Source organism: uncultured Tenacibaculum sp. (assembly GCF_947498805.1).
Taxonomy (GTDB): domain Bacteria; phylum Bacteroidota; class Bacteroidia; order Flavobacteriales; family Flavobacteriaceae; genus Polaribacter.
Map to the genome: position 1 here is coordinate 115,343 of NZ_CANMLT010000006.1, position 57,501 is coordinate 172,843.

65 protein-coding genes (1 of these 65 running past the window's edge) are annotated in these 57,501 nt (G+C 32.0%); 35 read left to right on the plus strand and 30 right to left on the minus strand.

Annotation, left to right across the window (positions count from 1 at the left end; all coding sequences use genetic code 11):
• The 8 genes from Q0873_RS13310 to Q0873_RS13345 form a co-directional block, all read right to left on the minus strand.
• A protein-coding gene (locus tag Q0873_RS13310) for a TetR family transcriptional regulator C-terminal domain-containing protein (protein ID WP_299108095.1) crosses the window boundary here: on the minus strand, positions 1-197 show its beginning. The gene continues 457 nt to the left of window position 1, outside the view; the window shows 197 of its 654 coding nt (coding positions 1-197); it begins with the start codon at positions 195-197; its stop codon lies off the left edge, out of view.
• A gap of 4 nt (positions 198-201) precedes the next feature.
• Entirely contained in the window at positions 202-675 is a 474-nt protein-coding gene (locus Q0873_RS13315) for a TspO/MBR family protein (RefSeq protein ID WP_299108097.1), read from the minus strand.
• The gene (locus Q0873_RS13320; RefSeq protein ID WP_299108099.1) at positions 662-1,363 is read right to left on the minus strand and encodes a lycopene cyclase domain-containing protein; all 702 of its coding nucleotides are present in this window, start codon (positions 1,361-1,363) and stop codon (positions 662-664) included. Before Q0873_RS13320 ends, Q0873_RS13315 begins: the two co-directional genes overlap by 14 nt.
• Positions 1,360-1,809: a sterol desaturase family protein gene (locus tag Q0873_RS13325; RefSeq protein WP_299108101.1), complete on the minus strand. Its 450-nt coding sequence runs from the start codon at positions 1,807-1,809 to the stop codon at positions 1,360-1,362. The genes Q0873_RS13320 and Q0873_RS13325 overlap by 4 nt, the downstream gene beginning before the upstream one ends.
• On the minus strand, positions 1,809-2,654 hold the full coding sequence (locus tag Q0873_RS13330) for a phytoene/squalene synthase family protein (RefSeq protein ID WP_299108103.1): 846 nt from the start codon (positions 2,652-2,654) through the stop codon (positions 1,809-1,811). Before Q0873_RS13330 ends, Q0873_RS13325 begins: the two co-directional genes overlap by 1 nt.
• Before the next feature lie 2 nt (positions 2,655-2,656).
• Positions 2,657-4,120 carry a phytoene desaturase family protein gene (gene crtI / locus Q0873_RS13335; RefSeq protein WP_299108106.1) on the minus strand — a complete coding sequence of 488 codons (1,464 nt, stop codon included), beginning with the start codon at positions 4,118-4,120 and terminating at the stop codon, positions 2,657-2,659.
• Between the two features lie 68 nt (positions 4,121-4,188).
• Positions 4,189-5,577, minus strand: a complete 1,389-nt coding sequence (locus Q0873_RS13340; RefSeq protein ID WP_299108108.1) for a fasciclin domain-containing protein — start codon at positions 5,575-5,577, stop codon at positions 4,189-4,191.
• A 210-nt stretch (positions 5,578-5,787) separates the two neighbouring features.
• Positions 5,788-6,690 carry a MerR family transcriptional regulator gene (locus Q0873_RS13345; protein WP_299108110.1) on the minus strand — a complete coding sequence of 301 codons (903 nt, stop codon included), beginning with the start codon at positions 6,688-6,690 and terminating at the stop codon, positions 5,788-5,790.
• A 101-nt stretch (positions 6,691-6,791) separates the two neighbouring features.
• Between Q0873_RS13345 and Q0873_RS13350 the strand changes: the two genes are divergently transcribed.
• Positions 6,792-7,742 carry a GSCFA domain-containing protein gene (locus tag Q0873_RS13350; protein ID WP_299108112.1) on the plus strand — a complete coding sequence of 317 codons (951 nt, stop codon included), beginning with the start codon at positions 6,792-6,794 and terminating at the stop codon, positions 7,740-7,742.
• 10 nt (positions 7,743-7,752) lie between these two features.
• On the opposite strand, the gene Q0873_RS13355 is transcribed toward Q0873_RS13350, so the two are convergent.
• Entirely contained in the window at positions 7,753-8,034 is a 282-nt protein-coding gene (locus tag Q0873_RS13355) for a rhodanese-like domain-containing protein (RefSeq protein ID WP_299108114.1), read from the minus strand.
• Positions 8,035-8,068: 34 nt separating this feature from the next.
• The gene (locus Q0873_RS13360; protein WP_299108116.1) at positions 8,069-9,823 is read right to left on the minus strand and encodes an aromatic amino acid hydroxylase; all 1,755 of its coding nucleotides are present in this window, start codon (positions 9,821-9,823) and stop codon (positions 8,069-8,071) included.
• A gap of 124 nt (positions 9,824-9,947) precedes the next feature.
• On the opposite strand from Q0873_RS13360, the gene Q0873_RS13365 reads away from it, so the two are divergent.
• From Q0873_RS13365 to Q0873_RS13395, 7 genes are all read left to right on the plus strand, one after another.
• Positions 9,948-10,712: a M48 family metalloprotease gene (locus Q0873_RS13365; protein ID WP_299108118.1), complete on the plus strand. Its 765-nt coding sequence runs from the start codon at positions 9,948-9,950 to the stop codon at positions 10,710-10,712.
• 9 nt (positions 10,713-10,721) lie between these two features.
• Complete coding sequence (locus Q0873_RS13370; protein ID WP_299108120.1) at positions 10,722-10,982, plus strand: hypothetical protein; 261 nt, start codon at positions 10,722-10,724, stop codon at positions 10,980-10,982.
• A gap of 144 nt (positions 10,983-11,126) precedes the next feature.
• Complete coding sequence (locus tag Q0873_RS13375) at positions 11,127-11,393, plus strand: hypothetical protein (RefSeq protein WP_299108122.1); 267 nt, start codon at positions 11,127-11,129, stop codon at positions 11,391-11,393.
• A gap of 47 nt (positions 11,394-11,440) precedes the next feature.
• Entirely contained in the window at positions 11,441-12,958 is a 1,518-nt protein-coding gene (gpmI, locus tag Q0873_RS13380) for a 2,3-bisphosphoglycerate-independent phosphoglycerate mutase (RefSeq protein WP_299108124.1), read from the plus strand.
• A 9-nt stretch (positions 12,959-12,967) separates the two neighbouring features.
• Complete coding sequence (locus Q0873_RS13385; RefSeq protein WP_299108126.1) at positions 12,968-13,498, plus strand: thioredoxin family protein; 531 nt, start codon at positions 12,968-12,970, stop codon at positions 13,496-13,498.
• A 29-nt stretch (positions 13,499-13,527) separates the two neighbouring features.
• The gene (gene map, locus Q0873_RS13390; RefSeq protein ID WP_299108128.1) at positions 13,528-14,346 is read left to right on the plus strand and encodes a type I methionyl aminopeptidase; all 819 of its coding nucleotides are present in this window, start codon (positions 13,528-13,530) and stop codon (positions 14,344-14,346) included.
• 1 nt (position 14,347) lies between these two features.
• Positions 14,348-15,115: a class I SAM-dependent methyltransferase gene (locus tag Q0873_RS13395; protein WP_299108130.1), complete on the plus strand. Its 768-nt coding sequence runs from the start codon at positions 14,348-14,350 to the stop codon at positions 15,113-15,115.
• Between the two features lie 3 nt (positions 15,116-15,118).
• On the opposite strand, the gene Q0873_RS13400 is transcribed toward Q0873_RS13395, so the two are convergent.
• Together Q0873_RS13400 and Q0873_RS13405 are read right to left on the minus strand one after the other, a co-directional pair.
• On the minus strand, positions 15,119-15,406 hold the full coding sequence (locus Q0873_RS13400; RefSeq protein WP_299108132.1) for a hypothetical protein: 288 nt from the start codon (positions 15,404-15,406) through the stop codon (positions 15,119-15,121).
• A gap of 177 nt (positions 15,407-15,583) precedes the next feature.
• Positions 15,584-16,552, minus strand: a complete 969-nt coding sequence (locus tag Q0873_RS13405; RefSeq protein ID WP_299108134.1) for an FAD:protein FMN transferase — start codon at positions 16,550-16,552, stop codon at positions 15,584-15,586.
• Positions 16,553-16,687: 135 nt separating this feature from the next.
• Between Q0873_RS13405 and Q0873_RS13410 the strand changes: the two genes are divergently transcribed.
• Complete coding sequence (locus Q0873_RS13410) at positions 16,688-17,536, plus strand: flagellar motor protein MotB (protein ID WP_299108135.1); 849 nt, start codon at positions 16,688-16,690, stop codon at positions 17,534-17,536.
• A gap of 87 nt (positions 17,537-17,623) precedes the next feature.
• On the opposite strand, the gene Q0873_RS13415 is transcribed toward Q0873_RS13410, so the two are convergent.
• The gene (locus Q0873_RS13415) at positions 17,624-20,233 is read right to left on the minus strand and encodes a DUF5916 domain-containing protein (protein ID WP_299108137.1); all 2,610 of its coding nucleotides are present in this window, start codon (positions 20,231-20,233) and stop codon (positions 17,624-17,626) included.
• 185 nt (positions 20,234-20,418) lie between these two features.
• On the opposite strand from Q0873_RS13415, the gene rplM reads away from it, so the two are divergent.
• The 10 genes from rplM to Q0873_RS13465 all read left to right on the plus strand — a co-directional run bounded on the left by rplM (position 20,419) and on the right by Q0873_RS13465 (position 30,700).
• Positions 20,419-20,874: a 50S ribosomal protein L13 gene (rplM, locus tag Q0873_RS13420; protein ID WP_299108140.1), complete on the plus strand. Its 456-nt coding sequence runs from the start codon at positions 20,419-20,421 to the stop codon at positions 20,872-20,874.
• 2 nt (positions 20,875-20,876) lie between these two features.
• Positions 20,877-21,263, plus strand: coding sequence for a 30S ribosomal protein S9 (gene rpsI, locus Q0873_RS13425; protein ID WP_299108142.1), 387 nt, complete (start codon positions 20,877-20,879; stop codon positions 21,261-21,263).
• Between the two features lie 121 nt (positions 21,264-21,384).
• Complete coding sequence (gene rpsB, locus Q0873_RS13430; protein WP_299108144.1) at positions 21,385-22,128, plus strand: 30S ribosomal protein S2; 744 nt, start codon at positions 21,385-21,387, stop codon at positions 22,126-22,128.
• Between the two features lie 77 nt (positions 22,129-22,205).
• A complete protein-coding gene (tsf, locus tag Q0873_RS13435) occupies positions 22,206-23,168 on the plus strand; it encodes a translation elongation factor Ts (protein WP_299108146.1) in 963 nt (320 codons plus the stop codon).
• Between the two features lie 110 nt (positions 23,169-23,278).
• Positions 23,279-23,989, plus strand: a complete 711-nt coding sequence (gene pyrH / locus Q0873_RS13440; protein ID WP_299108149.1) for a UMP kinase — start codon at positions 23,279-23,281, stop codon at positions 23,987-23,989.
• A 37-nt stretch (positions 23,990-24,026) separates the two neighbouring features.
• Positions 24,027-24,578, plus strand: coding sequence for a ribosome recycling factor (gene frr / locus Q0873_RS13445; RefSeq protein ID WP_299108151.1), 552 nt, complete (start codon positions 24,027-24,029; stop codon positions 24,576-24,578).
• A gap of 97 nt (positions 24,579-24,675) precedes the next feature.
• Positions 24,676-27,039 (plus strand): efflux RND transporter permease subunit, encoded by a 2,364-nt coding sequence (locus Q0873_RS13450; protein ID WP_299108153.1) that lies wholly within the window; start codon positions 24,676-24,678, stop codon positions 27,037-27,039.
• Positions 27,040-27,117: 78 nt separating this feature from the next.
• On the plus strand, positions 27,118-28,551 hold the full coding sequence (gene asnS / locus Q0873_RS13455) for an asparagine--tRNA ligase (RefSeq protein ID WP_299108155.1): 1,434 nt from the start codon (positions 27,118-27,120) through the stop codon (positions 28,549-28,551).
• A gap of 83 nt (positions 28,552-28,634) precedes the next feature.
• The gene (rpoN, locus tag Q0873_RS13460; RefSeq protein WP_299108157.1) at positions 28,635-30,098 is read left to right on the plus strand and encodes an RNA polymerase factor sigma-54; all 1,464 of its coding nucleotides are present in this window, start codon (positions 28,635-28,637) and stop codon (positions 30,096-30,098) included.
• Positions 30,098-30,700, plus strand: coding sequence for a hypothetical protein (locus Q0873_RS13465; RefSeq protein ID WP_299108159.1), 603 nt, complete (start codon positions 30,098-30,100; stop codon positions 30,698-30,700). Before rpoN ends, Q0873_RS13465 begins: the two co-directional genes overlap by 1 nt.
• Here Q0873_RS13465 and Q0873_RS13470 read toward each other — a convergent pair.
• The 6 genes from Q0873_RS13470 to Q0873_RS13495 all read right to left on the minus strand — a co-directional run bounded on the left by Q0873_RS13470 (position 30,695) and on the right by Q0873_RS13495 (position 35,036).
• Positions 30,695-31,372 (minus strand): porin family protein, encoded by a 678-nt coding sequence (locus tag Q0873_RS13470; RefSeq protein ID WP_299108161.1) that lies wholly within the window; start codon positions 31,370-31,372, stop codon positions 30,695-30,697. The two genes, Q0873_RS13465 and Q0873_RS13470, sit on opposite strands and share 6 nt — an antisense overlap.
• Positions 31,373-31,458: 86 nt before the next feature.
• Positions 31,459-31,929, minus strand: coding sequence for a biopolymer transporter ExbD (locus tag Q0873_RS13475; RefSeq protein ID WP_299108163.1), 471 nt, complete (start codon positions 31,927-31,929; stop codon positions 31,459-31,461).
• A 17-nt stretch (positions 31,930-31,946) separates the two neighbouring features.
• Complete coding sequence (locus tag Q0873_RS13480; protein WP_299108165.1) at positions 31,947-32,582, minus strand: biopolymer transporter ExbD; 636 nt, start codon at positions 32,580-32,582, stop codon at positions 31,947-31,949.
• Between the two features lie 6 nt (positions 32,583-32,588).
• Entirely contained in the window at positions 32,589-33,026 is a 438-nt protein-coding gene (locus tag Q0873_RS13485) for a hypothetical protein (RefSeq protein WP_299108167.1), read from the minus strand.
• 9 nt (positions 33,027-33,035) lie between these two features.
• Positions 33,036-33,758 carry a MotA/TolQ/ExbB proton channel family protein gene (locus Q0873_RS13490; protein ID WP_299108170.1) on the minus strand — a complete coding sequence of 241 codons (723 nt, stop codon included), beginning with the start codon at positions 33,756-33,758 and terminating at the stop codon, positions 33,036-33,038.
• Positions 33,759-34,001: 243 nt separating this feature from the next.
• Entirely contained in the window at positions 34,002-35,036 is a 1,035-nt protein-coding gene (locus Q0873_RS13495) for an asparaginase (protein WP_299108172.1), read from the minus strand.
• A gap of 92 nt (positions 35,037-35,128) precedes the next feature.
• On the opposite strand from Q0873_RS13495, the gene Q0873_RS13500 reads away from it, so the two are divergent.
• From Q0873_RS13500 to Q0873_RS13520, 5 genes are all read left to right on the plus strand, one after another.
• Positions 35,129-35,830 (plus strand): zinc metallopeptidase, encoded by a 702-nt coding sequence (locus Q0873_RS13500; RefSeq protein WP_299108174.1) that lies wholly within the window; start codon positions 35,129-35,131, stop codon positions 35,828-35,830.
• A gap of 105 nt (positions 35,831-35,935) precedes the next feature.
• Positions 35,936-36,436 (plus strand): hypothetical protein, encoded by a 501-nt coding sequence (locus tag Q0873_RS13505; RefSeq protein WP_299108176.1) that lies wholly within the window; start codon positions 35,936-35,938, stop codon positions 36,434-36,436.
• Positions 36,437-36,658: 222 nt separating this feature from the next.
• Positions 36,659-39,031: an outer membrane beta-barrel protein gene (locus Q0873_RS13510; RefSeq protein WP_299108178.1), complete on the plus strand. Its 2,373-nt coding sequence runs from the start codon at positions 36,659-36,661 to the stop codon at positions 39,029-39,031.
• A gap of 67 nt (positions 39,032-39,098) precedes the next feature.
• Complete coding sequence (locus Q0873_RS13515; protein WP_299108180.1) at positions 39,099-40,109, plus strand: histidine kinase; 1,011 nt, start codon at positions 39,099-39,101, stop codon at positions 40,107-40,109.
• Position 40,110: 1 nt separating this feature from the next.
• On the plus strand, positions 40,111-40,875 hold the full coding sequence (locus Q0873_RS13520) for a LytTR family DNA-binding domain-containing protein (protein WP_299108182.1): 765 nt from the start codon (positions 40,111-40,113) through the stop codon (positions 40,873-40,875).
• A 51-nt stretch (positions 40,876-40,926) separates the two neighbouring features.
• On the opposite strand, the gene Q0873_RS13525 is transcribed toward Q0873_RS13520, so the two are convergent.
• The 3 genes from Q0873_RS13525 to Q0873_RS13535 all read right to left on the minus strand — a co-directional run bounded on the left by Q0873_RS13525 (position 40,927) and on the right by Q0873_RS13535 (position 44,295).
• Complete coding sequence (locus Q0873_RS13525; protein ID WP_299108184.1) at positions 40,927-41,640, minus strand: Bax inhibitor-1 family protein; 714 nt, start codon at positions 41,638-41,640, stop codon at positions 40,927-40,929.
• 102 nt (positions 41,641-41,742) lie between these two features.
• Positions 41,743-43,539, minus strand: a complete 1,797-nt coding sequence (gene lepA, locus Q0873_RS13530) for a translation elongation factor 4 (RefSeq protein WP_299108186.1) — start codon at positions 43,537-43,539, stop codon at positions 41,743-41,745.
• Positions 43,540-43,641: 102 nt separating this feature from the next.
• Positions 43,642-44,295, minus strand: coding sequence for an RNA polymerase sigma factor (locus Q0873_RS13535; protein ID WP_299108188.1), 654 nt, complete (start codon positions 44,293-44,295; stop codon positions 43,642-43,644).
• A gap of 292 nt (positions 44,296-44,587) precedes the next feature.
• On the opposite strand from Q0873_RS13535, the gene Q0873_RS13540 reads away from it, so the two are divergent.
• The 5 genes from Q0873_RS13540 (at position 44,588) to dusB (ending at position 47,850) form a co-directional block, all read left to right on the plus strand.
• Complete coding sequence (locus tag Q0873_RS13540; RefSeq protein WP_299108190.1) at positions 44,588-44,950, plus strand: hypothetical protein; 363 nt, start codon at positions 44,588-44,590, stop codon at positions 44,948-44,950.
• Between the two features lie 13 nt (positions 44,951-44,963).
• Complete coding sequence (locus Q0873_RS13545) at positions 44,964-45,500, plus strand: YceI family protein (protein WP_299108192.1); 537 nt, start codon at positions 44,964-44,966, stop codon at positions 45,498-45,500.
• The gene (locus Q0873_RS13550; protein ID WP_299108194.1) at positions 45,478-45,885 is read left to right on the plus strand and encodes a hypothetical protein; all 408 of its coding nucleotides are present in this window, start codon (positions 45,478-45,480) and stop codon (positions 45,883-45,885) included. The genes Q0873_RS13545 and Q0873_RS13550 overlap by 23 nt, the downstream gene beginning before the upstream one ends.
• Complete coding sequence (locus tag Q0873_RS13555; protein WP_299108196.1) at positions 45,882-46,748, plus strand: DUF5777 family beta-barrel protein; 867 nt, start codon at positions 45,882-45,884, stop codon at positions 46,746-46,748. Before Q0873_RS13550 ends, Q0873_RS13555 begins: the two co-directional genes overlap by 4 nt.
• A 100-nt stretch (positions 46,749-46,848) precedes the next feature.
• Positions 46,849-47,850: a tRNA dihydrouridine synthase DusB gene (gene dusB, locus Q0873_RS13560; protein ID WP_299108198.1), complete on the plus strand. Its 1,002-nt coding sequence runs from the start codon at positions 46,849-46,851 to the stop codon at positions 47,848-47,850.
• Between the two features lie 35 nt (positions 47,851-47,885).
• On the opposite strand, the gene Q0873_RS13565 is transcribed toward dusB, so the two are convergent.
• The 6 genes from Q0873_RS13565 to Q0873_RS13590 form a co-directional block, all read right to left on the minus strand.
• Positions 47,886-48,998, minus strand: coding sequence for an ABC transporter permease (locus Q0873_RS13565; protein WP_363322555.1), 1,113 nt, complete (start codon positions 48,996-48,998; stop codon positions 47,886-47,888).
• Positions 48,999-49,123: 125 nt separating this feature from the next.
• Complete coding sequence (gene rbfA / locus Q0873_RS13570; protein WP_299108203.1) at positions 49,124-49,519, minus strand: 30S ribosome-binding factor RbfA; 396 nt, start codon at positions 49,517-49,519, stop codon at positions 49,124-49,126.
• 41 nt (positions 49,520-49,560) lie between these two features.
• On the minus strand, positions 49,561-50,205 hold the full coding sequence (locus Q0873_RS13575) for a response regulator transcription factor (protein WP_299108205.1): 645 nt from the start codon (positions 50,203-50,205) through the stop codon (positions 49,561-49,563).
• 60 nt (positions 50,206-50,265) lie between these two features.
• Positions 50,266-51,018, minus strand: a complete 753-nt coding sequence (locus Q0873_RS13580) for an ATP-binding protein (RefSeq protein ID WP_299108207.1) — start codon at positions 51,016-51,018, stop codon at positions 50,266-50,268.
• A complete protein-coding gene (locus Q0873_RS13585; protein WP_299108209.1) occupies positions 50,994-51,635 on the minus strand; it encodes a hypothetical protein in 642 nt (213 codons plus the stop codon). The genes Q0873_RS13580 and Q0873_RS13585 overlap by 25 nt, the downstream gene beginning before the upstream one ends.
• 20 nt (positions 51,636-51,655) lie before the next feature.
• The gene (locus Q0873_RS13590) at positions 51,656-52,333 is read right to left on the minus strand and encodes a hypothetical protein (protein ID WP_299108211.1); all 678 of its coding nucleotides are present in this window, start codon (positions 52,331-52,333) and stop codon (positions 51,656-51,658) included.
• A 229-nt stretch (positions 52,334-52,562) separates the two neighbouring features.
• Here Q0873_RS13590 and mce point away from each other — a divergent pair, with 229 nt between their 5' ends.
• The 6 genes from mce to Q0873_RS13620 all read left to right on the plus strand — a co-directional run bounded on the left by mce (position 52,563) and on the right by Q0873_RS13620 (position 56,260).
• Positions 52,563-52,964 (plus strand): methylmalonyl-CoA epimerase, encoded by a 402-nt coding sequence (mce, locus tag Q0873_RS13595; protein WP_299108213.1) that lies wholly within the window; start codon positions 52,563-52,565, stop codon positions 52,962-52,964.
• Positions 52,965-53,048: 84 nt separating this feature from the next.
• Positions 53,049-53,927: a permease-like cell division protein FtsX gene (locus Q0873_RS13600; RefSeq protein ID WP_299108215.1), complete on the plus strand. Its 879-nt coding sequence runs from the start codon at positions 53,049-53,051 to the stop codon at positions 53,925-53,927.
• Positions 53,928-53,937: 10 nt separating this feature from the next.
• Positions 53,938-54,183, plus strand: a complete 246-nt coding sequence (locus Q0873_RS13605) for a DUF3098 domain-containing protein (protein ID WP_299108217.1) — start codon at positions 53,938-53,940, stop codon at positions 54,181-54,183.
• Between the two features lie 2 nt (positions 54,184-54,185).
• On the plus strand, positions 54,186-54,980 hold the full coding sequence (locus Q0873_RS13610) for an undecaprenyl-diphosphate phosphatase (RefSeq protein ID WP_299108219.1): 795 nt from the start codon (positions 54,186-54,188) through the stop codon (positions 54,978-54,980).
• Positions 54,981-54,989: 9 nt separating this feature from the next.
• Positions 54,990-55,682, plus strand: a complete 693-nt coding sequence (truB, locus tag Q0873_RS13615) for a tRNA pseudouridine(55) synthase TruB (RefSeq protein WP_299108222.1) — start codon at positions 54,990-54,992, stop codon at positions 55,680-55,682.
• Between the two features lie 41 nt (positions 55,683-55,723).
• Entirely contained in the window at positions 55,724-56,260 is a 537-nt protein-coding gene (locus Q0873_RS13620; protein WP_299108224.1) for an outer membrane beta-barrel protein, read from the plus strand.
• A gap of 52 nt (positions 56,261-56,312) precedes the next feature.
• Here the strand turns inward: Q0873_RS13620 and Q0873_RS13625 are convergent, their stop codons facing one another.
• Complete coding sequence (locus tag Q0873_RS13625) at positions 56,313-56,795, minus strand: ABC transporter ATPase (RefSeq protein WP_299108226.1); 483 nt, start codon at positions 56,793-56,795, stop codon at positions 56,313-56,315.
• A gap of 44 nt (positions 56,796-56,839) precedes the next feature.
• A complete protein-coding gene (locus Q0873_RS13630; RefSeq protein ID WP_299108228.1) occupies positions 56,840-57,433 on the minus strand; it encodes a thioredoxin family protein in 594 nt (197 codons plus the stop codon).
• Positions 57,434-57,501 lie beyond the last annotated feature (68 nt).

Genomic DNA, 57,501 nt, shown 5'->3' on the forward strand with positions numbered 1-57,501 from the left:
ATAGTTTCTTTTGCAAAAACCTGAAAAATGGCTTTCTCTAAACTTTCAAAACTAGAAAAGCTCTTATAAAAATCTGCTTCTTCAAAATTGTTGTTTTGAGCAAATGCAAAAACAGATTGTGGTCTTCCTGAAACCAATACAGTATTCATATACCATTCAATTAATTTTTCCTGAGTAATATTTTTCTTTTTTGCCATCTTCTTAATTATTAAAAACTATATATGCATTCAAACTTGTAGCAATGGTCATCCATACTAAATACGGTATAATAAACAGTGTATACCCTTTTACTTTTCTTAAATGTTCAAAAGTAAAATAGCCTATTAACAACCACAGTAACGTAATTACTACCAACCCTACAGCTATCATATGTTGGTTAAAAAAAACATAGTTCCACCCAACATTTAAAATCCATTGTAAACCAAATAGGTAAAGTAGTTTTTTTGCTAAATAAGCATACTGAAAACTTACTCTAGTTATGTAGATTGAAAACATGAACATGATTGTGGTCCAAGCTGCTCCAAACACCCAATTTGCAGGTGTCCAAGGCGCCTTATTTAATGACTGATACCATGCTGTTCTTGGTCCGTCGTTCATTAACCAAACACCTATAGCTAAGGCTAAAAAATTAACCACTAAAAACAGTAAGAATCGTATATATTTATTTTCTTTCAATTTGTTTATTTTTTAAATGATTAAAAATTAGTTGAATTGAAAACAATAGGTTGAATGCATAAAAAACATCTTCAAAAGGTATTGTAAACAATCTAAATCCTAAATTTTCATCATTATTATACCATACAACAGGGCTCTCTATAAAGCTTCCTGTTAAAATTCCATTCACTAAAAAAAACGGAATCAAAATCACTATAAAACTTGGCAAATATTCTTGAAGTGTTGTCAAATGATTCTTCAAGCCATATACTAGTAAGCCAAGAAAAAATATAAAATTTACCGTTGTATACCATTTTCCAAAATTGAATATCAGTAAAAAGAAAACAATTAAGGCCAACATTATACTTAACAGTATCGTCGCCGATTTGGATAATTTATAGTTTGGTAAGTAGTACTTTAAAACTTCATGTGTAAACAAACACGCATATGGAATACAGAAAAAAAACATCCATTCTTCTATAGGCATTTTAAAAATTTTCATACCTAAGAAATAACTCTCATTAAACCCCCAAATTCCTTCAGCGGTAAATATTCCATCCCATATTAAAAAAGGAATTGCAACCAAAACAATACTTATCAAAGCAATTTTAAAGTATTGAATAAAATGAAATTTCTTTTCTAAAAAACTATATAATAATGGAATACTTAAGCTACCTAAATTTAATATTAGATATACGTATTGGCTCACTTTTTAAATGTTTTAAAATACTTAAATGGTACGAACAACATACCAAAACATTCTCCTTCTTCTTTCCCTAAATGTTTATGATGCACTTTATGTGCTTTCCTTAAACCTCTTAGGTATCTGTTTTTTGTGTTTTTAAACCAATTGAACCTCCTATGTATTAATACATCGTGTATTAAGAAATAAGCAATTCCGTAAAGTAATATCCCTAAACCTATAAAAAACATAAAATTAAGTTCCGGGCGTATTCCAAAAAAGAATAATAGCATGCTCGGCACAGCAAAAACAACAAAAAAAGCATCATTTTTCTCAAAAACATGTGGATATCCTGGTTGATGGTGATCTTCATGTAAATACCACCCGAAACCATGCATCACATATTTATGTGTACACCAAGTAATGCCTTCCATTACTACAAATGTTACTATGGTTATTAAAACAAAAAACATTAAATAAGGTTTAATTTATATTTTACATAACTCCTTGCCAATAAATTAATTTTCATTGGGTTAGATATTCGAACTCTAGTTTCCATTATTTTTGAATAGTGTACAGCTTTCAGCTTCTTCAATAGTCTTTTGTAATATCGAAAAGCCATGTATACACCAAATTTTGCTTCAACTGGCAATTTGAGAATCCCATTCTTGTAAGCATATTCAAAGTCTCTTTCTATATCTTCGATAATATCTTGCTTTGATTGTTCATCTAAATTTCCAAAATTCACATTCGGAAAATACGATCTATTTAAGTCTTCAAAATCATCTTTTAAATCCCTTAAAAAATTTACTTTTTGAAAAGCAGATCCTAAGCGTTGTGCAGCATCTTTTAACTCATCGTATTTGTCTTGGTTCCCATTTACAAAAACCTTCAAACACATCAATCCAACCACATCTGCTGATCCATAAATATACTCTTCATACTCTTCTTTTGTTTGATATTCTGTCTTGTATAAATCGACTTTCATGCTCTTCAAAAAAGACTGTACCATTTGATCTGGTATATTATATCTAACTACTGTATGAATAAAAGAATTCATAATAGGGTTTAAACTAATACCCATGTGTTTTGACAAAAAATACTCTTTCTCAAATTTCGACAATAGTGCTTCTTTATCATAATCATGAAAAGAATCAACAATTTCATCGGCGAAACGAACAAAGCCGTAAATATTATAAATTGCAGCACGTATTGAAGGAGACAACATTCTTGTTGCCAACGAAAAAGAGGTACTATATTTTTGTGTTACGAGCTTACTACTTGCGTAAGACACCTCATCAAAGAGTTGCTTTTTCATAATTAGTTGTGTTTTATTATTAAATCTGAAGCTATCTTCCCCGATATCAAAGCCGGAGGCACACCCGGTCCTGGAACCGTTAATTGTCCTGTAAAGAATAAATTCTTTACTTTTTTACTTTTAATTTTTGGTCTTAAAAAAGCAGTTTGCATTAGCGTGTTAGCCAATCCATAAGCATTGCCTTTGTAAGAATTATAATCTTTAACGAAATCATTAACACAAAAGCTCTCTTTAAAGATAATAAATTCTTTTACAGATTGTTGGGTTAACTCTTCCAATCGTCGAATAATGATGTTAAAATACTTTTCTCTTATCGATAAAGTATCTTCTACTCCTGGTGCTAGTGGAATTAAAAAAGTAGCAGCTTCTTTTCCTGCTGGCGCAAAAGAACCATCGGTAATTGAGGGGTAACTCGCATAGAACAATGGTTCTTTAGGCCAACTTGGGGGACCATATATTGTTTCTGCATGCACATCAAACTCTGTATCGAAAAACAAGGTGTGATGCTTAACATTCTTAAGTTTCTTATCAAACCCTACGTAAAACAATAAGGAAGATGGTGCGAACACCCTTTTATCCCAATATTTTTCTGAATATTGTCTATATTTTTGAGGAAGTAAGGTCTCGGTATGATGGTAATCTGCTCCACTTAATACAACATCGGAAGCAATAAATTCATCATTTACAATAATACCTTTTGTTTTTCCTACTGAATCTAGTGTTATTTCTTGTACATTCGAATTGGTTCTAAACTCGACGTTCATACTTCTTGCCAAAGCAACCATAGCTTCAACTACTTTATACATCCCTCCAACAGGATGCCAAGTACCAAGTCCGAAATCCGCCCAATTCATAAAACTATATAAGGCCGGGGTATCTTGGGGTTTAGCTCCTAAAAACAGCACCGGAAATTCAAGAATTTTGAGGAGTTTTTTATTCTTAATTCTTCTACTAACCTGACTTCTTATATTTCCAAATACATGGTGAAGTCTTTTAATAGTTTCGATATTAACTAGTTCTAGAGGACTTTGTCCTGGCTTGTACACCAAGTCTTTTACAGCTACATCATAATTTCCTTTTGCTTGTTTAAGAAAGTGTTTTAAATGTATCGAACTACCTTTTTCTTCCTTCTCAAAAACATCTACAATACCCTCTAAATCACCAGGTATAACAATTGAATCTTCTTTACCAAAATAAACTTCGTATGCTGGACTCAATCGCTCTAATTGGTAGTAGTCTGAAGGTTTTTTTCCAAAATCGGCAAAAAACTTTTCAAAAACATCAGGCATCCAATACCAAGTTGGTCCCATATCAAAAATAAACCCTTCTTTTTTAAATTGACGCGCTCTTCCTCCGAGGTAATTATTTTTTTCGAAAACAATTACGTCATATCCGGCCTTCGCTAAATAACAAGCGGAAGCTAAAGAGGAAAACCCTGAACCTATTATGTGTACTTTCTTACCCAATGTTTTGTTTTATCTATAAATTTAATCAATAACAAACTGACAACAAACCAACTACCTTAAAATTAATTTTATGGTAACAATACGTTGTTTACTACATGAATTACTCCATTTGTTCCTTGCACATCAGTTAAAGAAATAACTACCGATTGCCCTGAACCTGTTTCTAATTTTGCTCCATTACTCAGATCAACTGTTACCATATTCCCATCAAACATGGTAATCTCTTGGTTATCTGTTAACTCATTTGCCTGAACATTTCCACCTCCAAATACATGGTACTTAAGAACTGCTTCTAATGTAGCTATCGGAATATCGCTTAACGAATTCCAAGAAGCATTACTGTCTAACAATGCTTGAAAAGCGTCATTGGTTGGAGCAAAAACGGTATAAGGTCCATCCATCTTTAATAAGTCAACAAAATTAACGGTATGCCTACTATCTGTTAATGCAGCGACTAAAGTTGTAAAACCACTATTATTCAAGGCAAGCGTTACTACATTTGGTGGCAACATCACTTTATCTATAATATGAACTATTCCATTCGAAGCCATATTATCTACCATCACTGGTTTTGCATCTCCATTGAACTCAATGCCTCCTGTTACTTCAACTTGCAAAGACAACATTTCATCATTTGGTCCTTTAGCTAGCGTTTTTACATAAGTATCAGACAATCCTTCTGACTCCACTCCTTTACCTAACACATGAAACAATAACACATTTGTTAAAACATCTGTTGGAATATCATCTAAAGAGTTCCAATCTGGATTACTATCCAGTAAATTTTGAAAGGCTTGATTGGTAGGTGCAAAAACTGTAAAACTTCCTTCTGCCTGAAGAGCAGAAACTAAATTAGCCTTTTTAAGAGCCTCTACTAAAATACTTAAGTCTGCAGTACCAATTGCCAAATCGGTAATATCTTTAGGTAATTCAACTGGTAATAACACCTCATTAATTACATGAACAATTCCGTTAGAAGAATCGATATCGGCATCTATTACTGATGCTGATTGACCTGAAACTGTATTTATTTTAACACCACTTGATAAATCAACAACTAGAGAAGCTCCATTTAATGTAGGAATCTGTTGACCATTAGACAAACTTGAAGATGCATTTTTAGTGGTTACTACATGATATAGAAGAACACTTTTTAAAACATCTACAGGAATATCATCTAAAGAACTCCAAGCGGCTTTTGAATCTAATAATTTCTGGAAGGCTTCATTATTTGGAGCAAAAACCGTAAACGGTCCGCTACCTTTTAGGGCACCAACCAAATCTGCTTTTTCTAAAGCTTGAACAAGAATACTTAAATCTGATCTTTCGGCAACTTTACCTACTAGATCTTTTGAAGCAACAATTGTATCATCATCTGAACAAGATGTAAGAGCACAAAAACTTAGCACAAATACTAAAACAAGGGGGTACTTAAAAAAACTTCTTTTAGTTAACATAACTATACTGATTTTAAATTGTCCTACTCTATTTCTTTTAAGTCTGCTTTTCGGTTTTCCCAGACTGTTTATTCTTTTTCCATAAACATTAAACAAATTGATTATCGATAAAAAAATATGCCACTTCCGGCAAAATTCATTTCAAAATTAAATATTTTGTTTAACAAAACCAAATTTTAATTAAACAAAAATGAATTGGCTTAAAAAAAATTACAACGATTTAATCAACTCAATCACAGAAGAAAACACCTTTATATCTGAGTTAAACTCAAGATCAGCTACATCCATTGCCTTCTTCCCTACTGCAATTAAGCTATGATTCGTTTCCTTTAAAATATCTTCTATTTCGTAAAAATAATTCACAATCTTATCATCATAAGGCCTCACTGTCATTGAAGTCACAAAACAAACCTTAGAATCACTATTAAAAAAATAATCCAAATTGTTTAGAGGAAGACTTTGACCTAAATAGATTGTTTGAAACCCTCTTAAAACAAGCTCATAATTCAAGTACATCAACCCTAACTCATGTATTTCATTTTCTGGTAAAAATAACACATAAGTCACATCTGTATTTGTAGTTGAATAATCTAACTTCTCAATATTTATTTGAATTTTCTGCGCAATCAAATTAGAGATAAAATGCTCATGTGCTGGCAACAAAGTATCTGTTTGCCATAATAAACCTATATGATTTAAGAAAGGCACAAACACTTCTTTAAAAACTTCTCTAAAGGTCTTTTTATGAAGTAACTTATTATATGTACTATTAAATAAAACCTTATCAAATTGAAACATTGCTAATTTAAATGAATTGATTGCTTCATCATTTACTGCATACTTAAAAGCCAACTCTCTAGCATTCAATTTTATTTGATCTTCACTCATCATAGCAATCTTAGAAATCTTAAAATTGTGCTTATTTAAAAGCGCTACATTTAATAATTTGGTAAGACTCTCTGTAGAGTAATAGCGAATATTTGTATCTGATCTATTAGGCTTAAATAAATTATATCGTTTTTCCCATATCCTAATGGTATGTGCTTTAATCCCCGAAATATTCTCGAGGTCTTTTATTGTAAATATGGTTTTGATATTGTTCAACGTAAACATAATATTATTAAACAAATATACAATTTTTTTTATCAAAACACAGAAAATGTACTTTTTACCTTATATAATTGCTTAATTTTGATGTATAAATAGCTTTTAGAATGGTTCTATCTACCAACATTCCTTTATCTCGTAGAAAACATAACTTAATCAACTACAACTCGAATATTTTACTTTTAGGTTCTTGTTTTTCTGAAAATATTGGAGCTAAATTAGCTTATCATAAGTTTAAAACACTCGAAAATCCTTTCGGAATTTTGTTTCATCCAAAAGCTATTGAAAACCTAATTCTTAAAAGTGTTAATAGCGAGACATATACTGAAGATGACATTTTCCTTCATAACGAACGTTGGCACTGCTTTGAGGCACACTCTACCTTAAGTTCTACAAACAAAGAGGAATTACTTAGCAACCTAAATTTAGCTGTTAATCAAACCTCAACAGCTATTCAAAACGCCTCGCACATCATTATTACTTTAGGAACGGCATGGATTTATCGAGAAATTGTTACCGATAGTATTGTTGCCAATTGCCACAAGGTTCCTCAGAAAAAGTTTCTTAAAGAAATTTTATCTGTAACTGAAATTTCTGAAAGCTTAGAAGCAATTGTCGCACTTATCAAATCTATCAATTCGAAGGCCAGTATTATTTTTACCGTTTCTCCTGTTAGACATATAAAAGATGGCTTTATGGAAAACCAACGTAGTAAATCGCATCTACTAACAGCTATACATAATATAGTTGAACCAAGGCAAAATTCTTTCTACTTTCCTTCTTATGAAATAATGATGGATGAACTGAGGGATTATCGTTTCTATGCAGAAGATATGATTCACCCGAACAAAACAGCTATCAATTATATTTGGGAAAAATTCACCTCTGTTTGGTTTGACGAAAACTCTTTTACTACGATGAAAGAAGTAGATACTATTCAAAAAGGAATACAACACAAACCTTTTAACCCAAATTCAGAAGCACATCAACAATTCTTTAAAAAATTACAACAAAAAAAGGAAACACTAATAAAAGCGTTTCCTCATATAACTTTTTAAAGGCTTTTATTTAAGCCCCTACGTATTGATCAACATTTTGCCATGGACCTCCATTGATAATATCAATACCATGTTGTGCTAAAAAATCAGTTGCCTGTCCGCTTCTTCCACCACTTTTACATACAGCAATTACCGGCTTATTCCAAGATTTTATCTCCTCTATATTTTCAGGAATCGTATTTAACACAATGTGTTTAGCACCATCTGTATGTCCGTCATTCCATTCTGGTAAAGTACGTACATCTAATATTATTGCTCCTTTTTCTAAATACTCTTGTATTTCGTTACTCATATCTTTTCTTCTAAATAAATTAAATAATCCCATTTTACATTGAATGTTGAGGCAACAAATGTAAACCGTTTTCTATTAAGTTCGTGTAACCTGAGTTACCTTTCAAATTTTCTAAATACTTTTTTAAATCTGATTTAATTGCATAATCTTCTTCGATAGCCAATTCCAAAAGCTCTAAAGGAAGCAACCAGTCATTTGGAAATTCTTCTTTTAAAAGATCAAAAACCTCCTGAACTTTAGATTCCGTTATTGTTTTTTCCTCTCTAGCCCTTCTTATATCTTCATACATTTGATACAACTTTCTCTCATTTGTAGAGTAGTTAATTTTATGCGTTTTTGTTTCCGATACCTTTCCTATATCTCCAAATGAATTTACATCTGCAGGGCCTGAAAAAGCAGCTTTTATTTCTTTTCCAACCGCCATATCGTAAATTCCCCAATCTGGGTGAAACAACACAGTATCTCCATGAGTAACCGTACAGTTTTTAAAAGAAACTAATTGAATTCTTCCTCTTAAATCTCTAGTACCCGTTATTACCTCCCCTTCTACTTTGACTCCACCTTCAAACTCTAGTGTTACATTTTGTCCTTCGTAAATACCATACGCTTCCAAATCACGCGGACTCATATTCTCTATTGGAATATTAATTCCTTTCAATTTACCAATTGGACTTCCAAAGCCTTCTGCATGATAGTTAATTCCATGTCCAATTAGTTCTTTATCTCTATTTGCTAGAGCAGTTGGACCTGTAGTTTGAATATAAATAGGTTGATTTCTTTCATCAGAAATAACATTTGTAAATATTCCTGAAACTTGTAAGCCTGTACTCAATTCAATTGTCCCTAAGTTTTTAGAGTCTATTAATTTTCCCACACCTTTCAAACCACCTGTTCTAATACCCATGGTGTTCGCATACTGTTCTAAAACCAAACTTAAATGTGCAAAGTTTGGCGTAACAAACAATTGCGGTTGTGGTTTAGTAATATCAAAACTAACATTTGCTGCTTCTAGTGTATATGGCATCTTCTTTACCTCTTCCTTCATACACCATTTACTTTCTCCTATAGAAGATAAAAGTCCTGCTCCATATATTTTTGGATTCTCAACAGTTCCAATCAATCCATACTCAACTGTCCACCAGTGTAGGTTACGAATTTGAGCCATTTCAGAAAGCTCTCCCATATTATTTTGCAACCACTCAACTTTTTCCTGTGCTTCTTTGATTTCCTTTTTAGAAGAATTTGGATTTTCTTTTAAAATAGACAACAAACGAATTGCTTCATACATTTCATAATCTTTAGCAGAAGAAATCGCCTTACTACCTATTTCGCCAAACCTTCTTAAATACTCAGCATATTCTGGATTTGCAATAATTGGAGCATGCCCAGCTGCTTCATGAATAATATCTGGAGCTGGTGTATACTCTATATGATCTATAGTTCTCATATCAGAAGCAATCACCAATACATTATAGGCTTGAAACTCCATAAAAGCATTTGGAGGAATAAAACCATCAACCGAAACAGCTGCCCAGCCGATTTCTTTTAAGATTCTATTCATCCCTTCCATATGCGGAATACTCTCTACAGAAATCCCCGTTTTTTGCAACCCATCTACATAAGACTCATGTGCAACTTTACTCAAGTAATCTATATTCATTCGCATTACATAACGCCATACTGCTTGATTTTGTGCAGTATATTCGTCGTAAGGCTGTTTGACAATAAACTTGTGTAAATGCTTCGGTAACCTCTTTGTTACCTCATTCAATTCAAAATGAGTCTCCATATAGTGTTGTTGTTTGCTGGGTAAATTTACAGCTTTTAAAGAACACAAAAAACAGCTTGTTGTTAAATATCTTTATTTTGTAACTTTACGGGAACAACAAAAAATCAAAAAATTTAAAAACACAATGAGAAGAGGTAGTTTTAAAATCAGATTATTCATTGGTATTGCCATTGTAGCCTTTGCGTATCTGAGAAAATGCAGTCAACAAGAAGTAAATCCTTATACCGGAAAAAAGCAAGCCATTAGTTTATCTCCTCAGCAAGAAATAGCAATTGGTCTACAACAAGCACCAAGAATGGCGCAACAACATGGAGGGTTATTCCCTAACGACAATGCTCAAGACTTAGTAGATAAGGTAGGTGCTAAACTTGTAAACAATACTGTGGCCAGACAATCAGGTTATCAATATGAATTTCACTTATTAAGAGACGATAGAGCTATCAATGCTTTTGCATTACCTGGTGGACAAATTTTTATCACTTATGCACTATTTTCTAAATTAAAGAATGAAGATCAATTGGCCGGTGTATTAGGTCATGAAATAGGTCATGTTCTTGGAAAACATTCTAATGAACGTATTACAAATGCTAATTTCTGGAAGCTTTTAACAATGGGAGCCTCTGTAGGTGCTGATCTAGGGCAACTTGCAAATAGTATCGGGCAACAAACTTTATTAAAAAATGGTAGAGGTGATGAATTAGAAAGTGACGAATTAGGAGTTAAACTTATGATTGATGCTGGATATAATCCAGAAAGTTTAATTGGAGTTATGGAAATCTTAAAAGCCGCAGCAGGACCAAATAGAGTTCCTGAATTTCAAAGTACTCACCCAGACCCCGAAAATAGAATTGAAAAAATAAAAGAGGCAATTCGCAAGTACAAAAAATAAAGCTATGTTATGTTAGGATTCGGAGCTGCATCTGAGATGCAAAAAACCGTAAAAAATCTAAGAAGAAAACCTATAAGTTCTTTTGAAAAAATAAAAGACTTGAATAGTTCTTCTGGTAAAATTGAAAAGAAAGAAGTTTCCCAAAAGGAATTAGCCGCTATAAGAGAAAAGGTTCAAAAGGAAAACAGAATTCGCACCATACGTTTTGCGCTATTCTTAATTATTTCAATCATTATTTTGACCTATTTTATCGGTTTTTATAAATACTAGTAGACTTATATTCCATTATAAAAGCAGTATACTTTATATACTAAATCCGTCGCTCATAATCATTTGAGTGATGGATTTTTACTTTACAAGTGTAACTTTTTCGCCTAAAACGCTACTTATAGATGTAACTTTAAATTATTTGCTATGGGATTTGGAGGTACTACATCCGCTATGATTGCGAGTTTAAAACACAATAAGAGAACTCGAAAAACATCATTTGAAAAATTAGAAAGATTTCTAAAAGAAGACAACAACAAACTTTATTTTGATAAAAAATCGAGTAAACAAGATTTAGAAAGAATTCGCAAAGAAACTCAAAAAGAACAGAGAATTTCTTTTTTAAAAAATGCATTGTCATTTGTTTTAGTCGCTGTTATTTTAATCTACGTAATCGGTTTCGTTATTTTTTAAGTACTCACTAAAAATCTTTCTTACTTTTGTGCTTCAAAACACGACAAATGAACAAGAAAGTTATTTTAATGATACTAGATGGGTGGGGAATTACTCAAGACCCTAAGGTATCTGCTATATACAATGCTAAAACACCTTTTATTAATTCTCTATACGATAAATTTCCTCATGCAGAATTGCGCACCGATGGTGAACATGTAGGTTTACCTGAAGGTCAAATGGGAAATTCAGAAGTAGGACATATGAATTTAGGTGCTGGTAGAATTGTATATCAAAACTTAGCTAGAATCAACAATGCAGTTAAAGACGGTTCTTTAGCTCAAGAACAAGAATTGTTAAATGCTTTTAAGTACGCTAAACAAAATAACAAAAATGTTCATTTTTTAGGATTGGTTTCGAACGGAGGAATTCATTCTCACATCAACCATCTAAAAGGCCTTTTAGAAGCAGCCAATAATTCTGGATTAGATAATGTTTATTTACATGCTTTCACTGATGGTCGTGATTGCGATCCTAAGTCAGGAAAATACTTTATCAACGATATTCAAAAACACATGCAAGAAACTACCGGTGAATTGGCTTCAATCATAGGTCGTTATTACGCAATGGACCGAGACAAACGTTGGGAACGTGTTCAATTAGCTTACGACGCTTTGGTACACGGAAAAGGAACTTATAGCACTAATGCAAGTGAAAGTATTGAGCAAAGCTACAATGATGGCGTAACAGATGAGTTTATCAAACCTATTATAATGGTTGATGAAAACAAACAACCAAAAACTACTATTAAAGCAGATGATGTTGTTATTTTCTTCAATTTCAGAACAGATAGAGGACGCCAATTAACAGAAGCTTTAAGTCAGAAAGACTTTAGTGATTTTAACATGAAAAAATTACCATTGTATTTTGTTACTCTAACAAACTATGATGATACATTTAATAACATTCAGGTAGTTTACGACAATAAAAATATTGAAAACACTTTAGGAAAGGTATTAGAATCGGCAGAAAAAAAGCAGATCAGAATTGCCGAAACAGAAAAGTACCCACATGTTACTTTCTTCTTTTCTGGTGGTAGAGAAAAAGAATTTAATGGAGAAAAACGTTTGCTATGTCCATCTCCAAAAGTTGCCACCTATGATTTAAAGCCTGAAATGAGTGCTTATGAAATCAGAGATGCTATTGTTCCTGAATTAAAATCTGGAGATGTTGACTTTGTTTGTTTAAACTTTGCCAATGGTGATATGGTTGGGCATACTGGAGTTTTTGAAGCGGCAGTAAAAGCTTGTGAGGCTGTAGATCATTGCGTAAATGATGTAATTACAACAGCTTTAGAAAATGATTATACAACCATTCTAATTGCTGATCATGGAAATTGTGAAACTATGATTAATCCTGATGGATCACCTCATACCGCACACACTACAAATCCGGTTCCTATGATTTTAATTGATAAAGATTTAAAATCAATTAAAAGTGGTATCTTGGGTGACATCGCTCCAACAATTTTAAATTTAATGGGTGTGGAGCAACCAGAAGAAATGACACAACATTCATTAGTTTAATTATACCTCATGAAAAAAATTATATTATTAGCTACAATCGTACTATTAGCATCATGTGCTGCTCCTAAAAAAACAATGGCTGCAAAAGACACAGATGGAAATTTAGTTGGCTATGTTAACAAAAAGAGCTTTCAACAAGAACCTTATGGTAGCGAATGGTTTAACGATTTTTACTCGTATTATGAAACCAATAAAGATGCTGTTGAAAAACTAAAACCACTTTTAAAGGATGTAAAAATTAAAGGTTTTATGGGAACTTGGTGTGGAGACAGTCAAAGAGAAGTACCTAACCTTTATAAAATTTTAGACGAAGCTGGTTTTGATTATAAAAACATGGAATTGGTAGGTGTTAATCGTCAAAAGAAAGCAAACGGATTAGAAGAAAACTTAAACATTATTCGTGTTCCTACTTTTATTTTTTATAAAGACGGAAAAGAAATAGGACGCTTCGTTGAGCATGCTGTTGACGACAGTACTGTTGAAGAAGATTTCGTAAAAATTGTATCTGGTCAAGAATACAAACATCCATATCAAAAATAAACGTAAATTTGCGCTTCAAAATTTTCACCATGATAATACAAAAGTCTAGAGAAGAAATCGAATTAATGCGCGAAAGTGCTTTAGTAGTTTCTAAAACCTTAGGAATGCTTGCAAAAGAAGTAAAGCCTGGAGTTACTACTTTACACCTCGATAAACTTGCTGAAGAATTTATTAGAGCGCAAGGAGCAGTTCCTGGTTTTTTAGGATTGTATGATTTTCCAAACACACTTTGTATGAGCCCGAACACTCAAGTTGTTCATGGTATTCCTAACAAAACTCCTTTACAAGAAGGAGATATCATCTCTATTGATTGTGGAGCTATTAAAAATGGATTTTATGGTGATCATGCATACACTTTTGCTGTTGGTGAAATTGCACCTGAAACACAAAAGCTTTTAGATGTTACAAAACAAAGCTTATACGAAGGTATTCGTCAATTAAAAGTTGGAAACCGTGTAGGAGATGTTGGTTTTGCTATTCAAAACTACTGTGAAAAACACGGGTATGGTGTTGTTCGTGAATTGGTAGGACATGGATTAGGAAAAACGATGCACGAAGATCCTGAAATGCCTAACTATGGTAAAAGAGGACGCGGGAAGAAGTTTGTTGAAGGAATGGTAGTAGCTATTGAACCTATGATTAACATGGGAACTCATAAAATTCGTCAGCATAGTGATGGTTGGACGATTACTACTTTAGATAATAAACCTTCTGCGCATTTTGAGCACGATGTTGCTATTGTTGACGGAAAACCAGAGTTATTATCTACTTTCCAATATATCTATGAAGCTTTAGGTATTGAGAGTGATGAGGAAAATGAGTTTAGACAACAACCATTAGTTTTATAAGATGTCTTTATTTAAGGCAGTATTAAATACGATTCCAAGACCTATTTTAATTAAAGCTAGTTATTGGGTTCGCCCTGTAATAGCTTGGTGGTTAAAAGGTGATAGGTTTACGGACCCCATTGATGGTAGATCATTCCGTAAATTTTTACCTTACGGTTATGGTACGCAAAGAGAAAATGCATTATCTCCATCTACTTTATCATTAGAAAGACACCGTTTACTTTGGTTATATTTAAAGGAAGAAACTGATTTCTTTACATCTAACATACAACGAAAAGTTTTACATATTGCTCCTGAACAATGTTTCTTAGATCGATTTAAAAAACTTAAAAACATCTATTATACCACTTCAGATTTAGAATCACCTATTGCAGATGTAAAAGCTGATATTTGTGATTTACCTTTTGAAGACAATTCTTTTGACATTGTATTTTGCAATCATGTTTTAGAGCATATTCCAGACGATACTAAAGCCATGCAGGAATTGCATCGTGTATTAAAAACTGGAGGTATGGGTATCTTTCAGATTCCGCAGGATCTATCTAGAGAAACTACTTTTGAAGATGATTCTATTACCGACCCAAAGGAACGTGCTGAAATATTTGGGCAATACGACCATGTGCGCGTGTACGGACGTGATTATTTTGATAAATTACGCTCTATCGGATTCAAAGTTGACGAAATAGATTACACAAAAAAAATCGCTCCAGAATTACTAGAACGATATGCTTTAATGAAAGGTGAAATTTTACCTGTTTGTTATAAGTAGTTTTTAAAATTCAGATACCCTATAAATATAAGCTTCTTTATAAAGATAATATAACATCCTATTCAAATCGTTCTCAAGCATAGAGTTAAACAACTCAACATCCTCTGGATTAGCATCGTGATGGAGAAATTTCACATCTTTATCTTCAAACAAATCATTCATATCTTTCTTTAACTCTTGCATACATCTTCTTTTATCGTCAACACTCTTTAAATTCGATATCTCTGCAATTGTCTTCTCAATCACTACCATTTCTTGATAAACTCCACTATACATTTTCGGTTGCTCCAAAGATTTATTCTTAAAAAATCTTCGCATACTTTCAACTTCCTCTAGATAAATTGTATTAGACAATTTATTCAACTTAAAAACAATTTCTCTTTCATTACATGTTTTTTTACAAGAAAAAAAAGAAAACATCACTATTAATAAAAAAACTTTTTTCACAACAATAATTTAAAGTTACTTCTAATTCTTGAACTCTTCTATTTCTCCTTTATCATTTGCATATAAAAGCACTGCTTTTATCTCAGGGTGCTTTTCTAAAAAGGCTTTCGATTTCTCTAGTCCCATCGCCATAAAAGAAGTTGCGTAGGCATCTACATCAGCGCAATCTACCTTACCATACACCGTAGCACTTAACAAATTACTTTCAGTAGCAAAACCTGTTTTTGGACTGATGGTATGCACTACTTTTCTACCATCTTTGGTCATTCTAAATTTTCGATAGTTCCCTGATCCTGCCATAGATTGATTGTCTAATTCTACATATCTAGAAACACTTCGTGTACCATCTGTATTCGGGTCATCAATAGCAACCGTCCAAAATTTATTTCTCTTATTCTTTCCTCTTGCTCTTATCTCCCCTCCTATTTCTACTAAATAATTTGATACATTTTTACTTTCTAAAAAACGACCAACTACATCACTTCCATACCCTTTTGCTATAGAATTAAAATCTAAGCACATTTCAGAAAATTGTTTCACAACCTTCTTATCTTTCAGTTCTATCTTATTAAACCCGACTAACTTCATTAATTCTTTTACCTGTAATGAGTCTAAATCTTTTTTCTCTTTTTTATAACCAAAACCCCAAGCATTTACCAACTCACAAACAGTTGGATCAAAATACCCATTGGTTTCTTTAAATATCCTTTTAGATTTTTGAAAAACCTCTTCAAACATCGCATCTACAACAATTGTAGAATCTCCTTGATTGATCTTAGAAATATCTGATGTTGGCATATAGGTAGACAATGATTTGTTCACCAATTGAAACAAACTATCAATAGACTCTTGATAGTTCACATCATCTAAATATGTAATATGATACATCGTTCCAAAAACGCCACCTTGCAATTTTGTCTCCTTAATTTGCTCTTCTTTTTTACAAGAAACAAACACCAATAATACTAGTAGATATCGTAAATTTTTCATCTAAATTATTTTGCTTACAAAAATAAGGCTATAGAATATATCATAAAAGATTGTTAACAGTCTTTTTTATATCTTCATTTTTATAAATTTGTTTCTTATTAGATTTAATAACACATCTAAAATTTTAGATTTAAAATGAAAAAAATATTTTTATTACTGTCAGCAGTTGTTTTGTTAGCCTCATGTGCTTCTACAAAAGAACTTGATGCTTTAAAAGCTAAACACGAACAAACAAAAGAAGAATTATTAGCTGTAAAAGCAAACCTTACAAAGTGTTTGGTAGAAAAAGAAAAATACCAAGATCAAACTGTTTCTTTAGAATCTCGTGTAAACGAACTAAAAAAAGACAAAGAAAACACCTTACAACAAGTTGAGAACTTAACTGTATTAACTAAAGGTGCAAACGACAACATCAAGGAAACGCTAACTCAGTTAAGTAAAAAAGACAAATACATCAATAAAATTAGAGCTGCGGCTTCTAAAAAAGATTCTTTAAACTTAGTAGTTGCTTTCCATTTAAAGAAAGAATTACAAGCAGGTATTGATGATGAAGACATTGAAGTAAATGTTGAAAAAACGGTAGTTTTCATTTCTATCTCTGATAAATTATTATTTAAAAGCGGAAGTTACACAGTTACAGACAAAGCTTCTAAAGTTTTAGAAAAAGTAGCAACAGTTGTTAACGGGCAACCAGAAATGGACGTGATGATTGAAGGTCATACTGATGACACACCAATTTCAGGAAACTCAAGCTTAAAAGATAATTGGGATTTAAGTGTAAAACGTTCTACTGCAATTGTACGTGAATTACAAAACAAATACAATGTTGCTCCTCAGCGTTTGATTGCTGCAGGAAGAAGTAGTTTTATGCCTTTAGTTGCTAATGACACTCCTGGTAACAAATCTAAAAACAGAAGAACTAAAATTATTATTTTACCTCGTTTAAATCAATTCTTTGATTTATTAGATCAAAAAGTAGAGTAATAAGTTTATCATTTAAAATAAACCTAATAAAAAAGCTCATCATAAAAATGATGAGCTTTTTTATTTTTTATACTTAAAGTTTTAGCTTTATTTTACAAACCTGTAGGTTGCTTTTATAAGGAACGTATTATCTAATGGCTGGTTTAATATTCTATTTTCTAAACCTCCTAACAACGACCTATTAGCATCTTCTGAACCACTTGTTCCTTGTGACCACACTAAAAATAATTCTGAACCAGGAATATACTCCCAACGCACAACCAAATTAGAACGGAACTGCACAAATGAAAAATCTGGTTTATCAAAAGAATAATCTGTAACACCATCCGTATTCTCATCAACATTATAAGTATCATTAGACAAACTAATTTGGTTTGGTTCAAACCAATCTACCCTCTCGTTTAAATCTTCTGCAATAGAGTTTTTTACTAGGTTAAAGTTAGAATACCTCCCTCTTGAAATAAATGGCTGACCATAAAACTGAACCGATAAATTTGGATTAATACTGTAGTTTAATCGTAGCGTAGTCGTTAACGTTTTTTGATCGATATTTCCTAGTACATATTTAGTAGTACCATTATGATCCAACTGCGTTACATACTGTGTTTTATTAGGATTCTCATTAAAAGTAGCTTCTAAAGACATATTAAAAGAATCAAAAGGCTGGTAATTCACACCTAAAACATATCGTCTAAAAGCAAAGTTATTTTGAGTAGTTGTACTCTGCACAGTTCCTGCTCTAAAACTTACCTTTTTACTTCTATCAGACCCTAAGAACAACACCGCAAAATTCTCTTCTGAATAACGCCAACGTGGTCCTCCTCTTAAAAATGTATTGATAAAAATTCTTGGCTTATGACCAAACTCTACTTCCGTCCACCAATTGTTTATCCAATTAATATTACCTCTCAAGGTATATTGAATTCTATTATAATTACCTTCAAAATCAAACGCTGTAGAAACTCCCATTCTTACATTGGCATCTCTATATACTTTTGTTGGATTTTGCCATAAATAACGCACATTAGCAAACTGCCTTATTTCATCTGCTTGTCTTAAAAATCCAATATCATTTAACTCTAACTCTGGAGATCTCCAATTCATACCTCCCCAATAACGCCAGTTTCCGCCTCCTCTTTTTCCTCCAAAAATTCTTCCTCCGGTTCCTGTTAATGAAGTTCTATTAGGATCTACTTCTACGTGACTCGCATCTACTCTTTGAAATAAATGCGTTAAAGATCTTTGAGTGGCTTCTATTGCTTCCTTACTTCCAATAACATGACTCGCTACAAAATCTCCTTGAATAAAGTAATTCCTATCGTCCCACTCATGTCTAAAATCAGCACCTCCTGTATAGGCTGCTTTTCTTAAACTAGTAATATCACCCAAAGCTCTATTGGTTGCTGTAAAAATTCCACCAATATAAGAGTTCCTATCATTAAAATCCTTTTGAACTCTTGCTACAAAATAGTTGGTTAAAGGCTCTACCTTTTCTTCTCTTCGAGTACCATTCGCATCAATTTCAGCATATTCACTAGAGGTAACACTTTCCAAAATACCAATAGACCAACCATCTCTCGTTTTACCTGAAAATTTTGCAGCTCCAATAATAGATGTATTCACAGGAACATCTGCAAACTCACCAGAATTCACATTAGGACCTAATTGAGGACTCCTTCCAATTCTTCTACTATAAAAAAGATTATCTGGTCCGTTTGCAAATCGGAAATCAAAAATATTCTTATTCTCTACGAAGAAAGGCCTTTGTTCATTAAAGAAAATTTGAAATCCATCAAGGGCAATTGCTCCTGGATCTGCCTCTACTTGTCCAAAATCTGGATTAATTGTTAAGTCTAAAGTTAAATCATTAGTAATACCAATTTTAGCATCCAAACCACCATTCACCTTAAAATCACTTCCATCTCTAAACGGATTTCCAGGCTCCTTTTCATAAGTATCATATTGCAATACTGTAAAAGGTTGTATTTCTAATTGTTTTTGAGATTTTAAATTCACCAATCCATGAAGTTCTCCTGCCTCAGAAACAAATCCTGCTACATCATTTGGAATACGTTGCCACAAAGAACGTTCTTGTTCTCTAAAAAACTGTCGAATAATATTTAAGCCCCAAACTTGCTCTTTTGCCTTTCCAAAACGTAATTGACTAAAAGGAATTTTCATTTCAGCTGTCCAACCTTTATCATCAATAACAGCATCCGTGTACCAAATAGGGTTCCAACTTGCATCCCAATTGTTTCCATTTCTAGTTACAATCTCCTCTCCTTTTACACCAGCAGCTGTTGTAGTAAACACAAAAGCTGTTCGTTTATCATGATAACTATCGATAAGTACATTTACTCGATCTCCTGCAAAACCATCTCTTCTAGAAAGTCTGCGCTCTATCTTATTTGGTTCTTCATCAAAAGCTCTAATAGCAATATACAAGTACTTGTCATCGTACCCAATTTTAAATCTAGTTTGATACGTAGGAGCTACTCCCTCTGTAGGTGCTTTTTGAATAAAATCGCCTCCCCATTCTAATGACTCCCAACTTTCATCATCTAATAGTCCATCAATTTCCGGAGGAGTGGTAATTTTATTTGTTGTGTAAATTTTCTTAGGTATCGTACCGCCTTCTTGACCAAAAGATTTTAAAACTAACAAAAAAGGCAATGCATATAAATAATAACGCTTCATTAAGCTAAAGATTGAGTTGTAATACCCAACAAAGGTAAAAGTAGTATTTCTTAATAATTTGTTAATTATTAGCCAAAAAATAAAGATAAGCTACTATTTGTTAATCAAATAATTAGTTGTACATTTGCACACCTTTTTGAAGGACAAAATTTAATATTAATAAGACAAAAACTAATCGTGTAATTATGAACACATTAAGTTACAAAACAGTATCAGCTAACAAAAGCACTGTAAACAAAGAGTGGGTTGTTGTTGATGCGGACGGGCAAAACTTGGGTCGTTTAGCTTCTAAAGTTGCAAAACTTATTAGAGGTAAGTACAAGCCAAATTTCACTCCTCACGTAGATTGTGGAGACAACGTTGTAGTAATCAACGCTGAAAAAATCAATTTAACAGGTAAAAAGTGGACTGATAAGTCTTACATCCGTCACACGGGTTATCCAGGAGGACAAAGATCACTTACTGCTACAGAAATGTTCGAAAAAGATCCTACAAGATTAATCGAAAAAGCAGTAAAAGGTATGTTACCAAAAAACAAATTAGGTAGTGCGTTATTCAGAAACTTATATGTATACGCAGGAACTGAGCATGGTCAAGAGGCTCAAAAACCTAAAGCTATTAACCTTAACGATCTTAAATAATTATGGAAACTGTACACAAAATAGGTAGAAGAAAAACAGCTGTTGCTCGTGTTTATGTTTCTCAAGGAAGTGGAAACATTACTGTAAACAAAAGAGAGTTAGATAACTATTTTACAACTGCTACTTTACAATATAAAGTAAAGCAACCATTAATGTTAACTGAAAACTTAGATGCTTATGACATCAAAGTTAACGTATATGGAGGTGGTGTTACTGGTCAAGCTGAGGCTATCCGTTTAGCGATCACTAGAGCTTTAGTTGCAATCAACGAAGAGCACAGATCAGTATTAAAGCCAGAAGGATTATTAACTCGTGACCCTAGAATGGTTGAACGTAAGAAATTCGGTCAGAAGAAAGCACGTAAGAAATTCCAGTTCTCTAAGCGTTAATCGTTTAATAGAACTGTTATTTATAAGATTATATTATTTATTAACAGTTTAGTATCTAAATATTTCAGACTTAATAACTACTGAAGTATTGAAAAAACAGAACGTAAACACATTTATTAAAATGGCAAACATTCAAGAATTATTAGAAAGTGGAGTACACTTCGGTCACTTAACTAGAAAGTGGAATCCAAACATGGCTCCATACATTTATACAGAGCGTAACGGTGTTCACATCATCGATTTGTATAAGACTTCAGCTAAAATTGACGAAGCTTCTGCTGCGTTACAAAAAATAGCTAACTCTGGACGTAAAATCTTATTCGTTGCTACTAAGAAGCAAGCTAAAGATATCGTTGCAGAACAAGCTAAAGCTGTAAACATGCCTTACATCACAGAAAGATGGCCAGGTGGTATGTTAACTAACTTCGTTACTATCCGTAAAGCTGTAAAGAAAATGGCTTCTATTGATAGAATGAAGCAAGATGGTTCTTTTGATGCATTATCTAAAAGAGAAAAATTACAAATCAACCGTCAACGTGAAAAATTAGAAAAGAATTTAGGTTCTATCTCTGATATGACTCGTTTACCAGGTGCTTTATTTGTAATTGATGTTAAGAAAGAGCACATTGCTGTTGCTGAAGCACAAAAATTAAACATTCCAATCTTTGCAATGGTTGATACAAACTCTGATCCAAGACCGATCGATTTCGTTATCCCTGCAAATGATGACGCTTCTAAGTCTATCGATAAAGTATTATCATATGTTACTGGTTCGATTGCTGAAGGTTTAGCTGAAAGAAAAGCTGATAAAGAAAAAGCTAAAGCAGCTAAAGAAACTGAAGCTACTAAAGAAGAAGCAAAATAATTTTAATTTAAAGGTTTCATTACACTGAAGCCTTTATTTTATTTTAATTTTAATCACAACTTAAAAACAAAAATAAAATGGCAATTAAAGCTGCTGACGTAAAAAAATTAAGAGAACTTACCGGAGCTGGTATGATGGATTGTAAAAATGCATTAGTTGAGGCAGAAGGTGATTTTGACAAAGCAATTGAAATTTTACGTAAAAAAGGACAAAAAATCGCTGCTAAAAGAGCAGACCGTGAGTCTACTGAAGGTGTAGCTATTACTAAAATAAGTGATGACAACACATATGGTGTTGCTATCGTTTTAGCTTGTGAGACTGATTTCGTTGCTAAGAATGATTCTTTCAAAGCTTTAGCTCAAGAATTTGTAGATGTAGCATTTACTACTAAGACAAAAGAAGAGTTTTTAGCTGCTAACATTGGTGGAGTATCTGTTGCTGAAAAATTAATCGAACAAACAGGAGTTATCGGTGAAAAAATCGATATTACTTCTTTCGAAAGAATTGAAGCACCATTCGTTGGAGCATATACTCACGTTGGTAAGATTGCTGCTATGGTAGGTTTAACTGCTGCTGTTGATAAAGCTGGAGATTTAACTAAAGATTTAGCTATGCAAGCTGCTTCTATGGGAGCTACAACTTTATCTTACAAAGATTTTGATCCTGCTTACGTTGCTTCTGAAACTGAAGCTAGAATTGCAGCTATCGTTAAAGATAACGAAGAGTTAGTTCGTTTAGGTAAAACTTTAAAGAACGTTCCTCAATTCGTATCTCGTTTACAATTAACTGACGAAGCTTTAGCTCAAGCTGAAGAAACTGCTAAGGAGCAATTAAAAGCTGAAGGTAAACCAGAGCAAATCTGGGACAAGATCTTACCAGGAAAAATGGAAAGATTTATCTCTGATAACACTACTTTAGATCAAGAGCAGTGTTTATTAGACCAAAAATTCATCAAAGATGAGAAGAAAACTGTTGCTGAATACGTTTCTTCTTATGGTGAAGTAGAGGTTAAAAACTTCGTAAGAGTTACTTTAGGGTAATTCCTTGAACATGAAATTTTAAAAACCATCCTTAATCGGATGGTTTTTTTATGCTTAAAAAAAACTGAATCAAAAAAAATATGTAGTTTTGCACAACTTTCAATAAAATTATGCAATACAAAAGAATCCTTTTAAAATTAAGTGGAGAAGCCTTAATGGGAGACCGTCAATACGGTATTGACCCAAAGAGATTAAAAGAATACGCTCAAGAAATTAAACAAGTTGTAGATAAAAATGTAGAAGTTGCCATAGTTATTGGTGGTGGTAACATTTTTAGAGGTGTTGCTGGAGCTAGTAATGGTATGGATCGCGTACAAGGAGATCACATGGGAATGTTAGCTACTTGTATTAACGGACTTGCATTACAAAGTGCTCTTGAAGATGAAGGTATTCATACTCGTTTGCAAACGGCCATTGAAATTAAAGAAATCGCTGAACCTTATATTAAAAGACGTGCGAATCGTCATTTAGAAAAAGGACGTGTAGTTATTTTTGGAGGAGGAACAGGAAACCCTTACTTTACTACAGATACTGCTGCTGTTTTACGTGCAATAGAAATCAATGCTGACGCTATTTTAAAAGGTACAAGAGTTGATGGTATCTATACTGCTGATCCAGAAAAAGATAAAAACGCTGTTAAATTTGAAAGTATTACTTTTAAAGACGTAATGGAAAAAGGCTTAAAAGTTATGGACATGACTGCCTTTACATTAAGTGAAGAAAACAAACTACCAATAATTGTTTTTGATATGAACACCAAAGGAAACTTATTGAAGTTAATCTCTGGAGAACAAATTGGAACAATAGTTGATAATCAATAAAACGAAAATTACCATTAAGGTTTAAAATACAATTAAAATGGAAGAAATAGATTTTATTTTAGATAGTGCAAAAGAAGCAATGAACAATGCTATCGCACATTTAGAAAAAGAGTTACGCAGTATTAGAGCAGGTAAAGCTACACCAGCAATGTTAGCCAATGTAATGGTTGATTATTATGGGTCTCAAACACCATTAAGTCAAGTTGCTAATGTTAACACACCAGATGCACGTACTATTTCTATTCAACCTTGGGAGAAGAACATGTTACAAGAAATTGAAAAGGCAATAATGATTGCTAATCTTGGCTTCAACCCAATGAACAATGGAGAAAATATTATTATTAATGTTCCACCGTTAACAGAAGAGCGTCGTCGTGATTTAGCTAAGCAAGCAAAAGCTGAAGCTGAGCACGCTAAAGTTGGTATTCGTAACGCTCGTAAAGATGCAAACAACGATATCAAAAAGACCGATGTTTCTGATGATATGAAGAAAAATGCTGAGGCTGATATTCAAACATTAACTGACAATTTCGTAAAAGAAGTTGATGAAAAATACACAGTAAAAGAAAAGGAAATTATGACAGTATAATTTCTTACTACATAACCTTATTGAGAAGAGTGTTTTATACACTCTTTTTTTGTTTTAATACTAACTATTTATCTACCTTTGCTAAAATTTTTTTTGAATGACTTTTTGGACTAAGATTGCAGGATTTATACTTCGTAACCGCTATATAGTTTTAGCGATAATTGCTTTAATTACTGCCGCCTTAGTTTCTCAAATAAAATATATGCGCTTCTCTTACACTGAAGCCAACCTACTTCCAAATAATCACGAAGCAAACATTAGATATAACAAGTTTTTAGAAATTTTTGGAGAAGAGGGTAACCTTATTATTCTTGGCGTAAAAGACAGCACCATTTTTACTCCAGAGAAATTCAATGCTTGGAATAAATTAGTAAAAACATTTGATAGTGTTCCTGAAGTTGATTTTACAGTTTCTATTTCAGATGTAAAACAATTAAAGGCAGACAGAAAAAAAAGAAAGTTTGTTGTTGAACCTTTATTTGACAAACTTCCTACCAATACGGAAGAAGTTGAAAAAATAAAAACTCAATTATTTGAAAAACTTCCTTTTTATGAAAACCTTTTATACAATGACAAAGGAACCTTACAAACTGCTATTTATTTAAATAAAGATATTGTAAACACTCCTGCAAGAGCTGATTTTATCAATAAGGTATTGATCTCTAAAATAAAAGACTTTGAAGAGTCTAATGATATTGATGTTCGTGTTTCTGGAATGCCCTACATTCGAACATTAAACTCTCAAAACATCACCAATGAAATGGGAATTTTTGTAGCAGGTGCTTTGTTGATCACCGCTATTATTTTCTTTTTCTTTTTCCGCTCCTTTAGAGCAACCTTTATTACACTTTTAGTTGTAGGTATTGGAGTTGTATGGGCGTTTGGTTTTATTGGTTGGTTCCGTTATGAAATTACAGTTTTATCAGCTTTAATACCTCCTTTAATTATTGTAATTGGAGTACCTAATGCCGTATTCTTAATTAATAAATATCAACAAGAAGTAAAAAAGCACGGAAATCAAGCAAAATCATTACAGCGTGTTATTTCAAAAATTGGAAATGCTACGTTAATGACTAACATTACAACCGCTTCTGGTTTTGCAACATTTGTTTTTGTTAAGAGTCAATTGTTACGTGAATTCGGAATTTTAGCGTCAGTAAATATTATTAGTATTTTTATTCTTGCTCTTTTAATAATTCCTATCCTATATAGTTTTATGCCGCTTCCTCAAAAGAAGCACTTAAATCATCTTGAAAAAAGATGGATGGAAGATGTTGTAAACTGGATGGAAAACACAGTTAGAAAGCAACGAATAGCTATTTATATTACAACCGTTATCATAATCATATTGAGTATGGTAGGTTTATATCAAATTCGAGTTTCTGGTAGTTTAATAGAAGATATGCCTAAGGGAATGCAGTTTTATAAGGATATCAAATTCTTTGAAAGTGAATTTGGTGGAATTATGCCTCTAGAAATTTTAATCGATACTAAAAGAGAAAAAGGAGTAATGAAGCTTTCTACTTTAAAGAAAATGGAAAAGCTTAATGAAACTATAGAAACTTTCCCTGAACTTTCTAAACCTATTTCTGTAACTAACCTAGTTAAATATTCTAAACAGGCTTATTACAAAGGAAACCCAAAATACTATCAACTTCCAACAAGTCAAGAGAAGAGTCACATCTTTGCTTTTACAAAAAATTCAAACAGTGATTCTGGTATGTTAAAGAACTTTGTTGATTCTACAGGTCGTTATGCTCGTATCACTACCTTCATGAAAGACATTGGAACTGATAAAATGGACATAATCCAAGAACGCTTGAATGCTGTTATTAACAAACAATTTCCGGACAATAAGTATGAAATTTCAATGACTGGTAAAGCTTTAGTATTCTTAAAAGGAACAAACTATTTAATTAAGAACTTAGTAATATCATTATCGTTAGCGATTGTACTTATTTCCATTTTCATGGCATGGATGTTTAGATCTCCACAAATGATTTTAATATCCCTTATTCCAAACATGCTTCCATTATTAATGACTGCTGGGTTAATGGGATTCTTTGATATTCCTATCAAACCTTCTACAATCTTAGTATTTAGTATTGCCTTTGGTATTTCTGTAGATGATACTATTCACTTCTTGGCCAAATATCGTCAGGAATTATTAGCCAATAATTGGAGAATAAAACCGGCAGTATATGCTGCATTAAGAGAAACTGGTGTAAGTATGTTTTATACTTCTATTGTTTTATTCTTTGGATTTTTAGTCTTTACCGTTTCTAGTTTTGGTGGGACTATCGCCCTAGGTGGACTAGTGTCTGTAACATTATTATTAGCTATGGTTTCTAACCTATTACTATTACCTTCTCTATTGTTATCTTTTGAGAAAAAAATAGCCAATAAAAAGGTTCTTAAAGAAACAAACTTTAAAATATTACCTCCAAAAGAGGACAAATAAAAGATTACCGCTTATTTATATATCAGCATTGCTCAATTCTTTGTAATAAAGTATCTTTGCCTTTCAATTTTTTAAAAGATGAAAAGAAGTAGCGTTAAAGAATTATTACATTCTGATAAATTTTTACAAGAAGTACATGTAAAAGGATGGGTTAGAACTTTTAGAAGCAATCGTTTTATTGCTCTAAATGATGGTTCTACAATTAATAATATTCAATGTGTTGTTGATTTTGAAAACACAGATGAAACGCTTCTAAAAAGAATAAATACAGGTGCTGCTGTTAGTATTACAGGTACGTTAGCAGAAAGCCAAGGAAGAGGACAATCTGTAGAAATCCAAGTTACCAATATAGAAATTTTAGGTGATTCAAATCCAGACGAATACCCTATTCAACCCAAAAAGCACAGTTTTGAATTCTTACGTGAAAATGCTCACTTACGTGTAAGAACAAATACCTTTAGTGCAGTAATGCGTTTACGTTCTGCATTATCGTTTGCGGTACATCAATATTTCCAAAAAAATGGATTTTACTATGTAAACACTCCAATTATTACAGGATCTGATGCTGAAGGTGCTGGAGAAATGTTCGGTGTAACTTCTTTTGAAGCAAACAAAGCTCCTTTGAAAGAAGATGGAACTATTGATTATAGTCAAGATTTCTTTGGTAAAGAAACTAACCTAACTGTTTCTGGTCAATTAGAAGCTGAAACCTATGCAATGGCTTTAGGTAAAGTATATACTTTTGGACCTACATTTAGAGCTGAAAATTCAAATACTACACGTCATTTGGCAGAATTCTGGATGATTGAACCTGAGGTTGCATTTAACGATTTAGATGCTAATATGGATTTATCTGAAGACTTCATCAAAGGCGTTTTACAATATGTTTTAGACAATTGTCAAGACGATTTAGCTTTCTTAGATAATCGCTTAGCACAAGAAGAAAAAACAAAGCCTCAAGCGCAACGCAGCGAAATGGGGTTAATAGAACGTTTAAAATTTGTTGTAGAAAACAATTTCAAAAGAGTTTCATATACAGAAGCTATTGAAATTTTACGTAATTCTAAACCAAATAAAAAGAAAAAGTTCCAATTCCCTGTGAACGAATGGGGTGTAGATTTACAATCTGAACATGAGCGTTATTTAGTTGAAAAGCATTTTAAATGCCCTGTAATCTTATTCGATTACCCAGCAAATATTAAAGCATTCTATATGCGTTTAAATGAAGATGGTAAAACCGTTCGTGCAATGGATGTTTTATTCCCTGGTATTGGAGAAATGGTTGGAGGATCTCAAAGAGAAGAACGTTTAGATGTACTAAAAGAAAAAATGGCTGCTTTAGATATTCCTGAAGAAGAATTATGGTGGTATTTAGATACGCGTAAATTTGGAACTGCAGTACATTCTGGTTTTGGATTAGGTTTTGAACGCTTAGTATTGTTTACAACAGGAATGAGTAATATTAGAGATGTTATCCCTTTCCCAAGAACTCCACAAAATGCAGAGTTTTAAAAAAATCATAAAATAATATATAACAATCGTCATTCCTTTAGAATGGCGATTTTTTTTTAGGGCTATTTGCTATATTTGTACTTATGCTAAAACAAAGTTTACATCAAAAATTACTTCAAAAGTTATCACCACAGCAAATTCAGTTAATGAAACTGATTCAATTGCCTACGCAAGCTTTTGAAGAACGCTTGAAACAAGAAATAGAAGAAAATCCAGCTTTAGATACAGGAAAAGAAGAAGCCGATAACTTTGAAGATTCATTAGTAAATGATTCTGATTATGATGATGCTGGTAACGAAAAAATAGAAGCTGAAGACATCAACATTGATGAATACTTAAGTGATGATGAATATCCTAGCTATAAAACTCAAGCAAACAACTATTCATCTGATGATGACGAAAAGCAAGTTCCTTATGCAGCGGGTACTACCTTTCATCAGTCTTTAAAAAATCAGTTAAACACCTTTAGAATAGACGAAGAAGAACGCTCTATTGCAGAGTTCTTAGTGGGGAGTATTGACGATAGCGGATATATAAGACGCGAGGTAATTGATTTGGTAGATGACTTAGCTTTCACCCAAAATGTATTTACTTCTGAAGAAAAGGTTCTTAAAGTTTTAAACGAAGTGGTTCAAAAACTAGATCCTATTGGTGTAGGGGCTAGAGATTTAAAAGAATGTCTTGTGATTCAATTAAACGCTAAAAAAAGTACCGCGAATAGAGATTTAGCAATTGACATTTTAGAAGAGGCTTTTGACCATTTTGTAAAAAAACATTATAAAAAACTTCTTGATAAGTTCAATATTAACGAAGAGGAATTAAAAGGCGCAATAACTGAAATTAGTAAACTAAATCCAAAACCCGGAAGTTCGTATGCTGGGAATAATAAAATAGCAGAACAAATTGTTCCTGATTTTACTATTCGCATCATTGAAGGACAATTGGAACTCACACTTAATTCAAGAAACGCTCCTGAGTTGCATGTATCTCGTGAATACAATAATATGCTTAAAGGCTATCAAGGTTCAAAAGATAAAAGTAAAGCCCAAAAAGATGCTGTTCTATTTATTAAACAAAAGCTAGATGCTGCCAAATGGTTTATTGATGCTATTAAGCAAAGACAGCAAACTTTATTAGTAACCATGAATGCAATTATGCATCATCAACAAGAGTACTTTTTAACTGGTGATGAACGTAAGTTAAAACCTATGATTTTAAAGGACATTGCTGATGAAATTGACATGGATGTTTCTACAGTTTCACGTGTTGCTAATAGTAAATATGTAACTACTCCATATGGAACTAAGTTAATTAAGGAATTCTTTTCTGAATCAATGAAAAATGATCAAGGTGAAGATGTATCTACACGTGAGATTAAAAAGATTTTAGAAAATGTTATTTCTGAAGAAAATAAAAGAAAACCTTTAACCGATGAAAAGCTTTCTAAGCTTTTAAAAGAAAAAGGGTATCCTATTGCTAGAAGAACAGTTGCTAAATATCGTGAACAACTAGACATTCCTGTTGCACGTCTAAGAAAAGAGATTTAATGAATTGGCAGAAACTAATTTCAACAACGCTACATCCTATAGTTATGCCTACTATAGGATTACTATTGTTTTTCCTTGTGAGTGACCTTAGAATGAACCAGGAGCAAAAATTAGTTATTTTTAGTATCATTTTTATTGCAACCTATATCATTCCCTTACTTCTTTTAATATTTTTAAAAGGATTCGGTTTGATAAAATCTTATCAAGTAAGCACAATCAACGAGCGTAAAATACCATTGTTTTTAATGACTACGCTCTTTTTCTTTTTAGGAAAAATGCTCATGAACTTACCAATGATTAGAGATTTTGCACTCCTTTTTTATGGAAGCACTATAAGCCTAATATTAGTGTATTTTCTTTTTATTTTTAAAATAAAATCGAGTTTACATTTGCTATCTATGGGAAGTACTATTAGTTTTTTTCTTCTTATAGACACGTTTAATCATCGTGCTATACTTTTTAGCTTAACAATTCTTTTATTCGTTCTAAGTGGTCTTCTAGCAAGAGCAAGACTAGATTTAAAAGCACACACCACTCACGAAATATACATCGGTTTTTTTATTGGCTTTATAGGTCAAATCGCAGCTTTTTCATTTTTATAAAAGGTAAAAACTAAGTCCTATTTTTAATATTTTACTATTAATAGCTTCCCCATTTAGTGTTGCTCCAGATGTAAACATTGGAGAAATCCCATAGGACACATAAAAATTAAAGGTTCCATACCCAGCAGATAATGTAAGTGCTGTTTGCCACTTATTATAATTATCAACGTTTGTTAATCTTGTTGTAGTTCCATTTAAGGTATTTGTAAAGCCATTGTAAAAATTATACCTCACAACCATTCCTGCATACACTCTCCAAAAAGAATAGGTAACCGCATCTGAGGTTCTCCATCTAAATTGTATGGGCAATTCAATATTATGCAATCTAAGGACATTTGAAGTTGACTGAGAATCTACTTGAAAGCTAATTCCTCCATTATTTTCCACTAACCTTAAACCATGGTTAAAAGAATCATAATTATAGCCTAAACCTACTCCAAATGCGTAATTTCCACGTCTATTCAACGGAATATCTTTTATGTAACCAGCAGACACTCCATAAGAAAACCCACTTGAACCAACCGTACTTGGTTGCTTCGTCAATACATTATAACTTATATTCATATACAATTGATCCTCCAAATAACGGTCTCCAAGTTGCAAAGAATCTTTTTGAGAAAAACAGCTAATTCCCCAAAAAACAAACACTAAAAAAAATACTTTTTTCATCATAACTAATAACGTAAAAATACATGTTTTTGTATAAAAAAAGAGCAATCTTATCGATTGCTCTTTTTTTATATTAAGTAATAAATCCTTTACTTGTTGATTGCACTACCCTTGTGAGTTGATAAACTCAATTTAAGAGCATTTACATCTCTTAATTTCTCACGGATATCTGCTAATGTACCATAGCTCGACTCTTTGTCTGCTTTGATAGAAGTAGTCATAAAAGGAACCTCAGCTTCTGAAACATTTTCTCTTTCTCTAAAGATAAATGCAGGTACCTCATCTGGTGTACCAATTTTATCATTTAACTGAATTCTGTTATAACTAGTTCCGTATTTAGCTTCTTTAGCTTTACCAACATATATTGTACTTACTAAACTCTTACGTTCTAATTTCTTAACTTCGGTAGCACTAGGTAAACGAGGAGCATCGATCTGTAAATCAGTTTCTCTCATTGTAGTTGTTACCATGAAGAAGAATAATAACATAAAAACAATATCTGGTAAAGACGCCGTTGATACCGCAGGCAATCCTTTTTTCTTCTTTTTAAACTTAGACATTCTTAAATTGTTTTATATTATTGAACACTTGTTGGATCTGTATCAGAAATAATTTGAGGGTAACTGTTTTTGATATCCTCAACTTTTTTCTTTAAATCTTCATCCTTTCTACTAGATGCTTTAAAAGCTTCCTCTAGTTCAGTAAAGCTCATTCCGTACTTCTCTTGACTTAAACGGTTACGTAACTCAGCATTTGCTCTAAGAATTTCATTTCTTACAGCTACATAAATTCCGTACTCTGTTCCTCTATCACTTTCAATAGAAATTACAGCTTTATTCGGGTGATCTGAAGATTCAGGATCTTTATTTCCTTTACAGTAATCACATTCTTTACCTTTACTTTTATCTTCTCCTGGAGCTGGATTTCCTAAACCTCCTCCGTTATCCATAAATGCAATTGCAGCATCTTTAAGATCCTTTAATTCCATTACTTGGTTATCAACAAATAGTTGATTGTTACGGTTGATACTAATTTCGAAGATATTCTTCTCCTTAATTTTAATATCTGGTGGAGTTTCAACTTTTTCAGGAAGTTTTACTGAAACTCCTGAATCAACATCCATTGTAGTTGTCACTAGGAAAAAGATAAGCAGCAAGAAGGCAATATCTGCCATAGAACCTGCATTAATTTCTGGGTTTTCTCTTCTTGCCATATTTTCTTATGATTTAACTAATCCTTTTAATAAATCCCAAACAAAGAATAACATTCCAATAGCTCCTAAAATTAAGCTATAAGTAATTCCTGTTCCTACCCATTTAGAAGTTGCTCCTGCTTCACCATCTTTTACTAATACACCTTGTGCGTCATATACTGCTGCATCTGATGCTGTAAAATAGGCAATTAACAATACTACTCCTAATACTACTAATCCTAATAACGTCTTCTTTAAAGCCGCTGGATTTTTCATTAAACTAAATAAAGATAATGCCACAGCCACAACTACCGTTGCCACTAATAAAACATAGGCTACATTTACCATAAAGCCAGCTGCACTATCCATTTCTGGTGTTTTTTCTTCAGCACCAGCTACCATTACGAAACCTACTATTCCAAGAATAGCGATAATCGCAACAACAACTTTTAATAACTTGCTCATAAATGTTTCTTATTTTTTATACTTAGCTAATAAATCGATTAAAGAAATTGAAGCATCCTCCATGTTGTTAACGATACTATCAATTTTAGAGATAATGTAGTTATAAAAAATTTGTAAGATAATTGCTACAACTAAACCAAATACTGTAGTTAAAAGTGCTACTTTAATACCACCTGCTACTACCGCTGGAGAAATATCATTCGCTACTGCAATTGCGTCGAATGCTCCAATCATACCGATTACTGTACCCATGAATCCTAACATCGGCGCTAATGCGATAAATAAAGAAATCCAAGAAACGTTTTTCTCTAATAATCCCATTTGTACACCACCATATCCTACTACAGCTTTTTCAGCAGCCTCTAAACTCTCATCAGCTCTTTCTAATCCTTGATAAAAGATTGAAGCAACAGGACCTTTCGTATTTCTACATACTTCTTTAGCAGCCTCTACACCACCTGAACTTAAAGCATCATCAACACTAGCAACTAACTTCTTAGTGTTAGTAGTAGCCATATTTAAATAAATGATTCTTTCGATAACAATTGCTAAACCTAAAATTAAAGCAACTAATACAATCCCCATAAAAACAGGACCTCCTTCAATAAAACGTTGCTTTAGCTCTTGGCGAAAAGTTTTAGTCGACTCAGCTGCTTCTTGAGCTTGTACAGATTGAATAGCTCCTAAAAACATAAATCCTGTAATTGATAGGATATTTACTACTTTTTTCATTTTGTTATAATTAATTTTAAATAGTTAACGGGTTAAAAATACAAATTTTACTATGAAAAAACGGAAAAAAATAACTTTTAGCATAGTTTTTACGCTTATGTTAATTTTTTCGCAAATTTTCAGAGTGCCAAATAACAAAAAAATGTTGGGACATTAAAAAAAAACACAGAGTATTTAATGTATTCCCACTTTTTTTGTAGAAAACCAGTCTTTTAGACTCGTTTTCATAACGTTAATTTTACATTAACCGCTAATTTCTCCTCGTAAAGACGTCTCAAAATAACGCTTAAAGTCTTCTTTTGACAATTTTTCGCCTAATAAATACATCATTTTTGCTACTGCGGTCTCTGTTGTGATGTCTTTACCATCAATAACTCCAAGGCTTTTTAGCTCAGAACTTGTTTCATAATGGCCTAAAATCACACTTCCACCTGCACATTGAGTTACATTTACTATAAAAATTCCTTTTGCAATACAATCTTTTAAAAATGTTAAAAACCAATCCTCTGTTGGTGCATTTCCTGCTCCATAAGTTTCAATAATTAACCCTTTTAAATCTGGAATATTTAAATAATTACGCACCACCTTTTCTGTTATACCAGGAAATAACTTTAAAATAGCGATATTATTGTCAAGCTTTTTCCTGAAAATTAGTTCACTTCCATTTTTATCTGGAGCTAATAATAAATGGTGATTAAAGTTTAAATGCACTCCACTTTCTGCAATAGGTGGGTAATTCATAGAAGTAAAAGCTTCAAATTGCTCTGCATTTATTTTTGTGGTTCTATTTGCTCTATATAACTTGTATTCAAAATACAAACCAACCTCTTGTACTATTGGCTTTTCGCCATTGTAAGCAGAAGCTATTTCTATAGAAGTAATTAAATTCTCTTTCGCATCTGTACGTAAATGTCCAATTGGTAATTGAGAACCTGTAAAAATCACTGGCTTTTTTAAATTCTCAAACATAAAACTAATAGCAGATGATGTATACGACATCGTATCTGATCCAGTTAAAACTACAAATCCATCAAACTTTGAATAATTAGAAGCAATTATTTCAGCTATGTTTATATAGTAATCAATATTCATATTAGAAGAATCAATGGGTTCTTCAAATGAAATGGTTGATATATTACAATTCAAAAGTTTCAACTCAGGAATCTTTTCTAAAATCTGGCTAAAATCAAACGCTTTTAAAGCTCCTGTTTGATAATCCTTCACCATACCAATGGTTCCGCCTGTATAAACTATAAGTATTTCTGGTTTCCTTGTCATTTTGACATTAATTTCTATCGATTTATAATTTGGAATAATTTATGTTGTAAATTTATCAAACAAAAACAAGATTAAGAACAAAAAAGATAATTATGGCAATAGGTTTTGAATACTATATTATAATTGGTGTAATCTCCTTATTTAGTTGGATTGTAAGCAATACTTTAAAAAGAAAATTTAAGAAATATTCTAAGCTTAGTCTAAGAAATCAGATGAGTGGTGCTGAAATTGCTGAAAAGATGCTTGCAGATCATGGGATAAGTGATGTAAAAGTAATTTCTACTCCTGGAATGCTTACAGATCATTATAACCCAAGAAACAAAACAGTAAATTTAAGTGAAGGAGTATATAATCAAAGAAATGCCGCCGCTGCAGCCGTTGCTGCTCATGAAGTTGGACATGCTGTTCAACATGCAAGAGCTTATAAATGGTTAGAAATGCGTTCTAACTTGGTTCCCATGGTAAGTGTCTCTTCTAAATTTTCTCAATACCTCGTAATGGGGGGGCTAATTTTAGGAGCTACTTCTAGTTTAGGTTATTGGGTTTTAGCTGCTGGAGTTTTCTTAATGGGAATTGCAACCTTATTTAGCTTTGTAACACTTCCTGTTGAATATGACGCTAGTAATAGAGCTCTAGCTTGGTTAGAAAACAAACATATTGTTACCCGTGAAGAACTAGCAGGTTCTAAGGATGCTTTAAAATGGGCTGCAAGAACTTATTTAGTAGCTGCCTTAGGTTCGTTAGCAATGTTATTATATTGGGTAATGCGATTATTAGCCGCTAATAGAGATTAACATCACAATACATACTATTTAAAAGCTCCAGAAAATTTTCTGGAGCTTTTTTGTTAGGTTGTTTTCATTAAAGCGTCTAAAAGTCAAAACATTAACATTTTAAAGATGAAAAGAACTTGTTTAATTGCCTTTTTGATAGTAGTAACTTCAGTATATGGGCAAGACATGTCTCTTTCTAAATTAAACTCAATGTTAACTAGCGTAAGTGATAGTATTATTAAAACGAATAATCAATGGCGATTTAAAATTAAAGAAGTCCCATTTTTATGTATCGCTGACTCTACCCACAACAGAATGCGTATTATTTCCCCTATTATCAATAGCAATAAATTAACCGAAGAGTTAAAAACCGCATCATTAATTGCCAATTTTCATACGGCATTAGATGTTAAATATGCTATTACAGATGATATTTTATGGTCAGTTTTTATTCATCCTTTACAAGAACTCTCAGAGAAACAATTACTAAATGCAATAGCACAGGTTTACTATGCTAATGTTAATTTCGGAACAACCTTTTCTAGCACCTCTTTGGTTTTCCCCGGAAAAAGACCCCAACCCCACCCTAAAAAGGAAGAGAATAAAAATCTAATCAATAAAATATGACCCCTTTTTTCATTATCTAAAGGTAAAGTGCTCTTTTTAAAAAGGAGCACTTTATTATTTTATTACATTTCAGGCAACTAATTCTTTTAAGACGACGTCTTCTTTCCATATAGATTAAATAGTTCTATTCGTCGGAAATTTATCCCACTTCAACAGAATCTAATTTCTATACATCATTAAATTATACACTTTTGAAGTGTTATTACTCAAAAAAGAATTAATATGAAATCTGCAATTACTACATTTTTGTTTTTCTTGGGAATTATGAGCGTATTTTCTCAACACAGTATACAAGGGAAAATCACAGATCAAAACAAACTTACGATTCCTTATGCCAATGTTATTTTAAAAAGCATCGATGGCAAAACTCCCTTAAAAGGAGCTGTTACCGATGAGAATGGTAACTATACTTTTGAAAACATAAAAGAAAACACTTATCAAATAGAGGTATCTGTATTAGGTTTTCAAGTTGAAAAATCAAAAGAGTTTACATTAAACAGTAATAAAACATTCAACTTTACATTAAAAGAAGAAAGTCAAACACTAAATGAAGTTGTCATTAAATCTAAAAGACCAGTCATAAAGCAAACGGCCGAGAAACTAGTTGTAGATCTAGAAAAAACTGAAATGGTTAATACTAGTCTACAAGATATTATGCGAAAGGTACCTGGAGTTTTGGTAACTAATAACGGAATTACCATTGCTGGTAAAAGTGGAGTTCGTATTTTAATTAATGGTAAAACTACTGAATACATGGATGTAGAAACCTTGCTTCGTGATTTCCCTGCAGATAACATTGCTAAAGTTGAAGTTGTTGAGCAACCAGGAGCAGAACATGATGCTGCCGGTTCAGGAGCCATTATCAATATTATTTTAAAGAAAAATGTTCGTTTAGGAACTCATGGAAGTATTATGGGATGGGTTGGTGAAGATGAAGGTTTTGAATATGGTACACGAGCTTCTATAGCCAGTTATAGAAACAAGCTAAATTGGCAAACAAGCCTTAGTCATTCACAACCAACTTGGAGAGATGATTTATTCCTAGTAAGAACCGTTGGAAATGAAACCTACGACCAAACGACAAGAGAACCATACGATCCGAATAGGTTAACTTTTAGTGGAAACTTAGACTACTATATAAACGATAGGCATTCTATTGGAATTGGTGGTCGTTGGAATAAAAGAGAATCGAACAGAACTACTACAAGTAAAACAATTATATCAGATCCAACCGATACAAACACCTTATTTTCTGAAAACGTTTTTGATAGAGATCGAGTTGACTTTAACATAAATCCGTATTATGAATATAAATCAGATTCAGATAAGTTATTAATTGACTTTAATTATATAGACTACAAAAACGACAACATTAACACCTTATCTGATGTTACTGGTAGTACAATTCCTTTTACAGACAGAAGGTATTTACAAGATGGTAAATACACTATCAAAACCTATAAAGTAGATTATGATAAAACTTTTTCTGATAATTTTAAATTAAGCGTTGGTAGTAAATATGCACAAGTAAATACAGATAGCGATTTACAGTCTTTTTTAGAAAATACATCAGGTGGATTTGACCTTGATCAAGCCAATAGTAGTCAATTCTTAGTAGATGAAACTATTTTTGCTATCTACTCTAAAGTAAATGCTACTGCCGGAAAATGGTCTTTCTCTGCTGGTTTACGTTATGAAGATAGTAACACCCGAGGAACTTCAATTTTTATGAACAATGGAAACCTAACAACAGAAGTTAAAAAACGACCAATTGGCAAGTTGTTTCCTAGTGCTTCTGTAAGCCGAAAAATTACAGATCAACTTGGAGCAAGTATATCCTATAGTTATAGAATACAAAGACCTTCTTATAATAGTTTAAATTCTTTTCAGGAGTTTTTAGATCCTTTTTCTGCTGGTGAAGGAAATCCAAACTTAAAACCTGCATTTACCAACAATTACCAATTTAACTTAACCTACGATGGGCAACCTTTTTTCACAGTTGGATACAGTAAAACAAATGATGTGATTTTTGATTTAATTAAGCAAAATAACACGACAGCTCAAATAAGACAACAAGCGGTAAATGTTGAAGATTATACCAACTGGAATTTTAGATTATTTGGTCCTTTAAGTTTTATTAAAGATGTAGAAGGATATACAGGTATTATTGTTAACAAAAATGCTTATCATTCTAGCATACATGGTGTAGATTTATCAAAATGGAATCTTTTCTGGTTTATTCAAGCGAATTATACGCTTCCATGGGATATCAATTTTGAATTAAGTGGTAATTACGGAACAGGTGCTTTAGAAGGTCAAATAGATGTACAATGGCTTGCTGGACTAGATTTTTCTTTTGGTAAAAAGTTTTTAGACGATAAATTAAGAGTAAATTTAGGGTTTAATAAAATGCTAAACCGTGGATTTAATGGTACCATTGACTATGGTAATGGAACTGCACAAGTAGAAAGCAATGGTTCAAGACAAAATGTACAACTTAGATTAACCTATAGTTTTGGTTCTAAATTCGGAAAGAAAAAATCGAGACGTAATTCTTCTAGAGATGAAGAAAACCGAATTCAAGATAATAATTAAATTCTCTATACTTTTGTTTTAATCATGACATCACATGGTTTATAAATGTGATGTCCATTTATTTTTTATGAACACCAGACTTAACAAATCCGACTGGACACTTATTTCTCTTTACTACGGTGTAGCCGCAGTACTAAATATAATTGATTACAAAAGCAGAGGTTTAAAAACCATAGAGTATTTTGTTGACATACCAACATCAATAATTGTTTCAATAATAATTATCCTTTTGTTTATGTACGTCATAATACCTAAATTTTTAATTGAAGAAAAAAAATATTTTCATTTTATATTTTCAGCTTTTATTACATTAACCTTTTTTGGAGTTATCGATGACACCCTTGGCTTTTTAAGTGGTGGAAAAAAGTTAAATGATTTACCAGTTTGGTATAGCGTAATGATTAACGGTATTTACACTTCTGCTAATAATTCAGGGTTTATTTTTGGAATATTATTCACAAAAAAATTCTACGAAAGTCAGACTCAAATTTTAGCAATAGAAAGACAAAAAAAAGAGAATGAGTTAAAGCTATTACGTTCTCAAATAGATCCTCATTTTTTATTTAACAATCTAAACACCTTAGATTCTTTAATAGATTCTGATTCTGAAAAAGCAAAAGAATATATTAATAGACTATCACTTATATACAGATACTTAATTCAAACCAAAGATGCTGAAGTTATGGAACTCTCAAAAGAGCTTTCCTTTGCAGAAAATTATATTTTCTTAATTGAAACCCGTTTTGGAACAGATTATAAATTTACAATTGAAAAAGAGGCTAATATTTCAGACAAATTTATTCCTACTGGTGCTTTACAAGCACTCTTAGAAAATGTAGTAAAACACAACAAAGCAAATGGTAAACCAATACAGACAAAAATTAGCATTACCAATAATTGGTTAAGGGTAAACAATACTAAATCCAACAATCCAAACAAGGAAAGTTTTGGAACTGGACTGGTTAATTTACAAGGTCGCTATGAATTGTTATCTGATAAGAAAGTAGACATAAAAAACGCTAACAATCGATTTATAATATCTATTCCCATACTTAATTTAAGCGATGAAAATGAGTAAAATGAATATACTAATATTAGAGGATGAAATTCCTGCTTACCAAAAGTTAATCAACTATTTTGAAGAATATTTTGAAGGGGAGTTTCATCATGATTTAGCAAGATCTAATGCAGATGGAAAGCAACTTTTATTGAACAATAAGTATGATTTCATATTATCCGACATTCAACTATTAGATGGTATTTCTTTTGACTTATTTGATGAAGTGCAAACTGATTGCCCTATTATTTTTTGCTCTGCTCATGACGAATATTTATTCAAAGCATTTAATACTAATGGTATTGCATATATCTTAAAACCCTATTCAAAATCAGATTTTAAAAAAGCCATAGAAAAGTACCAATCGTTATTTAACAAGGGAGTTTATAAAAGTTTAAACACAACTACTTTATCTAGTCTAAAATCTGTTTTACAAGAAGAAAACACGACTTACAAAAAACGTTTTGTTATTAAAAAAGCAAAGGGAATACAACTCCTAAATGTTTCTGAAATAAGTCTTATAGAAGCTTCTGGAGACTTTTGTATAGCTACAGACTCTAATGGGAAAAGACATACTATTTCTCAAGCCTTAGGAAGTATTTTCCAACAATTAAATCCTGCTAAGTTTTATAAAATCAATAGAAGTGAAATTATTAGTATTGACTATATAGAAAATATTGACAGTCATTTCAAAAATCGTTTACTAATTACCTTGAAAGGTGTTAAGGAAAAACCTATGACCAGCTCATCTGTAACTGCAGACTTTAGAAAATGGTTAGAACAATAAAAAAAGCTTCAGAATTCTGAAGCTTTTTTTATTCAATATATTTCTTTGACTTTAATCTCTACTTAAAAATATTTGTAACACATACCAAAATAGTAACATTAAAGAAGCAAACAATCCTAATGCTGCAGGTATATAATCTTCTGTAGTAAACTTATGAACTAAATTAGATGTCTGATACAATATTGATCCTCCTGCTAATACACACATTCCTACTGAAAACCATAAACCTAAATTAAATCCAAATAAACTACCTGCAATAATTAACCCTATAGCAATAAAAAAACCAATTGTAATAGCCGCTCTCAAAAATGAGAAGTCTTTCTTGGTTATGAATACCACTGCAGACAAACCAGCAAATAGTGTTAATGTTACAATAGCAGCTTGTTGAAGTATATCAAAACTCTGCGTATAGCTTATTGCAATATAAATTAGTGGAATAAAGATAAAAGCTTCTGCAAAAATATATCCTGCATATGCCATGTACTGTAAATTTTTATCAGTAGTTTTCAGTGCTGTACTTTCTGCATAATTTGTCACTAGCATAAAACCTCCCAATAACAACAACCACTTATATCCTTCGGTCATTGATAACGCAAACTCAACAATTGTACTGCTCTGAAATAATAAATATTCAAATACTAAGAATAACAATACTCCACCAGCTACGTGCGCGTATGTTTTTTTGTAAAAAGCAACTCTTTCTGCTTGGGTGTTTTCAGCAACCAAGACTTTTCCTTCATTAAAGGAGTTAAATGAATTTTCCATAATAATTTTTATTAAGTTATTTTCTGCAAACAAAAATATAAAATATTCTCAAAGAAAAACCTCAGTCGAAATTGACTGAGGTCTTTTTAATATTATATATTCTTAATCGTTTAATTTCAATACCGCCATAAACGCTTGTTGTGGAATTTCTACATTCCCGACTTGTCTCATACGCTTCTTACCTTTTTTCTGCTTTTCTAAAAGTTTACGCTTACGAGAAATATCACCTCCATAACATTTAGCTGTTACGTCTTTACGTAAAGCTTTCACTGTTTCACGAGCAATAATTTTAGCTCCAATTGCTGCCTGAATAGGAATATCAAACTGTTGACGTGGAATTAACTCTTTTAATTTCTCACAAATACGTTTTCCTATTGAATAAGCATTACTATCGTGTAATAAAGCAGAAAGTGCATCAACTGATTGTCCATTTAATAGCATATCTACACGTACCAATTTAGATTTTTGCATTCCAATTGGGTGGTAATCAAAAGAAGCATATCCTTTAGACACTGTTTTTAAACGATCGTAAAAATCAAAAACGATTTCTGCTAAAGGCATATCAAAAATTAACTCAACACGCTCAGGTGTTAAATATGTTTGATTTACTATTTGACCTCTTTTCTCTATACAAAGAGACATTACTTGTCCAACAAAATCTGCTTTGGTAATAATAGACGCTTTGATAAAAGGCTCTTCTACTCTATCTAATTTTGATGGATCTGGTAAATCTGATGGGTTATTTACAATGATAATCTCATCTGGGTTTTTCTTAGTAAATGCATGGTAACTTACGTTAGGAACTGTAGTAATAACCGTCATGTTAAACTCACGTTCTAAACGCTCTTGAATAATTTCCATGTGTAACATTCCTAAGAATCCACAACGGAAACCAAAACCTAAAGCAGCAGAACTTTCTGGTTGAAAAACCAAAGAAGCATCATTTAACTGTAGCTTCTCCATAGAGGCACGAAGTTCTTCATAATCTTCTGTATCTACTGGGTAAATCCCAGCAAATACCATTGGTTTTACATCTTCAAAACCTTCAATTGTATCTGTAGTAGGATTTGCAAAATCAGTAATTGTATCTCCTACCTTTACTTCTTTAGCTGCTTTAATACCAGTGATTAAATATCCTACATCTCCTGTTTTGATTTCTTTTTTAACAACCTGTTCCAATTTTAAAGTTCCAACCTCATCGGCACCATACTGTTTTCCAGTGGCCATGAATTTAATTTGTTGGTTCTTTTTAATAGAACCATCAATCACTCTAAAATACGTTTCAATTCCTCTATAAGAATTATAAACACTATCAAAAATTAAAGCTTTTAATGGTGCATCAGGATTTCCTTGTGGAGCAGGCACTCTTTCAATAATAGCTTCTAAAATCTTATCAACCCCAAAACCAGTTTTTCCACTTGCAGGAATTACATCTTCTGGATCACAACCTAATAAATCTACAATATCGTCTGTAACTTCTTCTGGGTTTGCAGAAGGTAAGTCTACTTTATTCAATACCGGAATAATCTCTAGGTCGTTTTCTAAAGCTAAGTATAAGTTAGAAATTGTTTGTGCTTGAATACTTTGAGCAGCATCTACAATTAACAAAGCTCCTTCACAAGCTGCAATAGAGCGAGAAACTTCATAAGAAAAATCTACGTGTCCTGGAGTATCAATTAGGTTTAATATATAATCTTCTCCATTGTATTTATAATCCATTTGAATTGCATGCGACTTAATAGTAATTCCTCGCTCACGCTCCAAATCCATATTATCCAATAACTGATCTTGTTTTTCTCTTTCGGTAACAGCTCCTGTAAAATCTAACAGTCTATCTGCTAACGTACTTTTACCATGATCAATATGCGCAATAATGCAAAAATTTCTAATGTTTTTCATTCGTCCTATTTCTAACTTCTTATGACCTGCAAAGATACTCTTTGTTATATGTTTTGGCAAATAAAAAACAAGGGATGATTTACACTCCCTTTTTAAGGTACTTTATAAACTGTTCATTACACGTTCTGTTATGTTATCGCATTTACTAAAACCGAATTCAAAAATACTTTTATCATTAGACAATTGATATAAGTTTTCTTTTAGCATTCTTTTAGCTCTATGCAAACGAATTTTAACATTCGCTATACTTATATCTAAAGCCTCTGCCACTTCTTTACTTGTCATTCCTTCTACTTCTTTGAGTACATACACATTTTTGTAAATCAATTCTAACTTGTCTATCGCCTTCTCTAGTAAATACTTCATTTCTCTTTCTATCATTTCATCTTGCGGGTTTGCTTCTTTTACATCTTGAATGTCGATTACCTTTTGTTCTAAACTTTCTTTAAATTGTTTCTTATTTTCTTTAATTCGTTGCAAAGCTTCGTTTATTCCTATTCGAATTAACCATGTAGAAAAACTTGCTTCCAATTTAAACTGGTATAATTTTGTATACGCTTTTAAATAACTATTTTGCATAACATCTTCCACCTCAGCCTCATTTTTAAAATACATTCGAACAATACGATATAGTTTTTGATTATTTCTTCGAATCAATATTTCAAATAACTCTTTCTCACCTCCTATGATTCTTTTAATAACCTCTGCGTCTTTAATCTTCTTATTATTAAAATCGTTGATATTTATAACTTCCATGGTAGTTTGTTTAGTGGTTAGATTAAGATTCTAAAAAAAAGATACAAAATTTTGTATCCTTTTTCTTCTTTTAAGAATCTAACCTTTAAATCAACGTAAGATATTTAAAATAAGGGCTAACTAATTTGTAAACAACAACAACTTAACCCGACTCAGCTAGTAGGGAAATCTATTTTTCAACTGTTACATAATAAACGAAACCTTATTTAAAATTCTTTTAAACATTTTTTTATTTAAATCTATTCCAAGGAATATACATCCTTGGGATGCTACAACCTTAAAACCTACATTTATGAAAACAAAAACATTACAACTTTTAGTATTAAGTATTTTTATTTCATTGGCAAGTTGCTCATCTGACAGTGACTCTTCACCTACTCCAGTAAACCCTAACCCTACAGCCAAAACCACCTACGAGAAAGATGTAAAAACTGTAATTAATACCAGCTGTGCTACGGCAAGTTGCCATGATGCAGTTGCTCCTACTGGAGGTCTTCCATTAACAAACTTTCTTCAAGTAAAAAACGCCGCTCAAAATGGAAATTTAATTGCTCGAATTAACAGTACCACGAATTCAATGCCTCCTACTGGAAGAGTTCAGTCTATTGTAAATTTAATTAACAACTGGAAGAATGACGGATATCTCGAAAACTAAAAAACATACAACTATGAGAATACTTATACTATTCTTCTTGTGTACACAAGCTGTTTTTAGTCAAAAATACTTTACCCGCACAGGCACTACAGAGTTCAAAGCATCAGTGGATGCTTTTGAACCTGTTGCTGCTATAAACAATAGTTCAACTGCTATTTTAGATACTCAAAATGGAAAAATAGCATCCCTTTTATTAATCAAAGCATTTAGATTTAGAGTAGCACTAATGCAAGAACACTTTAATGAAAATTACATGGATTCAGATGAATATCCAAAAGCTACTTTTAAAGGAACTATACGCAGTTTTAACTTAAATGAGATAAATGAAAATATAACGTACAAAATTAGCGGAACACTTACCGTAAAAGGTATAGACAAGTTGATTGAAACTACAGGAAACGTCTCTAGAAAAGGAGAAAAAATAGTATTAACATCAAGTTTTTCAGTTTCTCCAAAAGATTTCAATATCAAAATCCCAGGAATTGTAAGAGATAAGATCGCCCAGCGTATTAACATTGGCATTCATTATGAACTTTCAGAAAAAAAATAAAAAGAAACTTTTATATAGCCTTTTAGTACTCTTATTGGGTTTTTACTTGGTATACAACTATATCATTTACAAACCTCATAAAGTTGTTGATAAAGTAAAATCTGAATTCGTTGGTAATGCTTCGGACTTGTTGGACTCTATAAAAACACAGGATATAAAACTCTGGTTAAACAAAATCGTAACTATCCAAGGAAAGGTTACTTCTAAAGATGACTTTGGGATTGTCTTGAATGAAGCAATTTACTGTCAACTTAAAAAGAAATCAAACATACAATCTATAAAGGCAGAACAATCAATTGCTTTAAAAGGACAAATCATTGGCTATGATGATTTACTAGAAGAATTAAAACTTAAGTATTGTATTATAAAAAATATTCAAAAATGACGAAACAAAAACTACTAGCTCTACTACTTATTTTCTCAGTAAGCTATTCCTTTTCTCAAGATGACTTACTAAAGGAATTACAAAACGAAACAAAACAAGATTTAAATTATGAACTCCCTGCTTTCAAAGCCATGCAAGTAGGTAATTTACAATCCACCAAAATAGCTGATAAAGGAGATTTCTACTTGATCGTAGCGCATAGGTTTGGCCCTTTTTCTCAAGGAATTGATGAATTTTTCGGACTCGATGGAGCCAATACAAAAATTCAATTTGTATATAGTATGTGGGATGGAATTCAGTTTGGTTTAAGTAGAGATTCTTTTGAAAAAACCTATTCTGGAACGGCTAAAATCAGTATTAAAAAACAAAGTAAAGACTTCCCTTTAAACCTCGTTGGTTATGGATCATTAGATATTGAAACTGCTTCAAAAAGTTCGGTCTTCCCAGGTATAGATTTTAAAGATCGTGTAAGCATTACCACTCAAATTTTAGCTTCTAGAAGAATCAATAAAAATTTATCTTTACTAATCGCCCCTACTTTTGTGCGTCAAAATAACCTTCAACAATTTCAACAAACAGGTGATACCAACCTCAATCAATTTATAATCGGATTAGGTGGTAGATTAAAAATTAGTAAAAGGATGAGTATTAATGCCGACTACGCTCTTAATTTAAACCGACATAGTAATTCTATTTACAAAGATCCATTTACGGTAGGTTTAGATATTGAAACAGGCGGACACGTGTTTCAATTAGTCTTTACCAACTCCAATGGAAGCAATGACTCTGGATTCTTATCTAGAACACAAGGACAATGGTTTAACGATGTTGCTTTTGGTTTTAATATTGTAAGAGTTTTTTAACTTCTTATACAACAATATCATAGAAGAGGTTCTTTTACTTATAAAGAACCTCTTTTTTTCTATTAAAAATAAAACTAACTTTGCAGCGAGTTTAAGAATTATGGTAAAGATTGATAATATAGAACTTCCTGATTTTCCGCTATTATTAGCGCCTATGGAAGATGTAAGTGATCCTCCGTTTAGAGCTTTATGTAAAGAAAACGGAGCAGATGTAGTTTATACTGAATTTATTTCTTCGGAAGGTTTAATTCGAGATGCTGCTAAAAGTGTAATCAAATTAGATATCTACGAAAAAGAACGCCCAGTGGGAATTCAAATTTTTGGAGCAAACATAGATTCTATGTTACGTTCTGTGGAAATTGTAGAAAAAACAAATCCTGATATTATTGACATCAACTTTGGTTGTCCTGTAAAGAAAGTAGTATCGAAAGGAGCTGGTGCTGGTATTCTAAAAGATATTGATTTAATGGTAAAGCTTACCGAGGCTATGGTAAAGCATACTAAACTTCCTATTACTGTTAAAACTCGTTTAGGTTGGGACCATGATTCTATTAGAATTGTTGAAGTAGCAGAACGTTTGCAAGATGTAGGATGTAAAGCAATTTCTATTCATGGACGTACACGAGCTCAAATGTATAAAGGTAGTGCCGATTGGGGACCAATTGCCGAAGTGAAAAATAATCCAAGAATGCATATTCCTGTCTTTGGAAATGGTGATGTAGACTCTCCTGAAAAGGCAATGGAAATGCGCGACAAATATGGATTAGATGGTGCTATGATTGGTAGAGCTTCTATTGGATATCCTTGGATTTTTAACGAGATAAAACACTTCTTTGAAACAGGTGAACACCTAGCAAAACCTACTATTGCAGAGCGTGTAAATGTTGCCCGTCGTCATGTAGAAATGTCTATTGATTGGAAAGGTGAGCATTTAGGAATTGTTGAAACAAGAAGACACTATACTAATTACTTTAAAGGTATTCCGCATTTTAAAGAATACAGAACAAAATTGGTTACCTCAGACGATCCTAAAGATGTTTTTGACACTTTAGATTTGATTGAAGCTAAATTTGGAAATTCTTTAATACCAGAAATAAAATAAGACCCAAGCACCATTTAATTTTAAATGGTGTTTTTTTATTTTAAAAAACTCATATTAATTCTAGCACTTGCAATTTTTGATGCTGAGAAACCTAAGGTTACAATAGTTCCTATTACCACAAGTAAATTTAACCAACGAAATTCTATCGGATATGCTAATGTTGCATTAATTTTAACCCATCCGAAATGTTGTTGCAACAGCACTGCAATCACTCCAAAAAACAATCCTATTGCCATTCCTACCAGGGTTAGCAAAAAGCCTTGATACACAAATATTCGTTTAATCTCTTGTAATGTACCACCAAGATTTACGATTGTTTTTAAATTTTGCTTTTTATCTATAATCATCATAATTATAGATCCAATAACATTAAAAAGGGCTATAATAATTACTAAAGTGGCTATTAAGTAAGAAATAAAGTTTTCTGTATTTACCACTTTATAGTACAAAGCATTCAATTCTGCTTTTGTTTTTACAACAAATGTTTCACCCAGTTCATTTTGCAATTTCGATCGAACCGCTTCACTTGCTTCAATATTTTTCAATTTTACTTCAACTGCTGAAACTTGTGTAGCTTCATATTGCAACAATTCTTGAGCTAATTGTAAATCTGTAAACACAAATTTATTTTGAAATTCTTCTGAACCAGAGTATATCCCTATAAGTTGTACATTTTTAGTTCTGAAAGCACTTGCTGGGTTTACAAAGCCTTTTCCTGGTTTGGGAACAAAAATTTGAAGTGGTTCTCCAAAACTATAAATACTCATAGAAAGTTTATAAGCAATTCCATAACCAATAACCGCTGTATTTTGATATTTATAATCTACCCAATTCCCAACAGTTAAAGAAGAATCTATTGGAACTACTTCATTATAAAAGGTATCTACTCCTTTTATTTGAGCTATTTCTTGTTTGTCTTTATATCTAATAAAAACACGCTCTTCTATAACCCCTGAAGCCGCTGCAATCTCCTCTGCTTCTAATACCCTTTTTACTTCACTAGAATAGTCAAATTTCTTTCCTTCTTTAGCGATAATTTTAATATCAGGATCTGATGCTTCCAATAAAGAATCACTAAAGGTTCGTAATCCTGAAAATATAGAAAGGATAATAAATAATGCCAAAGTACCTACTATGACACCAAACATAGCTATAAACGTAATTATGTTTATAGCATTGGTGCTGTTTTTTGAAAACAGATATCTTTTAGCTATATAAAAAGGAAAGTTCAACCAACTAATAAATTAATGGTACCAATGTAACAATTTATTCCTTATCGCTTTTGACGTTTTGGTAAAATATCAGGATTTTTAATTGGATTCACATCCTCTCCTTTTAAAGACTTATCAATATCTTCAATATAATCCAAACTATCATCTCCAAAGAATAATAACTCTGGCATTCTTCTTAATTGATTTCTGGTTCTTTGTGCTAATTCGTAACGTATCGTTGCAGTATTTGATACAACTCCTTTTAAAATCTCTTCTCTTTTCTCAGATGGAAAAACACTCAAATATACCTTAGCAACTCCTAAATCTGCGGTTACAGATACTTTAGAAACTGATATTATCACACCTTTCATTCCATCTTGAGCAGCACGTTGTAAAACATCAACGATATCTTGTTGTAATACTCCTGCTATTTTTCTCTGTCTGTTTGTTTCTTCCATGCTGCAAATTTACAACTATTTTATTGTAAACCGCTATCGAATTATGGTGTATAAATTTTGTTCTTTATTGCATACATTACAAGCCCAACTCTATTACGTACATTTAGCTTTGTAAATAAACTATCTCTATAACCGTCAATTGTTTTAGGACTTAAAAACATTTTGTCCGCAATTTCCTTATATGTAAGTTCAGAACAAGCGAGTCTCATAAATTTAACTTCGTTTTCTTTTAACTGAATAGACATTTTATTATTCTTACCAGAAACAGAATCTAATAACAATGTTGTTACATCTTTGGTATGATAAAACCCGTTTTCCATAAGCTCTATCAATGCCTTCTCTAACACTTCTTTCTGAGTGTCTTTCAGCAAATATCCAACTGCACCGGCCTTTAACATCTTTAAAATAGTTCCATCTGCATCTTCAACAGACAACGCCATTACATGAACATTTGGGTTATTTTCAACGATCCATTCTGTGGTTTCAATACCATTCATTACTGGCATATTCACATCTACTAAGACAATATCGGGGACGTTCTTTGGTGAAGCAGAAAACTTTTCTTCTACTTCTTTTCCATTTTTGCAGGTATATAATACTTTGAATTTGTCAAATGTATTGACCATGCCTTCTATTGCTTGAGACAACAAGGTATGGTCGTCTACAACAACTACTGAATACTTCATTTTGAATTTCTTTACCGTTAATTATTAATTCTTGGGGAAAATTATTAGGGTAAATTACTCTTAAATATAGTAATTAATTATTAAAGTCGTTCCTTTTTCTGGAACTGATCTCAACTTTGCTTCTGCATTGATAAGTTTGGCTCTTGTTTTTATGTTTTTCAATCCAATACCTTTCATCATTACTTTTTTCACTTCAAAACCTACCCCATTATCTTCTGCCTTTATTTCTATCTCCTTCTCCTTATAACTTAAAGATACTTTTAGGTTAGTTGCTTTCGAATGTTTAATTGTATTAGAAAAAAATTCTTGTAAAATTCTAAATATAATAATGCTGTGTTTCTGATTGATTAATTTTTCTTCTCCATTTACACACAACTGAGCATCAATATATTTTAATCTATTAAAACGTTCTATTTCTAATTGCAAAGCTTCCTTTAGCTCAATATTCTTTATATACTCTGGATTAATAAGCTTAGACAACGCCCTAATTTCGGTTAAACTTTTAGTAATGGTTTCTGAAATCTCTCCCATATTTTCGGGAGTAGCGTGTTGCAATTGTATTTTAGCTAAAGTGAGGAGTTGCCCAATATTATCATGCAACTCCCAACTAATATTTCTTAACGTTTCTTCTCGTATTTCTATCTGCGTTTCTGCAATCTCTGTTTCAAATTGTTTTCTTGAAGCAGCACGTTCTAATAATAACTTATTCTTACGACGCTGAAATACCGTAAATAAAATAATTATAAACAATATTCCAAGTACTACTAAAAATGTAGTTATAAAAACGATTACCTCACTTTCTTCCAATTCCATAACAATCCAAAAATAAAACAAAAATGCATGACAACAGTCAGAGACTGTTGAATCTTAAACAAATACTTAAAACTACTTCCTGTTTTCATAAAATTAAATATTGCCGTTAAAGGCATTGTACCTAAATAATACAAAAGCAAGCCAGTCGTTATCCAAAAATATATATTGCTTTTGTAGTTCAAAATTTCTTCAGAAAGTAAAATTTCTCTTAAATACAATAACAAAACAACACCTATAAAGGCTGCTCCAAATACGGGAGCTATTGTATTGTACTTAACAGTAAACAGTCCCATCCCATAATTTAGTGAACTTAAAAAAAAGACTGCACTATAGATATAAATAAAGTTTCTAGTAACTTTTTTCGTTAATCTATCTTTTGATAGTTTTCCATAAAACAAAAACAATATAATAAACTCTAACAAACTCAACAGGTTATAAAGTCCATTGTTAACTCCATACTTTCTAAGAAAAAAAGCCATGGTCTCAAAAAAGACCATACAAAATAGAAAGATCAAAAAGTAATTCATTCCAATAAACCTTTTTTTATCTAAAGAGATCAATAAATATCCCAAAAAAGATAATATTGAAAGCAAAAAACCTACAAACAACAAACTCATAACACAGGAGGTACAAAAAATTAATATGGAGGCTGAAGTTGTCCTTTATTCCCTGCTCCACTTTTTCCATCATCATAACTAGGTGCAAAAAAACCTGCTTCGTTTTGTTTCTTTATAGGTAATGAATAATCGTAATTTGGATTCTTACCTTCCTTGAACTCTTCTATCGTATTGTAAATCCATTTATACCCATGTTTTGCCAACATCTCTTTAAATGTCACAAGCTTTCCTTGTCTAGCAGAATGTAAAGGATCAAAAGGAATTTGTTTCCCATTTATCGTTGTTGTTGGTATATAAATTAGATCTTGATAACCTTTCCCTTTTCCTTTATAGTTTTCTTTAACACCTGCTATAAAACTAATACCTGTAATTTTCACATTGGCTTTTTTACTTAAGTTCTCAACATGTGCTAAATACTTTTTAAACTGGTCAAAATTATAATTATGAATACGCGCATCTTGATACCCTAAAGCACTTTCTAATGGCGCTATTCGGGTTCTATCAAAATTCTTCAACATATCTATCACTTCTTTATAATCTAACATTTCTTCAGTTCTTCCTTCATCTGAATAACAAAATGTTCCTTCTGGCACTAAAGACTGCCAATCATCACAATCGCATTTACATTTATGGTCTTTACACGATGTTAATATCGCTAATGCAACCACAAATATTAATAGTAGGTTAGTTTTTTTCATTATTTAAATATTTAAAGTTTTCCTTTTTAAATATAATAGGATATTTTGAATTCAAAAACCCAAAAAAAGATACATTCCTCAAAAACAAGTGTTTAATTTCTGAAATATTTTTAAAAATAGGAAAAACCCCCTTATACCAAAAGTGTATTCGCTACACAAAACTCCACCTTATAACTCTTGATTTTACTACTTCCTAGCCTATATCTCTACATTTTTTTATTTTTACCTCATGAACAAAATTGAACACATTGGTATAGCCGTTAAAGATTTAGAAAAATCAAATGAACTTTTTGCTTCTTTATTTGGTGAAGCACATTATAAAATCGAAGAAGTTGCCAGCGAAGGTGTTAAAACTTCTTTCTTTAAATCTGGCCCTAATAAAATTGAATTATTAGAAGCAACTAAACCAGATAGTCCTATAGCCAAGTTTATTGAAAAAAAAGGTGAAGGTATACATCATATTGCTTTTGCTGTAGATGATATTCACAGTGAAATCAAACGATTAAAAGAAGAAGGTTTTACCGTTTTAAACGAAACTCCAAAAAATGGAGCAGACAATAAATTAGTAGCTTTTTTACATCCAAAAACTACGAATGGAGTTCTTATTGAACTTTGTCAAGAAAAGCCTTAATTTTAACAAAAGTTCTAGATTTTAAACTCAGGTACTTGTTTTCAAAAATTAGTATCTTGCATCGCTAAATAACAACCTCGTAACATGAACACTTCTTTTGATTCCTTTCAAAAAAGACGCTTACAATCTTCATATGTATCTGTAGTAGTTAGTATTGCACTAGTACTCTTTATGATTGGTGTTTTAGGATTGGTTGTTTTAAAATCTACTTTAGTTGCAAACCACTTTAAAGAAAAGGTGGTGATGACATTGTTTTTAAGAGATAGTATTGATAAAAAGGAACTGGTTAAACTTCAAAAAGAAGTTACCAACAAAGCTTTCACTAATAAAATAGCATATATCACTAAAGAACAAGCTGCTAAGGCTTATAAAAAAGATTTGGGTGAAGATTTCTTACAATTTTTAGGGGACAATCCTTTAAAAGATGGAATTGACATTTATTTAAAAGCAGCATATGTTACTCCTGAAAAAATGCAAGAAATTGAAAAACAATTTGAAAACAATAAATTAATTGCTGAAGTTAATTATGATAAACCACTAGTAGAATTACTTACTAAAAACATTCAACGTATTAGTTTTTGGTTATTAGTATTAAGTGGTTTCTTCGGGTTAGTTGCCATTATTTTAATTAACAGTTCTATTCGTTTATCAATCTACTCAAAACGTTTTAATATTAAAACCATGCAAATGGTTGGAGCCACCAAAAGTTTTATTAGAAAACCATTCATTTGGCAAAGTATTAAATTAGGGATGATTGGTGCATTCGTAGCAATTATTACCATTGGTATTTTAATTTATTATGTAAATCAATACGTACCAACTTTAGCTTTATTAAAAGACTATACTACTTTAGGATATGTTGCTGGTGGAATTATAGGAATAGCATTTTTAATTACTTGGATAAGTACATTTTTTGCTACACAACGTTTTTTAAACCTTCAAACAAACGACTTATATTATTAATAAGACACTTATGAGTAAAGAAAAAAAATCAGAGAAGAATACGTTTTTATTCGGAAAACGAAACTATATGTTTATGCTTATTGGCTTAGCCGTTATTGCTTTAGGTTTTATACTTATGGCAGGTGGTGGTAGTGATGACCCCAATGTATTTAATCCAGAAATTTACAGTTGGAGAAGAATACGTTTAGCACCAACCTTAGTAATTATTGGTTTAGGTATTGAAATTTACGCTATTTTAGCCGATCCAAAAAAATAAGCATGGATATTATAGAAGCAATTATCCTTGGAATCATTCAAGGACTTACTGAATTTTTACCAGTATCATCAAGTGGTCATTTAGAATTAGCTAAAGCTATATTAGGCGACAATTCTGTACCACAAGAGAGTCTTACATTCACAGTAGTACTGCACTTTGCTACAGCTTTAAGCACCTTAGTAATTTTTAGAAAAGAAGTTGCTGAGATTTTTAAAGGATTGTTTCAATTTAAATGGAATGAAGAGATGCAATTTTCTTTAAAAATTATCATTTCAATGGTTCCTGCTGTCATTATTGGACTTTTATTTGAAGAGCAATTAGAAGCTTTATTTGGAGGAAAAATTTTATTTGTAGGATTGATGTTATTGGTCACAGCCATTCTTCTTTTAATGGCTGATAAGGCAAAAAATACTAGTAAAAATGTTTCGTTTAGCAATGCTTTAATTATTGGGATTTCTCAAGCCATTGCTATGCTACCAGGTATTTCTCGTTCTGGAGCAACTATTTCCACCTCTGTTTTATTAGGTGTAGACCGTACGAAAGCAGCACGTTTTTCGTTTTTAATGGTAGTACCATTAATCTTTGGAAAAATTGCAAAAGACTTATTAAGTGGAGATATTAATTTTTCATCGAATGAAGTTGTTCCAATGTCGGCTGGTTTTATTGCTGCCTTTGTTGCTGGATTATTAGCTTGTAATTGGATGATTGCATTAGTTAAGAAAAGTAAACTTTCTTATTTCTCTATTTACTGTGCTATTGTTGGACTTATTGCCATTGGATATTCGCTATTTTTTTAATTATTATTGATGACTGCAGAAGATTATAAAGGAGGACAAGTTTTATTAATTGACAAACCTTTGGAATGGACCTCGTTTCAAGTAGTTAATAAATTACGTTGGCACATTCGTAAACGTTTTGATATTAAAAAAATAAAGGTTGGGCATGCTGGAACATTAGACCCTCTAGCTACAGGTTTATTAATTATTTGTACAGGTAAACAAACCAAAAGCATAGAAACTTATCAAGGTCAAATAAAAGAGTATACAGGTACTATTACTATTGGTGCTACGACTCCTAGTTATGACTTAGAAACGGAAATAAACGAAACTTTTCCAGTTGACCATATTACTACTGATCAAATTCACAATACTACGCAACAGTTTATTGGAGAAATCGATCAAAAACCACCTATTTTTTCGGCAATTAAAAAAGACGGAAAACGTTTATACGAACTAGCTCGTCAGGGAAAAACTACCGAAATCAAAGCTAGAAAAATAACAATTTCAACATTTGAAATCACTAATATAGAAGGTAACAATCTTGATTTTAGAGTAGTTTGTAGTAAAGGAACATATATACGTTCATTAGCGCATGATTTTGGTATGGCACTAAACTCAGGGGCACATTTAACAAAACTTCGTAGAACTAAAATTGGAGATTTCTCCGTAGAAAACGCACAAAGTATTGAAGGTTTTATAGATTCATTAGGAATGGAATAGTTTTTGTTTCACAAAGCGAAACTTATCTATTTACTATTACTATGAAAAAAACATTACTATTATGTTTGGTTGTATTTGCAACCCAAATTACCTTTTCTCAAAACACCTACAAAAAACCGTATTTTACTGGAAGTCTTAGTACAACCTTTGCTATTAATGAAGATTACACGATAGACCCTGATGATGATGAGCCTCTGTTAATTCCAGGTGCCGTTTTATTCCGTTTAGGAGCAGGGTATCAATTTGATCGACGATGGCAAATAGGTTTCAATGCCGGATTTGACCACCATTTTCGATTTAACATTAATGCCATTCCTCTTTATGGAAGTTTACGCTATAATGTTTTAGAAGATGATAACGACAACTTCTTTGTAGAATATAGTCATGGAAAAATGTGGAGACCTTCTTCCAAATATGAAAACGGAAACTACTATGGTTTTGGTATTGGTTCACAAATTACAGGAGAAAGTAGATGGAATCTTATTCTTCGTATAGATTATCACAGAAAAGCCATTCAAGGGTTTAAAAACGGTCATTTAGATAGCATCTCTTTTGGAGTAGGTTTTTCTTTTTTCTAAAAAAACAAAACTCAAAAAAAGCCTTACTTTGTATATCAAGTAAGGCTTGTATTTATTTTAAAAAACGATTGTACCAACTTTCTGTAATAGGTACCTCCCAATAGTTTTCTAATTCTTCTTTTGTTTGAATTAAATTATCAAATACGACCGTCTTTGATGATACCGATTTGTTTTTTAAGAGTTTCTTAAACTCCTTTAATTCTTTATACTGTACATGCTCTCCTTGTTTAAAGCATACATTCATTTTATCTAACAGTTCTATTTCATAGTCACTTTGCAACTGTAAAATAAAAGCTACTTGTTTATCTACATCTTCATTTGTAATTGCTACATTTTCTTCCACAGCAAAAACAACAAATCTATTATATAATAAAGTACAAGAAGCTACAAAACCTTCTACATCCTTCTTCCATTCAGCTACAAATTCATGTAACTTTTCTTTTAGTCCTTCAATTTCTTGTGGATAAAACTTTCTACTTGAAGGGTACACCCAAACCTTTGCTTCAGGTGATAATTTTTCAAAATCGGTAAACATTTGGCAAATATATACCTTGTGTTTGAAGTAGTTGTTAATTTATTTTACTTTTTAAGTATTTCAATCACATCTTCCTGAACATTCTCTCCTTTGTTCTTATTGTACCAAACTTGTAGGTCTTTTTTAAAGTCGGCATCTAAACCTCCATGTTCTTCCTTATAATCTGAAACCATTTTTGTCGCTGTACTAGGTCTTGGCCCCCAAGTATCAATAACATTTTTAGCCTCATCAAGTACAATCATCTTTGGAATTGCTCTTCCTCCATTCGTTAAAAAAGCATCCATCAGTTCAGGGTGTTCATCTCTTAACACCAATTGTAGAGATATATTTTTATTCTCTTCTGCAATCTTATTTAATACAGGAATATTTTGAGCAGCATCTCCACACCATCCTTCCGTAAGTACCAACCATGTTTGAGGCACTTCTAAAGATGTGGCAGCTTCTTTGGTTGTTGTAGTAAGTTTAACCGTTTTATCTAAACGTTTCATACGTCTATCGTTTAACATACTATAATTTAATAGAGCTTCAGATTGATTTAAACCTGTAGATTTTCCTTCTTCTAAAAGATCACTTACTAACTTTCTATAGTCTGAATAATTTATTGATTTTGATAAAGCTTCTGTTATAATTTCTTTCATAACGCTACATATAATTTATGTTACAAATTTACATTTAAGTCAAGCATCAAACAGTAACCAAGGTTACA

Excerpts from the sequence above, each read along its gene's own strand:
- Q0873_RS13325 (WP_299108101.1), bottom strand. The coding sequence starts at position 1,809 with ATGTTTTTTGTTTTAATAACCATAGTAACATTTGTAGTAATGGAAGGC.
- Q0873_RS13330 (WP_299108103.1), bottom strand. The coding sequence starts at position 2,654 with ATGAAAAAGCAACTCTTTGATGAGGTGTCTTACGCAAGTAGTAAGCTC.
- Q0873_RS13340 (WP_299108108.1), bottom strand. The coding sequence starts at position 5,577 with ATGTTAACTAAAAGAAGTTTTTTTAAGTACCCCCTTGTTTTAGTATTT.
- Q0873_RS13345 (WP_299108110.1), bottom strand. The coding sequence starts at position 6,690 with ATGTTTACGTTGAACAATATCAAAACCATATTTACAATAAAAGACCTC.
- Q0873_RS13350 (WP_299108112.1), top strand. The coding sequence starts at position 6,792 with ATGGTTCTATCTACCAACATTCCTTTATCTCGTAGAAAACATAACTTA.
- Q0873_RS13355 (WP_299108114.1), bottom strand. The coding sequence starts at position 8,034 with ATGAGTAACGAAATACAAGAGTATTTAGAAAAAGGAGCAATAATATTA.
- Q0873_RS13360 (WP_299108116.1), bottom strand. The coding sequence starts at position 9,823 with ATGGAGACTCATTTTGAATTGAATGAGGTAACAAAGAGGTTACCGAAG.
- Q0873_RS13365 (WP_299108118.1), top strand. The coding sequence starts at position 9,948 with ATGAGAAGAGGTAGTTTTAAAATCAGATTATTCATTGGTATTGCCATT.
- Q0873_RS13370 (WP_299108120.1), top strand. The coding sequence starts at position 10,722 with ATGTTAGGATTCGGAGCTGCATCTGAGATGCAAAAAACCGTAAAAAAT.
- Q0873_RS13375 (WP_299108122.1), top strand. The coding sequence starts at position 11,127 with ATGGGATTTGGAGGTACTACATCCGCTATGATTGCGAGTTTAAAACAC.
- gpmI (WP_299108124.1), top strand. The coding sequence starts at position 11,441 with ATGAACAAGAAAGTTATTTTAATGATACTAGATGGGTGGGGAATTACT.
- Q0873_RS13385 (WP_299108126.1), top strand. The coding sequence starts at position 12,968 with ATGAAAAAAATTATATTATTAGCTACAATCGTACTATTAGCATCATGT.
- map (WP_299108128.1), top strand. The coding sequence starts at position 13,528 with ATGATAATACAAAAGTCTAGAGAAGAAATCGAATTAATGCGCGAAAGT.
- Q0873_RS13395 (WP_299108130.1), top strand. The coding sequence starts at position 14,348 with ATGTCTTTATTTAAGGCAGTATTAAATACGATTCCAAGACCTATTTTA.
- Q0873_RS13405 (WP_299108134.1), bottom strand. The coding sequence starts at position 16,552 with ATGAAAAATTTACGATATCTACTAGTATTATTGGTGTTTGTTTCTTGT.
- Q0873_RS13410 (WP_299108135.1), top strand. The coding sequence starts at position 16,688 with ATGAAAAAAATATTTTTATTACTGTCAGCAGTTGTTTTGTTAGCCTCA.
- Q0873_RS13415 (WP_299108137.1), bottom strand. The coding sequence starts at position 20,233 with ATGAAGCGTTATTATTTATATGCATTGCCTTTTTTGTTAGTTTTAAAA.
- rplM (WP_299108140.1), top strand. The coding sequence starts at position 20,419 with ATGAACACATTAAGTTACAAAACAGTATCAGCTAACAAAAGCACTGTA.
- rpsI (WP_299108142.1), top strand. The coding sequence starts at position 20,877 with ATGGAAACTGTACACAAAATAGGTAGAAGAAAAACAGCTGTTGCTCGT.
- rpsB (WP_299108144.1), top strand. The coding sequence starts at position 21,385 with ATGGCAAACATTCAAGAATTATTAGAAAGTGGAGTACACTTCGGTCAC.
- tsf (WP_299108146.1), top strand. The coding sequence starts at position 22,206 with ATGGCAATTAAAGCTGCTGACGTAAAAAAATTAAGAGAACTTACCGGA.
- pyrH (WP_299108149.1), top strand. The coding sequence starts at position 23,279 with ATGCAATACAAAAGAATCCTTTTAAAATTAAGTGGAGAAGCCTTAATG.
- frr (WP_299108151.1), top strand. The coding sequence starts at position 24,027 with ATGGAAGAAATAGATTTTATTTTAGATAGTGCAAAAGAAGCAATGAAC.
- Q0873_RS13450 (WP_299108153.1), top strand. The coding sequence starts at position 24,676 with ATGACTTTTTGGACTAAGATTGCAGGATTTATACTTCGTAACCGCTAT.
- asnS (WP_299108155.1), top strand. The coding sequence starts at position 27,118 with ATGAAAAGAAGTAGCGTTAAAGAATTATTACATTCTGATAAATTTTTA.
- rpoN (WP_299108157.1), top strand. The coding sequence starts at position 28,635 with ATGCTAAAACAAAGTTTACATCAAAAATTACTTCAAAAGTTATCACCA.
- Q0873_RS13465 (WP_299108159.1), top strand. The coding sequence starts at position 30,098 with ATGAATTGGCAGAAACTAATTTCAACAACGCTACATCCTATAGTTATG.
- Q0873_RS13470 (WP_299108161.1), bottom strand. The coding sequence starts at position 31,372 with ATGATGAAAAAAGTATTTTTTTTAGTGTTTGTTTTTTGGGGAATTAGC.
- Q0873_RS13475 (WP_299108163.1), bottom strand. The coding sequence starts at position 31,929 with ATGTCTAAGTTTAAAAAGAAGAAAAAAGGATTGCCTGCGGTATCAACG.
- Q0873_RS13480 (WP_299108165.1), bottom strand. The coding sequence starts at position 32,582 with ATGGCAAGAAGAGAAAACCCAGAAATTAATGCAGGTTCTATGGCAGAT.
- Q0873_RS13485 (WP_299108167.1), bottom strand. The coding sequence starts at position 33,026 with ATGAGCAAGTTATTAAAAGTTGTTGTTGCGATTATCGCTATTCTTGGA.
- Q0873_RS13490 (WP_299108170.1), bottom strand. The coding sequence starts at position 33,758 with ATGAAAAAAGTAGTAAATATCCTATCAATTACAGGATTTATGTTTTTA.
- Q0873_RS13495 (WP_299108172.1), bottom strand. The coding sequence starts at position 35,036 with ATGACAAGGAAACCAGAAATACTTATAGTTTATACAGGCGGAACCATT.
- Q0873_RS13500 (WP_299108174.1), top strand. The coding sequence starts at position 35,129 with ATGGCAATAGGTTTTGAATACTATATTATAATTGGTGTAATCTCCTTA.
- Q0873_RS13505 (WP_299108176.1), top strand. The coding sequence starts at position 35,936 with ATGAAAAGAACTTGTTTAATTGCCTTTTTGATAGTAGTAACTTCAGTA.
- Q0873_RS13510 (WP_299108178.1), top strand. The coding sequence starts at position 36,659 with ATGAAATCTGCAATTACTACATTTTTGTTTTTCTTGGGAATTATGAGC.
- Q0873_RS13515 (WP_299108180.1), top strand. The coding sequence starts at position 39,099 with ATGAACACCAGACTTAACAAATCCGACTGGACACTTATTTCTCTTTAC.
- Q0873_RS13520 (WP_299108182.1), top strand. The coding sequence starts at position 40,111 with ATGAATATACTAATATTAGAGGATGAAATTCCTGCTTACCAAAAGTTA.
- Q0873_RS13525 (WP_299108184.1), bottom strand. The coding sequence starts at position 41,640 with ATGGAAAATTCATTTAACTCCTTTAATGAAGGAAAAGTCTTGGTTGCT.
- lepA (WP_299108186.1), bottom strand. The coding sequence starts at position 43,539 with ATGAAAAACATTAGAAATTTTTGCATTATTGCGCATATTGATCATGGT.
- Q0873_RS13535 (WP_299108188.1), bottom strand. The coding sequence starts at position 44,295 with ATGGAAGTTATAAATATCAACGATTTTAATAATAAGAAGATTAAAGAC.
- Q0873_RS13540 (WP_299108190.1), top strand. The coding sequence starts at position 44,588 with ATGAAAACAAAAACATTACAACTTTTAGTATTAAGTATTTTTATTTCA.
- Q0873_RS13545 (WP_299108192.1), top strand. The coding sequence starts at position 44,964 with ATGAGAATACTTATACTATTCTTCTTGTGTACACAAGCTGTTTTTAGT.
- Q0873_RS13550 (WP_299108194.1), top strand. The coding sequence starts at position 45,478 with ATGAACTTTCAGAAAAAAAATAAAAAGAAACTTTTATATAGCCTTTTA.
- Q0873_RS13555 (WP_299108196.1), top strand. The coding sequence starts at position 45,882 with ATGACGAAACAAAAACTACTAGCTCTACTACTTATTTTCTCAGTAAGC.
- dusB (WP_299108198.1), top strand. The coding sequence starts at position 46,849 with ATGGTAAAGATTGATAATATAGAACTTCCTGATTTTCCGCTATTATTA.
- Q0873_RS13565 (WP_363322555.1), bottom strand. The coding sequence starts at position 48,998 with ATGTTTGGTGTCATAGTAGGTACTTTGGCATTATTTATTATCCTTTCT.
- rbfA (WP_299108203.1), bottom strand. The coding sequence starts at position 49,519 with ATGGAAGAAACAAACAGACAGAGAAAAATAGCAGGAGTATTACAACAA.
- Q0873_RS13575 (WP_299108205.1), bottom strand. The coding sequence starts at position 50,205 with ATGAAGTATTCAGTAGTTGTTGTAGACGACCATACCTTGTTGTCTCAA.
- Q0873_RS13580 (WP_299108207.1), bottom strand. The coding sequence starts at position 51,018 with ATGGAATTGGAAGAAAGTGAGGTAATCGTTTTTATAACTACATTTTTA.
- Q0873_RS13585 (WP_299108209.1), bottom strand. The coding sequence starts at position 51,635 with ATGAGTTTGTTGTTTGTAGGTTTTTTGCTTTCAATATTATCTTTTTTG.
- Q0873_RS13590 (WP_299108211.1), bottom strand. The coding sequence starts at position 52,333 with ATGAAAAAAACTAACCTACTATTAATATTTGTGGTTGCATTAGCGATA.
- mce (WP_299108213.1), top strand. The coding sequence starts at position 52,563 with ATGAACAAAATTGAACACATTGGTATAGCCGTTAAAGATTTAGAAAAA.
- Q0873_RS13600 (WP_299108215.1), top strand. The coding sequence starts at position 53,049 with ATGAACACTTCTTTTGATTCCTTTCAAAAAAGACGCTTACAATCTTCA.
- Q0873_RS13605 (WP_299108217.1), top strand. The coding sequence starts at position 53,938 with ATGAGTAAAGAAAAAAAATCAGAGAAGAATACGTTTTTATTCGGAAAA.
- Q0873_RS13610 (WP_299108219.1), top strand. The coding sequence starts at position 54,186 with ATGGATATTATAGAAGCAATTATCCTTGGAATCATTCAAGGACTTACT.
- truB (WP_299108222.1), top strand. The coding sequence starts at position 54,990 with ATGACTGCAGAAGATTATAAAGGAGGACAAGTTTTATTAATTGACAAA.
- Q0873_RS13620 (WP_299108224.1), top strand. The coding sequence starts at position 55,724 with ATGAAAAAAACATTACTATTATGTTTGGTTGTATTTGCAACCCAAATT.
- Q0873_RS13625 (WP_299108226.1), bottom strand. The coding sequence starts at position 56,795 with ATGTTTACCGATTTTGAAAAATTATCACCTGAAGCAAAGGTTTGGGTG.
- Q0873_RS13630 (WP_299108228.1), bottom strand. The coding sequence starts at position 57,433 with ATGAAAGAAATTATAACAGAAGCTTTATCAAAATCAATAAATTATTCA.